Here is a 57,527-nt window from a genome sequence, read left to right on the forward strand (position 1 = left end):
CTTCCGCCGCGACTTCACCGCGATCGGCGGGATGTCGGTGCTGCTGGTGGTCATCTCCGCGGTGCTGCTCGGGTTCGTCTTCTCCCGCGTGATCCCGGACATCGACCTGGCGGCGGGGATCGCGCTGGGCGCGATCGTCAGCCCCACGGACGCCGTGGCCACGTCGATCATCAAGAAGCTGGGTGCCCCGCAGCGCGTCGTCGTCATGCTCGAGGGCGAGGGGCTCCTCAACGACGCGACATCCTTGGTGCTGCTGCGTTCCGCGATCGCGGCGACGGCGGCCAGCGTGAGTCTGTGGGGCGTGGTCGGGAACTTCTTCAAGGCCGTGCTGCTCGCCGTCCTCATCGGGGTGATCGTCGGACGTCTCGGGCTCTGGGCCCGCGAGCACCTGAGGCACGCGACGCTGTCGACGGCGGTGTCCTTCGTCGTGCCGTTCGCCGCCTACCTGCCGGCGGAGGAGCTCGACGCGTCCGGGATCGTGGCCGCTGTGGCCGCCGGGCTCGTCACCAGCACGCTCTCCGCACGCCACCTGAGTCCGCAGGACCGGGTGGCCGAGCGGATGAACTGGCGCACCATCGAGACACTGCTGGAGGGAGGGCTCTTCCTCGCCATGGGCCTCGAGGTGTTCGCGCTCGTCGAGGACGTGCACGAGGCGCACGGGTCCGTCTGGATGGCGGTCGGCGTCGCGGGCCTCGCGGCGGCGGGTGTCGTCGGGCTGCGCGCGCTGTTCGTGCTTCCGCTGCTGCGCTACCTCTCGGCCCGGCGACGGCGGGCGGAGCAGGTCCGCGAGACGCTGGACCGGATGCAGGAGCGGGTCGCCGCGAAGCTCGACCAGTTCAGCGATCCCCAAGGCATCATCACCCCGGAGGCGGCGAAGGACCTCTCCGGCGTGTTGACCCAGAGCGACCAGAGGGTGTGGGAGGCCGGCAACCCGCGCCGGCAGGTGCGGGCGATGCAGCGTCGCGTGCAGGCGGAGGCCGACAGGCGGCGGGCGGCCTCCGGCGAGCTGTCCGACGACCAGCAGGAGCGGTTGCGGCAGCGCCGGATGGACCGCATCAGCGAGTTCCGGCGCCGGTTCACGCGACGCATCGCGGACGTGGACTATCTCCTCGCCGCGCCGCTCGGGCCCAGGGAGGGCGTGGTCATCGTGTGGGCAGGCATGCGCGGCGTCGTGACGCTCGCGGCGGCCCAGACGCTACCCCAGGACTTTCCGCAGCGCTCGCTGCTCATCCTCGTCGCGTTCGGCGTCGCCGCCGGCACCCTGCTGGTGCAGGGCGGCACGCTGCCGTGGGTGGTGCGCCGGCTCGGCCTGGCGGGGGTCACGTCGTCCCGGTTCGTCGAGGGGACGCAGGGCTTGCGCGAGGTCGTCGACGGTACGGCGCGCGACATGCTCGACAGCCCGGACCTGCACCGCAAGGACGGCACCCCGTACGCGCCGTACGTGGTGGAGCGCGTGCGCAACGTCGTCATGCGCGAACAGATCGACCAGGAGGAGGAGGACGCGACGCCCGAGGAGGTGTCGGCCCAGTTCTTCGAGCTGCGGCTCGCGACGATCGCCGCACAGCGCAAGGCCCTGCTCGAGGCCCGAGCCGTGGGGACCTACGACTCGGACCTGCTGAGCAGGGCCCTGGAGCAGCTCGACGCCGACCAGATCGCCGTCGAGATGCGGGGGCACCTCGACTCCGCTGATTGAGCCTGTCGAAACCCGGGTGGCTGGTTTCGACGAGCTCAACCGGCGAACGCGGTCAGGACGAGCTGATCTCGCTGCGCGCGACGCGCCACAGGCCGCCGACGAGCGGGGCGACCACCCAGATGAGCGAGGCGGTCGTGAGCTGCGCCCAGCCCTCGCCGTCGAGCGCGCCGCCGACGAGCAGCGGCTCGCTCGACGTGCCCAGGTCGACCCACGGCAGCACGTCGGCCATGCCGGGCACCAGCCCGCCGAGGAGGCCGAACAGCGTGGGCACCAGCATCAGGGTGACGATGGCGGCCGGGGTGCTGCGCAGCACCAGGCCGAAGCCCACGCCCTGCGCCATGAACAGCACCACGGTGATCGCGAGGTAGGCGACCCCGCGCACCGTGAAGTCCCACGCGGGGTCGGCGTCACGGAAGGCGACGACCAGCAGGTGGGTGAGGGCGGCGAGGCCGATCGTCAGCGCGAGCAGCACGAGGCCCGAGCCGATCGCGGCGACCACCTTGGCCAGCCCGACGCGCGTGCGTCGCGGCTCGAAGGTGAACGTCACCAGCGCGGTGCGCTGCGACCACTCGGAGGTGGCGGCGAGCACGCCGACGATGGGCAGCAGCATCGCCATCGGGGTCGTGGTGCCGGCGACGAAGGCGCTGAACGAGTGGTTGCCGCCGTTCACGGCCATCATGACGGCGAGCACGCCGGCGGTGACGATGGCGATGACTGCCAGCATCCAGCGGCCCGCGCGCGTGTCGAGCTGCTTGCGCCACTCGACCAGCGTGAGGGTGGCGAACGTCAGTGGCCGGACGTCGGAGGTGGTGCGGGGGCGGCGGGTCCTGGTCTCGACAGGCTCGACCGACGATGTGGCGGTCATGCGGACACCTCCTCTCGGACGGCCTCGCGGGCGTCTTCGGCGGTGAGCTCGAGGAAGAGGTCCTCGAGCCCGCGGGAGTCGGCGGCGCGCAGCTCGACGAGCACCACGCCCGCCGCGGCGGCGGCGCGGCCGACGTCGATCGGCTCGGCGGCGACCGACAGGCCGCCCGTCGCGGGAACGTCGACCTCGACCCCGCCGCGGCGCAGCGCCGTGGCAAGGGCGACGTCGTCGGTGGAGCGGGCGAACGTGCCGGCCTGCCGCAGCAGGTCGTCCTTGTGCCCCTGGGCCACGACCCGGCCGCGGCCGATGACGACGAGCCGGTCGGCGACCGCCTCCATCTCGCGCAGCAGGTGCGACGAGAGCAGCACGGTGCCGCCGCGGGAGGCGAAGTCGTCCAGGAGGTCGCGCATCCAGCGGATGCCGGCGGGGTCGAGGCCGTTGGCCGGCTCGTCGAGGACCAGTATTTCGGGGTCGCCGAGCAACGCGGAGGCGATCCCCAGCCGCTGGCGCATGCCGAGGGAGTACTGACCCACGCGGCGGGCGGCCTCGCGGTCGGTGAGGCCCACGAGGTCGAGGGTCGTGTCGATGCGGCGCCGGTCGACGCCCGTCATGAGCGCGGCCAGGGTGAGCACCTCGCGGCCGGTGCGGCCGGAGTGCTGGGCGGCGGCGTCGAGCAGCACGCCCACGCGTCGGCCGGGGTTGGTGAGCGCGGTGAACGGCTTACCGAGCACGCGGGCGGCGCCCGACGTCGCGGGGGTCAGGCCGCAGATCATGCGCATGGTGGTGGACTTGCCCGCGCCGTTGGGGCCGAGGAAGCCCGTCACGTGCCCGGGCTCGGCCGTGAACGACACGTCGTCCACGGCCGCCACCGATCCATATCTCTTGGTCAGGTGCTCCACGGTGATCATGGCTCCATCCTGCCCGGCCCCGGGGGCGCGCCGCGTCCGGCGAGAGGATGGTCCATGTCCTCCTTCCGGTGGATGCGGAGGAGCCGCCCGGCGGATGCCCGCCGACCCGCGGCTGCCTAGTCTCGGGGCATGTCCGCTCCCGACGTCGCTCGCGCCCCCTCCCGGACGCGGCCCGCCCGGGTGTGGGGCGAGGTGTGGCGCGTGCTTCTGGCGGCGTTCGCGGGGTTCGTCGGCTTCGTCGCGGTCGCGTGGGAGTACGACAGCGGGCGGCGGGAGTTCCCGTCGGACCTGTGGGGTGTGGACGTCCTCGTGGGGGTGCTTGGGCTGCCGCTGCTCCTGCTGCGCCGGCGGGCGCCGCTGACCATCGCGCTCCTGCTCGCCGCTGCGAACGCCGTGTCGGTCTCGGTCACCGGGGCCTCGGCGATCGCCGTCATCTCCCTGGCGACGACGCGCCGATGGTGGGCGCTCGTCGGTGTGGGCGTCGTCTTCTGCCTGTCGGGGACCCTCTACTCGCGCGTCCATCCGCCGACCGACGGCAGCGGCCCCTTGTTCGAGGTGATCGCCAGCTCGCTCTCGTACGCGCTCATGGTGTGGATCGGCGCGTACATCGGGCTGCGCCGCGAGCACCTGGCGTCGCTGCGGGAGCGCGCCGAGACGGCGGAGCGCGAGCAGGCGAGCCGGGTGGCGCAGGCGCGGGCCACCGAGCGGGCGCGGATCGCCCGGGAGATGCACGACGTGCTGGCGCACCGCATGTCGCTGGTCGCGATGCACGCGGGCGCCCTGGCCTACCGGACGGACCTGCCGCGGGAGCAGGTCGCGGAGACGGCCACCGTGGTGCAGAGCAACGCGCACACCGCCCTGGTCGAGCTGCGCGAGGTGCTCGGCGTCCTGCGCGAGACCGGGGTCGATCCCGCGGAGGTCTCGACGGGCTCGACCGGGGCCGGGCGGGCGCCCGAGCCGCCGCAGCCCTCCTTGGCCGACCTCGATGAGCTGCTGGCCGAGGCGCGCGCCAGCGGCGTCGAGGTGCGGCTCGACCGGCGCGTCGAGCGGCTGGACGGGCTGGGAGATGCCGCGAGCCGCCACGCGTACCGCATCGTGCAGGAGGGCCTGACGAACGCGCGCAAGCACGCCCCGTGGGCGCCGGTGGCGGTCACCGTCGCGGGAGCCCCGGGTGAGGGGCTGACGGTGACCGTGCGTAACCCGGTGAGCACCGTGGGGCCGGCGAAGGACGCGCCGGCCGCGCCGCCGTCGGGGCTCGGTCTGGTGGGCCTGACCGAGCGCGCCGAGCTGGTCGGGGGCCGCCTGTCGTTCGGGAGGACGGGCGACGGCGCGGACGGGCGCGGCGCCGCGTTCGTGCTGGAGGCGTGGCTACCGTGGGCGCCGTGAGCGAGAAGACGCGGGTGGTGCTGGTCGACGACGACGCCCTGGTGCGGTCGGGGCTGAGCCTGATCCTGGGCGGCGACCCGGAACTGGAGGTCGTGGCGTCCGCGGCCGACGGGCTGGAGGCGCTGGACGTGGTGGCGCGCGAGCGGCCCGACGTCGTCCTCATGGACATCCGGATGCCGCGCCTCGACGGGATCGAGGCCACCCGCCGCCTGGTCGCCGCGTCCGCCGTCCGCGTCATCGTGCTCACCACGTTCGACACCGACGACATGATCGTCGAGGCGCTCCGGGCCGGGGCCGCGGGCTTCCTGCTCAAGGACACCCCGCCCGTGCGCCTCGTCGCGGCCGTCCGTGCCGCGGCGGCCGGGGAGCCCACGCTGTCGCCCCGCGTCGCGGAGCAGCTCATCGCGGCGGTCACCGTGAGGTCCGCGCCCGACGGGCGTCGGGCCGCCGCCGCGCGGGTCGAGGCCCTGACGGACCGGGAGCGCGACGTCGCCCTCGCCATCGCGCGTGGCCTGTCCAACGCCGACATCGCCACCGAGCTCTACATGAGCGTGCCCACCGTGAAGACCCACGTCTCGCGCATCCTCACCAAGCTCGACGCCGCCAACCGCGTGCAGGCTGCGATCACGGTGCACGACGCCGGCCTCGCCGGCTGAGCCGGCGCCGCTCGCCGCCGCGCGGGCATGTGCATTTCTCGCCCTGTCGGCAGGGCGGGAGTGTCTCCTGCGGAGGGGTCACGGCTCCGCCGTCGCGGGAATCTCTTGCCGTGCAGGATTTCCGCCAGGCTGCCGGTCGGATCTCCTGCCGGGCGAACAGAGCGGAAAACGACAAGGGCTTCCGAGCGGTGCGGCGACGTGGGCGCGGCGCTGCCCGCGCCCATGCTCACCAGGTGGTGCGGCCGCGAGCGTTCGGGGCTTCCGTGAGCAGATCTACGACACGGCAGCCGTAGAGCATGGCGAGCCGGCCGATCTCGTCCAGAGTCCACGCGACCTGCCCCGTGTACCGGGCGGACACGGCGCTCCGTGACATCCCCAGGGCCATGGCGAGGTCCTGCTGGGCGAAGCCGCGCCGCGCGCTCTCCAGGCGTACGGCACCCGCAGCCACCTCGGCCAGGCCGTCGGTGGCAAGCCGGGGTGCCCGTCGACGGCGGGGACGACGCGCGCCGGGGCCGCCCTCGGCGTCGTCGAGGTCCGCGTCCAGATCGGGGTCGGCGCCGGGGACGAGGTGGGGGTTCAGCGGGCCGGTGGAACGCCGCACGCCGAGGATGGCGGCGTAGTCGGGCCGCGCAGGGGCGTCGTCAGCCGTGTCATCAGGGGTGTCATCGGGCACCGCGCCAGCCTGCCCTGGTGGGCGGGCGGCACACGGTCGTCATCCACAGGCTCTCCGCCGGTCGAGCCTGTCGAGCCTGTCGAGACCGGGTCAGGCGGCGAGGCGCTCCCGCAGCCAGGCGATGTCCGGGCCCATGTCGCCGTGCGTCTCGCAGACGACGGGTGCGCCGGCGGCGGCGATCACGCCGACCAGCAGCTCGGGCGGGATGTTCCCGTCGCCGAAGTGCGCGTGCCGGTCGGCACCCGACCCGGCGGTGTCGCGGGAGTCGTTGGCGTGCACGAGGTCGATGCGGCCGGTGATCGCGAGGATGTCGTCGGCCGCGGTCGCCAGGTCGATGCCGCCGGCCCAGGCGTGGCAGGTGTCGAGGGTGAAGCCGACGTTCTCGGCGCCGTTCGCCTGCATCACTGCCCCCCAGAGCTGCTCGATGCGGTCGAGCCGCCGGGCCAATGAGAAGTCGCCACCGGCCGTGTTCTCGATGAGCACCGGCACGTCGGTCTCCAGCGAGTCGATCGCCTTGCGCCAGTTGTCGAAGCCCACGGCGGGGTCGTCCTTGCCCGTGACGTGGCCGCCGTGCACCACCACGCCCTTGGCCCCGATCGCCTCGGCCCCGGTCATGATCTGCTGCAGCAGCTTGCGGCTCGGGATGCGGATGCGGTTGTTGGTGGACGCCACGTTGATCACGTACGGGGCGTGCACGAACACGTCGAGTCCCGCCGCCGTCGTCTCCTCGCGGAACGCCTCCGCGCCGCCCGGATGGAAGGTGTCGTCGAACGGCGCGACCTTCCACGCCTGCGGGTCGGAGAGGAACACCTGCACCACCTCCGCGCCGATCTCCTTCGCCTGCGCGACGGCGTCGGTCCGGTCGACGTGGGCCCCGATCTTCACGCTCATGTGCCCACCCTACGGACCGCCGGCGACAGCGTCGTAGGCTGTGGCCCCATGAGCACCACGCCGCCGCTCGCGTACGTCATCGCCGGGTCCGAGGCCACCGGAGGGGCCGGCATCCAGGCCGACCTCAAGACCTTCCAGGAGCTCGGCGCCTACGGCGTCGGCACGCTGACCTGCATCGTCTCGTTCGACCCCAAGCACAGCTGGGGCCACCGGTTCGTCCCCGTCGACCCACAGGTCATCGCCGACCAGTTCGAGGCCGCGACCTCGTCCCACGCGCTCGACGTGGTCAAGGTCGGCATGCTCGGCACCCCCGCGACGATCGACGTCGTGGCGCGCTCGCTCGAGACGCAGCCGTGGCGGCACGTCGTCCTCGATCCCGTGCTGATCTGCAAGGGCCAGGAGCCGGGCGCCGCGCTCGACACGGACACCGCGCTGCGCGAGCGCATGCTGCCGCTCGCGACGGTGATCACCCCGAATCTCTTCGAGGCGAAGACGCTCGCGGGTATGGACGACATCACGTCGGTGGAGGAGCTCACCGAGGCCGCCCGCCGCATCCACGCCCGGCTGGGCGACGGTCACGGCCTGCGCTACGTCGTCGCCAAGGGCGGCGTGGAGCTGCCCGGCCCGGATGCGGTCGACGTGCTGTTCGATGGCGAGAGCGTCACCGTCTACGCCGCGCCCAAGGTGGGCGAGGAGCGCGTGTCGGGCGCCGGGTGCACGTTCGCCGCCGCGATCACGGCCGAGCTCGCCAAGGGCACCGACATTCACGACGCCGTCCGGATCGCGAAGGACATGGTGACGCAGGGGATCGTGGCACGCGTCGCCGCCCGCACCCCGTTCGACACCGTATGGCAAGGGGCGTACACCGCCTCCTGACGGCGGTCCGAGGGAAGGAGCCGGCTTGTGACCGTCGACGAGGACGTGGCACCGGGCGAGCACCGCACGCACGACGTGACCAACCAGCCGCCGGAGCGGGTAGGCGTCAACGAGTACCTCGACTTCCCGGTGCTGCGCGCCGCCGTGCACGCCTTCGGCGGCGGCTGGGGCGAGGAACGGCTGGCGGAGGTCGGCGAGATGGTCGGGGGCGCCGCGTTCCAGCGGGCCGCGGAGCTCGCCAACACGCACGAGCCGGTGCTGCGCACCCACGACCGACGCGGCCGCCGCGTCGACGAGGTCGAGTACCACCCGGCGTACCACGAGGTGATCGCGGCCGCCGTCGGCCGCGGCGCGCACACGAGCGCCTGGGCCGACCCGCGGCCGGGCGCGAACGTCGTGCGCGGCGCGATGTTCTCCCTGTTCGCGCAGGTGGAGCCCGGCCACGCCTGCCCCGTCTCGATGACGCACGCCGCCGTCCCCAGCCTGCGGCACGCGCCCGTGCTGGCCGGGCGGTGGGAGCCACGGCTGCTGGCCACGGGCTACGACGGCGCGCTCGCGGCGCCCGGCACCAAGCCCGGCGCGCTCGTCGGCATGGCGATGACGGAGAAGCAGGGCGGCAGCGACGTGCGGGCCAACACCACCCGCGCCGTGCCGGCGGGCGGCGCCGACGGCGACCACCTGCTCACCGGGCACAAGTGGTTCTGCTCGGCCCCGATGTCGGACGCGTTCCTGGTGCTCGCGCAGGCGGACGCGGGCCTCTCGTGCTTCCTCGTGCCGCGGGTGCTCGAGGACGGCACGCGCAACACGTTCCGTATCCAGCGGCTCAAGGACAAGCTGGGCAACCGCTCCAACGCGTCGGGCGAGATCGAGCTGGACCGCACCGTCGGGCACCTGGTGGGTGAACCGGGGCGCGGGGTGCGCACCATCATCGAGATGGTGCAGCGCACGCGCCTCGACTGCGTGCACGGGAGCGCCGCGGGGATGCGCCAGGGCGTGGCCGAGGCGCTGTGGCAGGCGCGGCACCGGGCGGCGTTCGGCGCGCGCCTCGTGGACCAGCCGGCGATGACGACGGTGCTCGCCGACCTCGCGCTGGAGTCCGAGGCCGCGACGCTCACGTCGATGCGGCTCGCGGCCGCGCACGACGCCGAGGACGACGGCGGTGAGCGGGTGTTCCGCCGGCTGGCCACCGCCGTCGCGAAGTACTGGGTGTGCAAGCGCGGGCCGCAGCACGCCTACGAGGCGATGGAGTGCCTCGGCGGCAACGGGTACACCGAGGCGTTTCCCCTCGCCCGGCGCTACCGGGAGCAGCCGGTGATGGCGATCTGGGAGGGCTCGGGCAACGTCATCGCCCTCGACGTGCTGCGCACGATGACGCGCGAGCCCGCGTCCCTCGCCGCCGTGGACGCCGAGATCGCGCTCGCGGCCGGCGCCCACCCGGACCTCGACAGGCACGTCGTCCGCACGCGCGGCCTCCTGACCCTGCTCGGCACGGCCGACGAGCACGAGCGGCAGGCGTCCGCCCGCCGCGTCGTCGAGGCGCTGGCCGTGGGGCTGCAGGCGTCGCTCATGGTGCGGCACGCGCCGACGGCTTCAGCCGAAGCGTTCGTCGCGGCTCGGCTCGGCGACGGCCGCGGGCACGGCTACGGGGTGCTCCCGCGCGGCACCGACGCCGCGGCGATCCTGGCCCGGCACGCCGCCGACGCCTGAGCCCCGGCCCGACAGGGCGTCAGGGCAATGCGCGGCCCCGTCGCAGGGTCACCTGCCGGACGCGACGACCGCCCGGCGCCGCGACGGCATACCCTCTAGTCCCGTGAGCGAGAACCTGGGATCCACCGGCTCGATCGAACGCGTGGTCGCGCGCCACGAGATGCCCGACCTCCTGCGCGAGGACATCCGCCTGCTCGGCAGCCTGCTCGGCACGGTCCTGCGCGAGGCCGGCGGGCAGGACCTGCTGGACGACGTCGAGCGGCTCCGCGAGCTAACCATCCGCGCCTACGGGGCCGACGACGGGGGTGCGGCGCTGGCCGAGGCCGCCGAGGTCGTCGCGGGCTTCCCGCTGGAGCGCGCGGAGCAGGTGGCGCGGGCCTTCACGTGCTACTTCCACCTGGCGAACCTTGCCGAGGAGTACCACCGCGTCCGCGTGCTGCGGCAGCGAGAGGCCTCCACGACGCCGGGCGCCGTCGACGACTCGCTGCCGCAGGCGTTCACCCTGCTGGCCGAGGAGGTCGGGCGGGACGAGGCCCTGCGCCGCCTCGGCGAGCTCGAGTTCCGGCCCGTGCTGACCGCGCACCCCACGGAGGCGCGTCGCCGCGCCGTGTCCGGCGCGGTGCGACGCATCTCCGCGCTGCTCGCCGACCGGGACGTCATGCGCCCCGGCGGCACCACCCTCGCGGAGAACGAGCGCCGCCTCCTCGCCGAGATCGACACCATGTGGCGCACGTCGCCGATCCGCGCCCGCAAGCCGTCGGTCATCGACGAGGTCAAGACAGCGATGGGCGTCTTCGACGCCACCCTCTTCGGCACCTTCCCCGAGGTGTACCGCCGCCTCGACGACTGGCTCCTGGACGGTGAGGCCGGGAGCGTGCCGCCCGTCGCGCGGCCGTTCGTCTTCCTCGGCTCCTGGATCGGGGGCGACCGCGACGGCAACCCGAACGTCACCGCGGAGGTGACCCGGCAGGCCGCGACCCTCGCCGCCGAGCACGCGCTCAGCGCCCTGGAGACCGCGGCGCGCGAGACGGGCCGCAAGCTCACGCTCGACGAGGCGGGCACTCCGGCGTCGTCCGACCTCAAGGCCCTGTGGCAGCGGATGCGCCAGCTCTCGGACGAGCTGGTCACCCAGGCGTCCGCGGACTCGCCCAACGAGCCGCACCGTGCCGCGGTGCTCGCGATCGCGGGGCGCGTGGCCGCGACCCGCCGCCGCGATGCCGACCTCGCCTACCGGGAGCCGGAGGAGCTTGTCGCCGACCTGGAGGTCGTGCAGGCCTCGCTCGTCGCCGCCGGCGCACCCCGCGCGGCGTTCGGCGACCTGCAGAAGCTCGTGTGGCAGGTGCAGACCTTCGGCTTCCACCTCGCCGAGCTCGAGGTGCGCCAGCACTCGCAGGTGCACGCCGCCGCCCTCGCCGAGATCGACGAGAAGGGGATCCACGGCGAGCTGTCCGACGGGACCCGCGAGGTGCTCGACACCTACCGCGCCCTCGGGGCGGTGCAGAAGCGGTTCGGCATCCGCGCCGCGCGCCGCTACATCGTGTCGTTCACGCAGGCGCCCGAGCACATGGCCGCCGTCTACCGGCTGGCCGAGCTCGCCTTCGAGGGGACCGACGACCTGCCCGTCATCGACGCCGTCCCGCTGTTCGAGACCTTCGACGACCTGGAGAACTCGGTCGACATCCTCGAGGCGATGCTGGAGTTCCCGCAGGTTCAGCGCCGCCTCGCGGAGAACGGTCGCCGCGTCGAGGTCATGCTCGGCTACTCCGACTCGTCGAAGGACGTCGGCCCGGTCGCCGCGACCCTCGTGCTGCACTCGGCCCAGTCACGCATCGCGGAGTGGGCGCAGCGCCACGACATCACCCTCACCCAGTTCCACGGCCGCGGCGGGTCGCTCGGCCGTGGCGGCGGCCCGGCCAACCGCGCCGTCCTCGCGCAGCCGCCGCACTCGGTGGACGGGCGCTTCAAGCTCACCGAGCAGGGCGAGGTCATCCTCGCCCGCTACGGCGACCCGACGATCGCCGCCCGGCACATCGAGCAGGTCGCCGCGGCGACGCTGCTCGCCTCCGCGCCGTCGGTGGAGGAGCGCAACGCCGAGGCCACGCAGCGGTTCGCGCCGCTCGCCGCCGCGCTGGACGTGTCGTCCCGCGCCCGGTTCCACGGCCTGGTGCAGTCCGAGGGCTTCCCGCAGTGGTTCGCCCAGGTGACGCCGCTGGAGGAGGTCGGCCTGCTGCCGATCGGCTCCCGCCCGGCCAAGCGCGGCCTGTCCGTCAACTCGCTCGACGACCTGCGCGCCATCCCCTGGGTGTTCTCCTGGTCGCAGGCGCGGATCAACCTCGCCGGCTGGTTCGGGCTCGGCACGGCCCTGAGCTCGCGGGCCGAGGAGCCCGGGGGGCTCGACGAGCTGCGGGCCGCCTACCGCGACTGGCCGCTGTTCACGACGCTGCTCGACACCGTCGAGATGGGCGTCGCGAAGACGCAGGAGGACATCGCCGCCCAGTACCTGGCGCTCGGCGACCGCGACGACCTCGCGCGGCTCGTGCTCGAGGAGCTGCAGCTCACCCGGACCTGGGTGCTTCGCGTCACGGGCAACGAGTGGCCGCTGCAGAACCGTCGCGTCCTCGGCCGCGCGGTGCAGCTGCGCTCGCCGTACGTCGACGCCCTGTCGCTGCTGCAGGTGCGGGCGCTGCGCGCGCTGCGCAGCAAGGGCGCCAGCGAGGGGCTCACCGTGGACGACGGCGAGTGGGTGGACGGCGGGTACAAGGACCGCTGGCAGCACCTGCTGCTGCTCACCGTGAACGGAGTCAGCGCCGGCCTGCAGAACACGGGCTGATCGGCCGGGGCGGGCAAAAGCGCTGGTCCCGGCGCCGGGGGCGCTGGCACGATGGCGGACGACACCGTCCCGCCGCGCCCCTGGAGTGATCGCATGCCCCGCCGCCCTGCCCATATCGCGATGGTCGGCGTGCCCGCTGTCAGCCACGTCCTGCCGAGCCTGGAGATCGTCCGCGAGCTCGTCGCGCGCGGGCACCGGGTGACCTACGCGAACGACGCTCCGGTGGCCGACCTCATCGCACCCACGGGGGCGGAGCTGGTGCCGGTCACGTCCACGCTGCCGGTCACCGACAACGACTGGCCCGAGGACGCGATCGGCGCGATGGAGACGTTCCTCGACGACCAGATCCAGGTGCTGCCGCAGCTGCGCGCCTTCTACGACGACGACCCAGCGGACCTCTACCTCTACGACATCGGCGGGTACTCCGCGCGGGCGCTCGGCGAGTCCCAGGGCAGGCCGGTGGTCCAGCTGTCCCCGACGTTCGTCGCCTGGGACGGCTACGCGGAGGAGGTCGCGGCGCCGCTGTGGCAGCTGCCGGGCGCCGACGCGTACCGCGAGAAGTTCGGGCGCTGGCTCGCGACCAACGGGGCCACCACCACCGACGTCGACGCCTTTCCGGGGGCGCCCGGCACGGTGCTGGCGATGATCCCGCGGGCGATGCAGCCGCAGGCCGACCGGGTCGACACCGACGTGGTGACGTTCGTCGGGCCGTGCTTCGACATCCGGAGCGACGTGGCGGGGTGGAGTCGGCCGGCCGCTGCCGAGAAGGTGCTGCTGGTCTCTCTCGGCTCCGCGTACACGCGGCAGCCGGAGTTCTACCGCCGGTGCCTCGCGGCGTTCGGCGACCTGCCCGGCTGGCACCTCGTGCTGCAGGTCGGCAAGTACGTGGACCCGACCGAGCTCGGCGAGCTCCCGGCGAACGTCGAGGTGCACGCCTGGGTGCCGCAGCGCGCGATCCTGGAGCAGGCGGACGCCTTTGTCACCCACGCCGGGATGGGCGGCAGCAGCGAGGGGCTGCTGGCCGGCGTCCCGATGATCGCCGTGCCGCAGGCGGTCGACCAGTTCATGAACGCGGACCGGCTGGCCGAGCTCGGCGTCGCGCGCCGCCTGAGCTCCGAGGACGCGACCGCCGAGGAGCTGAGGGCGGCCCTGCTCGGGCTCACCTCCGACCCTGCCGTCGCGCGCCGCTCCGCCGAGCTCCAGGCCGCCGCGCGGGCCGAGGGCGGCACCCAGCGGGCCGCCGACCTCGTCGAGTCCGCGCTGGGCTGACATATGGCTACGCTGCAGGTCATGAGCCTGGTGACTTTCAAGGACCTTTGTCTCGACGCCGCGGACGCGGCCGCGCTGGGGGAGTTCTGGGCCGGCGCGTTGGGGCTGCGGGCCGAGCCGCTGGACGACGGTGACGTCGTGCTGCGCGACCCCGGGCCCGAGCCGGTCGCGGAGCGGTCGATCTGGGTGAACACCGTGCCGGAGCCGAAGACGGTCAAGCACCGCGCGCACCTCGACGTGCGCGCTCGGTCGCTCGACGAGTTTCCCGACCAGCCGCGCCTGACCGAGCCCGGTCAGTACCACTACACGACGCTGGCCGACCCCGAGGGCGGCGAGTTCTGCGTCTTCACGACCGACGAGCCGCCGTCGTACCGCCTCAAGGACGTCGTCGTCGACTGTGCCGACTACCGGAAGGTCGCCGCGTTCTGGCACGAGCTGCTGGGCGGGAGGCTCACCCAGGACGACGCCGCGGACTACGCCTACCTCGACGAGGGTGCGGGCGTGCCGTTCGAGTCGTTCGACTTCGTCCCCGTGCCCGAGCCGAAGACGGTCAAGAACCGCTGGCACTGGGACGTCACGCTGGACGACGGCGTCACCGTCGACGACCTCGTCGCCCGCGGCGCCCAGGTGCTGCGCCCGCAGGACGACGAGATCTCCTGGACCGTCATGGCCGACCCCGAGGGCAACGAGTTCTGCGTCTTCCGCCCCTGACCGCTGTGGGTGGGAAGGGCCGGCTCAACCAGCGGCACCTGCGAGGGCGGTGAGCACGCGGTTCACGCTGGATCGGATGCCCCAGCGCTCGGCGAGCGCGTCCAACGCCTCCGGGTCGCGGGGCGCGGCGGGCAGGGCGTCGTCGACGTCGGCGACGGGGGCGTCGTGCGCGACCTGGACCACGGTGGGCGCCACGTCGAGGTAGTCGGCGGCGGCGAGGATCTTCGACCGCTGCGTCGGCGTCAGGCCCGGGGCGCCGGACTCGGCGGCGGCGCGGATCGCGCGCAGGTCGCCGAACGTCTCGAGCAGCTTGGCCGCGGTCTTCTCGCCGATGCCGGGCACGCCGGGCAGGCCGTCGGACGGGTCGCCGCGCAGGGTCGCCATGTCCGCGTAGGCGGCGCCGCTCGGCACCCCGTACTTCTCCGCGAGCCGCGCCTGGTCGACGACGTCGGGGTCGCGCACCCCGCGCGCCGGGTAGAGCACCCGCACGCCGGCGGCGTCGTCGACCAGCTGGAACAGGTCGCGGTCGCCGGTGACGATGTCGACGGCCGCGGGCATGACGATCCCGACCGGCGCGGCCACGGGCAGCACGCTGGCCGCGCTCCGCGCCACCTCGCGCGTGACGAGCGTGCCGATGACGTCGTCGGCCTCGTAGCCGGGAGCGCCGGCGCGGGCGATGCCGAGGGCGGCCAGCACGTCGACGATCACCGGCACCTGCGGCGTCAGCAGGTCGGGCACCTCCTCGACGTCGGGGCTGCCGGCGGGCGTCGTCGTCGCGACGCGGTGGGCCTTGTACGACGGGATCGCCTCGACCCGGAACGCCGGGCGCCAGTCCTCGTCCCAGCACGCGACCAGGCGGTCCGGCCGGTGCTCCGTGACGAGGAAGGCGACCATGTCGAGCAGGCCGCGCACCGCGTTGACGGGCTTGCCGTCCGGGGAGCGCAACGAGTCGGGCAGGCCGAAGAAGGCGCGGAAGTACAGGCTCGCGGAGTCCAGCAGCATGAGGCTCACCGGGTCAGCGTGCCACAGCCCGGTGGCGCCGGTCAGGGGGCCGCTCAGAGGGCCGGCAGGCGGCCCGGCAGCCCGAACCGGGGGAACCAGGTGGCGGTGTCGAGGAACGTCGTGATGCCGGTGATGCGGCCGCAGCCGTCGTCCTCCAGCACGGCCAGCCCCCACGGCGACCAGCCCCCGGCGGGGTCCTTGCGGTACTGCCCGTACGCCATCGAGCCGTTGGCCTGGAGCGGCACGCAGCGCGAGCCGCGGCACCCGGCGCCCGGCCCCGTCATCCACCGCACCACCTCGGAGCGGCCGTGCACCCACATCGTGTACGGGGGCATGTTCAGCACCGCGTCCTCGTGCAGCAGCGCGACCAGGGCTTCCATGTCGTAGCGCTCGAAGGCGTCCAGGTACCGCTCGAGCAGCTCCTGGTCCACGGTGTCCCACGATGCGACGTCCGCATCGACGTCGCCGCCCTCCCGGCGCAGCCCCTTGCTGCCGAGCGTGGCGCGGGCGCGCTGCAGTGCGCTGTTCACGGACGCCACAGTGGTGTCGAGCAGCGCGGCGACCTCCGCGGCCGACCAGCGCAGCACCTCCCGCAGCACCAGCACCGCCCGCTGCCGAGCCGGCAGGTGCTGCAGCGCGGCGACGAACGCGAGCCGGATCGACTCCCGCCCGATCGCGACGTCCGCCGGGTCGCCCTCGCGCGGCAGCACGGCGTCGTCCGGCACCGGCTCGAGCCAGCGGTCCTCGGCGAGCACGTCGCCGAAGTACTGCTCCTCCGCGGGCTGCGGCCCGCCGAGACCCATCGGGCGCTCGCGCCGCTTGGAGGAGCCGAGGTGGTCGAAGCACACGTTGGTCGCGATGCGGTACAGCCAGGAGCGCAGCGACGACCGACCCTCGAACTTGTCGTACGACCGCCACGCGCGCAGCAGCGTCTCCTGCACGGCGTCGTCGGCCTCGAACGCGCCGCCGAGCATGCGGTAGCAGTAGCCCGTGAGCTCGCGGCGGTACTGCTCGAGCAGGGCGCCGACGTCCTCGGGCGGGCGGCCGGCCTCCGACACCGGCCCGGGGCGGGTCGGGGGGGACGGCGCGGGGCGCTGGGCGGCGTGTGTCACGCCTCACACGGTACGACGGACCACCGACGCTCGGGAGGGGTGTGCCCCGGGCTCCGACACCGGCTCCGGCGCGGTCTCAGCCGCGGTCGCCGCGGAGCACGCGCTCGACCAGGGGCACGGCGCCCGTGGCCGGGGTGGGCGGGCGCACGCGGGCCACCGTGCCGGTGAGCGGCCGGGCCTCCCGGTCGATCTCGAACCACACCGTCTTGCCCTCGACCGCGCCCGAGTGCCGCCCCACGGCGTCCGAGCCGTCGTGCCACTGCACGCCCCAGCGGGACGCGAGCCGGTCGAGGAACAGCACCCCGCGGCCCGACAGATCCTGCGGCTGGGGCGTCTGCAGCTCCGGCTCGTCGGTGCTGCCGTCGCGCACGCCCACGCGCAGGCGCCGCCCGTCCACCTCCACCGTCGCGGTGATGGGTCTCTCGCCGTGCTCGAGGGCGTTGGTCAGCACCTCGCTGGTGAGCAGCATCGCGGTGCGGCGCTGCTCGTCGGAGACGTCGCACGACTCGAGCATGTCGTCCACCCACCGCCGCGCCGGGCCCAGGTCGCTCAGGTCGTCATCGGCGACGCGGCGCTCCGCCTTCGCGGGGCCCGCGGACGACGGCGGGCCCGACGGCGCCGGCACGCGCACGCGCAGGGCGAGCACTGCGACGTCGTCCCGCTGGGCGTCGCCCACCAGGCCGCGCACCAGCGCACGCGGCACCGCGGAGGTGGCCTCGCCGTGTGCGGCGCGGAGCACCTTCTCCAGGTCGGCCAGCCGGTCGTCGCTCGGGACGCCCCGGCGCTCCACCAGCCCGTCCGTGTAGAGCACGAGGGTGTCGCCGGGCAGCAGCCGGATGGTGCGGTCGGTGCGCTGGGTGGTGGGGACCACGCCGAGCAGCAGGTCGGGGACGTCCGACAGACGCTCCACCTGCCCGTCCCGGCGCAGCACCATCGGCGGCGGGTGGCCGGCCACCGACCAGGTGAGCGTGTAGGCGCGCTCCGGCGGTGTGGCGGCCGCGTCGCCCGCCAGAGCGTCCTGCGGGCAGGGCGCCGGGTCGCGGTCGAGCCGGGCGACGACGGCGGTCGCCATCGCGCGCGGGCCGAGCCGGGCGTTCGCCTTGTCGAGCCGGGTCAGCAGGCCCGCCGGCGACTCGTCGTGGCTCCAGGCCAGGGCGCGCAGCATGGAGCGCAGCTGGCCCATCTGCGCGGCGGCGTGCACGTCGTGGCCCGCGACGTCGCCGATCATGACGATCGCCGTGCCGTCCTCGCGAGCCACCGCGTCGTACCAGTCGCCCCCCACCTGGTCCGTGCGGGCCGCGGGGGAGTAGGTGGTGGCGATGTCGAGGTGCGCCACCGTCGGTGGCGCGGTCAGCATCGACTCCTGCAGGGTGGTCGCGACGCGGCGGCGGGCCTCCAGCAGCGCCACCCGCTCGAGCGCAAGGGCCACGTACCGGCTGATGGTGGACTCCAGCGCGGCCGTCTCGGCGTCGTGGTCGCGGGCCTGGTCCCACACGCAGGCGATGACGCCCACGACCATCCCGTTCGACATCACCGGGAGGAACGACCGCGCGCCCTCGGAGACGGTCCCCACCGGCCCCATCTCCGGGTAGGTCGCCGCCATCTCCGCGTGGTCGCGGAAGCGCAGCGGGGCGCGGCTGCGCACCACGTGCGTGTCCGGCCGGGGCGCGTCCAGCCGCGTGCTGCGCAGCGCGGGCTCGCCGGGGTGGTGATGGCCCACGGTGAAGAACGACAGGTGCCGCCGGTCGGCGTCGACGAGCGCCAGCGACACCCAGCGCGCCCCGGTGCCGGTGCCGATGACGTGCGCGATGGCGTCCTCGACCTCGTCCAGGGTGGTCACGCGGGCGAACCGCTCCGACAGACCCAGCAGGAACCGCGAACGGCGGTGCGCGCGGAACGCCACCTGCTCCGCGAGGCGGGCACGTTCCCGCTCCGCACGCAGGCGCAGCTCGCCGGATGCCGCGGCGGACAGGTCGGCGAGCGTGGCGAGGTCGGTCTCGGTCCAGATGCGGGGCTCGGACGACACCGCCCAGAGGGCGCCGACCACGTGCCCGCGGGCGTCCTCGATCGGGTACCCGGCGTACGCCGCGAGCACGAGGTCGCCGATGGAGTGCCGGCCCTCCACGCGGGGGTCGTCGTCGGCGTCGCGCACGACCAGCGGGGCCCGGGTGCGCGCGACGATCGCCGTCAGCGGCTTGGGCAGGTGGAGCCGGCGCTGGGCCTGGGTGTGCTCCGGGAAGCCCACGGCGCCCGGGAGCAGCTTCAAGTCGCCGTCGCCGGTGAGCATGACGATCGCCGCGGCGGACACGCCGAGGTGGCGGTGCACGAGCCGCGCGATGCGGTCGAACACCTCGTCTGCGACAGGCTCTCCCGGGAGCGGGCCGACCGCGGGAGCGACCACGTGGTCGGCGCGGTGGCCGGACACGGGACTGGGCGGCGGGCCGGACGGAGAGCCGCCAGCCGGGGCTTCCGACACGTCGCCCAGTATGGACCCAGCCCGTTCAGACGTTCAGCAGCCCGCGCCGGTGCGCGACGGCGACCGCCTCCGCCCGCCCGGAGACGCCGAGCTTGGCGAGCAGGTTGGACACGTGCACGCTCACCGTTTTGGTGGAGATGAACAGCCGCTCGCCGATCTGCCGGTTGGACAGGCCCTGCGCGACGAGGGTCAGGACCTCCTCCTCGCGCTCGGTGAGGACGGACGACGTGCGCCGGGCGCCGGGCAGCGGCACGCGCGCGCGCCGGCCCCAGGCGTGGATCGCGTCCGCCAGCGGCGCGGCACCCATGGCTCGGGCCTCGCCCATCGCCTCCGCGGCCTCCACCTCGGCGGCGGAGACGTCGCCGGCCGCCCGGAGCGCCTGGGCCCACCGGAAGCGGGACCGTGCCACCTCGTACCGGTAGCCGAAGTCGAACTCGCGCACCGTGGCCTCCCAGAGGGCCGGCTCGGCGGGCTCGTCGGTGAGCGCGGCGCGCAGCCGGGAGTGCTCCGCCTCCGCGCGCTGCAGCCAGGCCCGCCCCTCCGGCCCGAGGCTGCCGCCGCGCGGCCGCCCGCGCCGCGCCGTCTCCTGCGCGACGGCGAGGAGCCCGTCGCCGCGGTCGAGCAGCTCCTGCGTGGCCTGGGTGTCGTGCGGGCCGCTCTCGGCGTTCTCGGCGAGCGCCGCGAGGGCGAGCGCGGTGATCCAGATGCGGCCCAGGAAATACTCCGACCAGGTGGCGCCGAGGTGCGCGGCGACCTCCTCGGCTGTCGCCACGGCCTCGTCGTACCGGCCCGCCCACGTGAGGGCGTCCGCGAGCGTGCCGCCCGCGATGAGCGCGATCTGCCCGTCCACGTGCCACGCCGGCCGCAGCGCCTCGGCGCGCTCCACGGCGGCGGCGCCGTCGCGTGCGGCCGCGGAGTACAGCCGCCCGGAGTCGAGGAACACGAGCGTCGGCGCGGGCGCGCCCTCGGGGGTGGGGTGGTCGCTCAGGTCGCCGACGATATACGGCTGGATCAGCGCGAGGTCGAGCATCTGCACCCCGTACGCGCCCCAGGTGACGCCCGTCGACCGGGCACGCGCGAGCCCGGCCTCGAGCACCTGGCCGGCGCGCTCGAGGTGGCCCGCGTAGAAGTGGGTGGCCGCCAGGTTGTACCAGCAGCGCATCTCGGTGCGCAGGTCGCCGGCGACGACGGCCCGCTCGCACGCGCGGCCGAGCAGGTCCGCGGCGGAGTCGGGGGAGCCGACCTCCAGCACGGCGAGGGTCGTCAGCGTGTCCGCCTCGGCGTCCGGGGCGCCCGCCCGCCGCGCCACGTCGACCGCCACCCGGGCAAAGTCGCCGGCCTCGTCGTCGCGGTCCACGTTGAGCAGCACGCGGGCGTGCACGGCGAGCGTCCACGCGAGATCGGGCGTGGCGTCGGCGTCCTCGACCTCCGGGACCGGGTCGGCGTCCGTCGAGCCCGGGAGCAGCACCTCCAGCGCGAGCGTCGACTGCCGCAGCGCGTCGGCGAGATCCTCCAGGTCCAGCACGTAGCGCACGAGCACGTGCCGCAGCCGCGCCTGACGGTCCGGGTCGTCGTCGAGGGTCTCGACGGCCCGGCGGGCGAGCTGCTCCGCGCGCGGCGCCAGGCCGGCGGAGCTGGCGGCGGCCGCTGTCTCGAGGACCACCGACACCCGGTCGGCGCCGAGCAACCCCTCGGCGTCCGGCACCATCTCCCACAGTGAGAGCACCTGCTCGAGGTGGCGCAGCTCCTCGGCGGGGGCGAGCAGCTCGGCCGCGCTGCGGGCCGCCTCCTGCGAGGCGACGAGCGCGGCGGTCAGGTCGTGGCCCTGCAGGGCGTGGTGGGCGCGCTTGGCCGCCGAGCCGAGGCCCACGTCCGTCGTCAGCGCCTCCAGGTAGGCGCGGTGCATGGCGGTGCGCTCGCCGGGCAGCAGGTCGAGCACGAGCGCCTCGGCCACGAGGGCGTGCCGGAACGCGACGTGCTGGCCCTCGACGCCCAGCACCTGCTGCGCCACGGCCTCGCGCAGGGCGAGCTCGGCGGCGCCCGGCGCGTCGAGGCCGGGCAGGCGCGGGGCGGTGGCGCGCAGCAGCGCTTCGTCCACCTGGCGGCCGGCCACGGCGGCCAGGCGCACCAGCTGCTGCACGGCGGGGTCGAGCCGCTGCAGCCGGGTGTGCAGCACGTCGGCCAGCGACCAGGGCAGGCCCATGGAGGACTGCCCGGCGTCGAGCAGCTCCTCCGCGAAGAACGCGTTGCCGTCCGACCGGCTGCGCACCGCGTCGAACTCGCGCTCGTCGAGCGGCTCGCCGCGGGTCGCCGTGGTGAACTCGCGCAGCTCGTCGGCGGTGAACGGCGACAGCTCCACGTGCTCCACCGGGCGCTGCCGGTGCAGCTCCGCGAGGACGGGCCGCAGCGGATGCCGACGGTGCACGTCGTCGCTGCGGTACGTCACCACGAGCAGCAGGTGCTCCGACCGCAGCCGGGCCACGACGAACCGCAGCACGTCGCGCGTGGACTCGTCCGCCCAGTGCACGTCCTCGACCACCAGCACCAGCGGCGCACCGGCGCGCCCCGCCGCGGCGAGGCTGCCGGCCATGCCGTCCAGCAGCTGCAGGCGCTCCGCGTGGTCGGTGCCCGAGCCGCTGGCAGGGTCGAGCAGCCGGGTGAGGGCGGGCCGCTCGGCGATCACGTCGCGCACGCCGGGCACGGCGCGCAGCTCGCCCAGGGCCTCCGTGAACGGCAGGTAGGGGATGCCCACGTCGCCCAGGTCCACGCAGTGCGCGACGACGACGCGCGCGCCGGCGTCGCGCGCGACGTCGGCCAGGTGCGTCACGAGGCGCGTCTTGCCGACGCCCGCGTCGCCGCCGAGCAGCAGCACGCCGGGCTCGCCCTCCGCCGCGCGCTCGAGGGCACGGCCGAAGGCGGTGACCTCCTCCTGGCGGGCGATCAGGGGAACTTCGCTGGAACGACGCACCAGGTGATCGTCCCACCGCCCGCCCACATCCGCCGTAGGTTTTCCGACCTGCCCGCCCGTCGCGACCGGCGCGCCGGCCGCCGACCCGACCGCCACGTCAGGCGGCGCGTCGTCCGGCGCCGTCCTGCGGGCGCAGCGTGTCGAGCCCGTGGGAGATCTGCTCGGCCCGCCGCGTCACCTGGCGCTCCCACGCCGCCGCGTCGGTCCGCGCCGCCACGGCGTCGATCGTCGTGCCGAACCGCTGCACGGCCTCGCCGGCCCGCAGTCGGTGCACGAGGCGTGCCCCCCACCGGCCCGCCGTCACCAGCGGTGCCGGCTTCCCCTGCTGGTACGCCTTCGCGTTGCGCTCGCGCCGGTACTCCAGCTCCGCCTGGATCGCACTCATCATCGTCTGGTCCATCTCGGTCCCCTCGCCGGCCGGGCGTTCCCGGCCTCTCCTGCCGGCCACCGCCGGCTGACCTGATCTCGTGATGACGACACTCGTCCTGAGGCCCCCGGCGGTGGATCGGGCAATCGACCGGTCTTCGCCGGCCCGGGTACCTCAGAGGGCACCTCAGACGGCGGTCCGACCTGGGGGAGGCCGGTCTGAGGTGGCTCTCCACGCCCGGGCGGGCGGGGCGTGGTGACCTTTCGACCGCTCCATCCGTTGCGACGTGGGTCACAGTGGTCGCACACTGGGGAGACCGGACCGATACGGGGGTGGACTCGTGGCTGGATCTGTTGCTGGCGCGTTCGACGCGCTGCCGATGCTCGGGAGGGGCAAGCATCGCAATCCGAGGAAGGGCGCGTGCTTCATGGAGCTGGCGTCGTTCCTGGCGGGGGAGCGGTGGAGCGACCATCCGCAGTGCACGCACCCGCTCCTGGCGATGCTGGCGCGCGCGGTGAACGACCTGACGTCCGACGGGAACCGCCCGCAGCTCGCACCGCTCATCCCGTCCGTCATCGGGCTGACCAGCGCCGACCCCCGCTGGGACGTGCAGATCGCGCTGCGTGCGGCGCAGACCGCGCTGCCCGTTGCCCCGGCGGACCGGCAGCAGACGCTGGCGGTCGCGATCATCGGCGCCGAGCGCATGCTCGACGTGCTCGACGGCCGGCCGGACGGCACCCTCGCCCCCGCGAGCGCCGACGCCCTGGCGGCGTCGCCCAAGACGGCCGACTGGGCCTACCGGTTCTGCGAGGGCACGCGCGTGCGGCCCAAGCGCTTCGTGCGCGACGCCGCGCCGTCGGTCGTGTCGACCGCCGTGCAGGGCATCAGCGAGGCCTTCGTGCCCGACGTCGACGACCGCCTGTGCGGCCTCCTCGGCGCGACCATCGAGGACGCACGTCGCTGGGCCGGGCACACGGACGAGGACCGTCCGGCGCTCGCCGAGGAGCAGTGGGCGACCGTGGTGAGGACCGTCCCGGCCGCCGGTTGAGCGCGACGTTGGTCGAGCCTGTCGAAACCACGACGCCGGTTGAGCCTGTCGAAACCACCGGGGTTTCGCCAGGCTCGACCGGCGCTCGGTTCTGGTAGACCGGAGCCGTGACCCCGTACGAGCCCGCCACCCCGCCCGCCACCGCCGTCGACTCCCCGCTGGAGCAGCTCACCCTCGACGACCTGCGCCGCCGCACGTCCGTGAAGTGGCGCGTGTACCCACCGGACGTGCTGCCGCTGTTCGTGGCGGAGATGGACACGCCGGTGGCGCCGTGTGTGGTGGCCGAGGTGCAGCGCGCGCTCGCCATCGGCGACACGGGGTACGACATCGGCACCACGTACGCGGAGGCGCTGGCGCCGTTCGCGGAGCGCCGGTGGGGGTGGACGCCGGACGTCGCGAGCAGCCGCACGATGCCGGACGTCATGGGGGCGATCGTCGAGGTGCTGCGGGTGCTCACCGCGCCGGGCGAGGCCGTCGTCGTCACCCCGCCCGTGTACCCGCCGTTCTACGGGTTCCCGTCGAACGAGGGACGCCGAGTGCTGGAGGCGCCGCTATCGGCCGACCTCCGGCTCGACCTCGTCACCCTCGAGGAGGCGTTCGCCCGCGCCACGGGGGCGGCCGCGCACGGCACGGGGCCGGGGTCCGGACGGCGCGCCGTGCTGCTGCTCTGCAACCCGCACAACCCCACGGGGACGGCGCACACGCGGGCCGAGCTGGAGTCCGTTCTGGCGCTCGCGGACCGCTACGGCGTGCGCGTCGTCGCGGACGAGATCCACGCGCCGTTCACGTTCGAGCGGGTCGCCGCCGGGGCGCCGGCGTTCGTGCCGTTGCTGTCGGTGGCGGGATCCGAGCGGGCGATCGTCGTGCAGTCGGCGTCGAAGGCGTTCCACCTCGCCGGCCTGCGCGCGGCCGTCGCCCTCGCGGGGCCCGAGGCCCGCGACGACCTGCGCCGCATCCCGGAGGAGGCCGGCCACGCCGTCAACCATCTCGCCGTGCTGGCCCACGCGGCCGCCTACCGCGACGGCGAGCCGTGGCTCGACGCCCTGCTGGCCGCCGTCCACCACCACGACGGGCTGGTCGGTCGGCTGCTCGCCGAGCACGCCCCGGCGGTGCGGCTGCAGCCCGCCGACGCCACCTACCTCGCGTGGCTGGACCTGCGTGCCGCCCTCCCCGGCGGCGTGCCCGCCGCGGACGCGCACGGCTTCGTGCTGGAACACGGTCGCGTCGCGCTCGAGGACGGCACGCACTTCGGCGCCGGCGGCGCGGGGTGGCTGCGGCTCAACCTTGCCACGTCGTCCGCGATCCTCACCGAGGCCGTGCAGCGGTTGGGCCGCGCGCTCGCCGGTTGAGCCGACGCCGGTGACCGCACGAAATCTATGCAGCACCGTTACCGAGACACGGGCGAACCAGCCGTCACGACCGGCAGGAAGCCGATAACCTCGCGAAGGTGCGCCGACGCCACCGCCTCACCCTCGCCGCCGTCCTGCTGCCCGCGCTAGCCCTGCCCCTGGTCGCCTGCACCGGACCCGATGTCCCACCCGCCGACAAGACCGCGGCGGCGCTCGCTGCCGCGCTCCTCGCCGGCGACCTCGCCGACCTCCCGCTCCAGGCCCCCGGGTCCGTGGACCCGCAGACCCAGCTCACCGAGGTGCTGGACCCGCTGGTGGACGCCGCCGGCGAGCAGGGGCACACGGTGGCGGTCGCCGAGGTGGGCAAGCCCGTGACGAAGGACGGCTCGACGACGGCGCAGGCGACGCTCGACTGGTCGTGGCCTCTCGGGCGCAGCCTCACCTGGACGTACTCGACCACCGCGGACCTGGCGTACGAGGCGGCGGCCGACGGCGACGGCGAGGGCGCGTGGACGGCGGTGTGGGGCCCGGACGTGCTGGTGCCCGACCTGGTGCCCGGCGAGCGCCTGGACGTCGAGACGCTCGACGCAGACCGCGGGGACGTCCTGGACGGCGACGACGACCCGATGATCACCGAGCGCGGCGTCTGGCACATCGGGGTGGACAAGACGGCGGTCGAGGGCCTGGGCCAGGAGTCGGCGGCGCGGGACCTCGCCCAGCTGGTGGGCCTGGAGCCCAACGAGTTCTTCGCCCGCGTGGACGCGGCCGGGGAGAAGGCGTTCGTCGAGGCGATCACCATCCGTGAGAAGAACCCCGGCACCGACTTCTCCGTCGAGGATGCGCGCGACATCGAGGGCGTCGTCGCCGTCGAGGACTCGCGGGAGCTGGGCCCCACCAGTGACTTCGCGGAGCCCTTGCTCGGCAGCGCAGGCGAGGCCACCGAGGAGATCGTCGAGAAGTCCGACGGTGCGGTCCGGGCGGGCGACGTCGTGGGCCTTTCCGGGCTGCAGCGCGACTACGACGACCAGCTCGCCGGGACGCCAGGCGTCGTCGTGAGCGTGGTGCCGGCGGCGGGCGCGGCGGGGGATGACGTCGGCCTCGACGGCGACCCGGCCAAGGACGACGACGAGGCCCGCGAGGTCTACCGCGTGGACCCCGTGGACGGCACGCCCGTGTCCACCACCCTCGACCAGCACCTGCAGAAGCTCGCCGAGAACGTGCTCGAGGACGTCGACCCGGCCAGTGCGATCGTCGCCCTCCGGCCGTCGAGCGGCGAGGTGCTCGCCGCCGCGAGCGGCCCGGGCAGCGAGGGCTGGTCCACCGCCACCCTTGGCCAGTACCCGCCCGGGTCCACGTTCAAGGTGGTGGACGCGCTGGCGATGCAGCGGGCGGGGATCACCCCGGACACCGACGTGGCCTGCACCGACACCATCACCGTAGACGGCCGCACGTTCGGCAACGTGCCCGGCTACCCGTCGTCCGCCATCGGCGACGTGCCGCTGCGCACGGCGTTCGCCCACTCGTGCAACACCGCGATGATCGCGCAGCGCGACAAGGTCGCCCAGGCGGACCTGGCGACGGCGGCGTCCGACCTCGGCCTGCTGGGCGAGAAGGCCGCGACGGCGTCGCTGGGCGTGCCGGCGTTCCTCGGGGCGGTGCCGACCGAGGCGGGCGGGACCGAGCACGCGGCGTCGATGATCGGTCAGGGCAAGGTGCAGGCGTCGCCGCTCGGCATGGCGACGGTCGCCGCGAGCGTCGCGGCGGGGCAGCGGGTGCAGCCGGTGCTGGTGCGCGCAGGCGAGGACACTGCCGCCGAGGACGCGGAGGAGCCCGCCACCCCAGGCGTGACGGACGCCGAGGCGAAGGTGGTGCGGGAGCTCATGCACGGCGTCGTGACGAAGGGCAGCGCGGACATGCTGCAGGACGTACCCGGCATCGTGGGCGCCAAGACCGGCACGGCGCAATACGGCGACGGCTCGAAGCAGCACGTGTGGATGCTCGCGATCGTCGACGACCTCGCGGTGGCAGTCTTCATCGAGGACGGCCACCGCGGGTCGGACACGGCCGGGCCGTTGATGGAGGACTTCCTCGAGTCCGTCGGTTGAGCCGAGCTCGACCAGCGGGCGTCAGCGGCTCGCGGTGCGGGGCACACCCGCCACGAGGCCGCCGTCGACGACGAACTCGGACCCGGTGGAGTAGCTCGACTCCTCGCTCGCGAGGAACAGGACCGTCTGCGACACCTCTTCCGGCCGCGCGCCGCGACCGAGCGGGATGAGCGGCTGGCCGGCGTCGATTCCCGTGGTCATCGGCGTGGCGACGAACCCGGGGTGCACGGAGTTGACGCGCACGCCGCGGCTGCCCAGCTCGAGCGCGACCGACTTGGTGAGCCCGCGCACGCCGAACTTGGACGCCACGTACCCGTGCAGGCCGCGGCTGCCGCGCAGGCCCTCCACGGACGAGATGTTGATGATCGACCCGCCGCCGCTCGCACCGGCCGGGTGAGCCCCCGCCACCCGACCTACGCTCGAACGAGCCGCACGCCGCACCGACGAGGGAGAGCGTCATGGTCAGCAGGACCCGAGGGGGCGGCCGACGTCGCGTCCGAGGCGCGGACATCGAGCTCAACCCCGTCTTCGTCCGGCCGGGGGAGACGGGTTCGGTCCCGCGCGACCGGCTCCCCGAGGGGGAGTCGCTGCCGGAGACGGCGTTCCAGGTCGTCCACGACGAGGCCATGCTCGACGGCAATGCCCGCCTCAACCTCGCCACCTTCGTCGGCACGTGGATGGACGACCACGCGAGCCGCCTCTACCTCGAGGCCGCCGACAAGAACATGATCGACAAGGACGAGTACCCGGCGACGGCGGCGGTCGAGGACCGGTGCTGGCGGATGCTCGCCGACCTGTGGCACGCCCCCGACCCGGTCCACGCGATGGGGACCTCGACCATCGGCTCCTCCGAGGCGGGCATGCTCGCCGGCCTCGCGCTGAAGCGCCGGTGGCAGGAGGCCCGCCGGGACGCCGGGAAGCCGGTCGGCACGCCCAACCTCGTGATGTCCAGCGCCGTGCAGGTGTGCTGGGAGAAGTTCTGCAACTACTTCGACGTCGAGGCTCGGTACGTGCCCATCAGCGAGGAGCACCGGGTGCTCGACGGGCACGACCTCGAGAAGTACGTCGACGAGAACACCATCGGCGTCGTGGCGATCCTCGGCGTCACGTACACCGGCATGTACGAGCCGGTGGCGCAGGTCGCGGCCGCCCTCGACCGGATCCAGGCCGCGTCCGGGCTGGACGTGAAGATCCACGTCGACGGGGCTTCGGGCGCGATGATCGCGCCCTTCGTGCAGCCGGACCTCGTGTGGGACTTCCAGGTGGACCGGGTCGCGTCGATCAACACGTCGGGCCACAAGTACGGCCTGGTGTACCCCGGGCTCGGCTGGGTCGTGTGGCGCGACGAGAAGGCGCTGCCCGAGAGCCTCGTGTTCCGCGTGAGCTACCTCGGCGGCGACATGCCGACGCTCGCGCTCAACTTCTCCCGACCCGGGGCGCAGGTGCTGCTGCAGTACTACATGTTCCTGCGCCTCGGTCGCGCGGGGTACACCGCCGTCCAGACCGCGTCCCACGACGTGGCCCGCTTCCTCGCCGACGGCATCGGGCAGCTGCCCGCGTTCGAGCTGTGGAACGACGGGTCCGACATCCCGGTCTTCGCCTGGCGGCTGCGCGCCGGGCACACGGAGAACTGGAACCTGTACCACCTGTCGGAGCGGCTGCGCACCCGCGGCTGGCTCGTCCCGGCCTACCCGATGCCCGACGACCTCGCCGACGTCACCGTGCAGCGCGTCGTGGTGCGCAACGGGCTCAGCCGCGACCTCGCGGCGTCGTTCCTCGCCGACCTCGAGGACGAGGTCGCCTACCTCGACGCCCTCACCGGCCCGATGCCGACCGAGGGACTGCAGTCGGGCTTCACCCACTGACCGCCATCCGTCGGTCGAGCTTGTCGAGACCCGGTTCGTGGTTTCGACGGGCTCAACCGACAACCGTCGGTCGAGCTTGTCGAGACCCGGTTCGTGGTTTCGACGGGCTCAACCGCCATCCGTCGGTCGAGCTTGTCGAGACCCGGTTCGTGGTTTCGACGGGCTCAACCGACGAAGCGGTCCGCGCGCTCGCGGACCCGGCCGGCGCCGCGCCCGCCGTCGGCGTCCGCGTCCCAGGTGTAGACCTCCGTGCCGGTGACGAACACGTGCTCGGCGCGCGAGCCGATGTCGAGGGGGTCGCCCGACCAGACGACGACGTCGCCGTCGAGCCCGGGCGCGAGCGCGCCCACCCGGTCGTCGAGGCCGAGGAACGACGCCGGGTTCACCGTCAGCGCCTCGAGCGCCACCTGCCGGTCGAGGCCCTCCTTCACCGCGAACGACGCCTGGTGCACCAGGAAGTTGATCGGCACCACTGGGTGGTCGGTCGTGATCGCGACCCGCACCCCGGCCTCCGCGAGGCGCGCGAGGTTCGCGATGTCGCGGTGGCGCAGCTCGACCTTCGAGCGCGACGTGAGCATGGGCCCGAAGATCACCGGGACGTCCCGCTCGGCCAGCACGTCCGCGATCGCCGCGCCGTCGGTGCCGTGGTTGACCACGAGCCGGTAGCCGAACTCGTCCGCCAGCCGCAGGGCCGTGGCGATGTCGTCCGCGCGGTGCGTGTGCTGGTCCCAGGCGAGCTCGCCCGCGAGCACCCGGGCGAGCGTCTCCTTGGCGAGGTCGCGCGCGAACGGCTCGCCCTTCGCCGCGGCGGCGTCACGTGCGGCCACGTAGTGCTGCGCATCGAGGAACGCCTGCCGGATGACGGCGGCCACGCCGAGGCGGGTGGACGGCTGCTTCTTCTGCTCGCCGTACACGCGCTTGGGGTTCTCGCCGAGCGCGGACTTCACGGACACGGCCTCGCTGATCACCTGCTCGTCGACGGTGCGGCCGCCCCACGTCTTGATCGCGACGGTCTGCCCGCCGATCGGGTTGGCGGAGCCCGGCTTCACGACGACCGACGTCACGCCGCCGGCGAGCGCGTCGCGGAAGCCCTCGTCCTCGACGTTGATCGCGTCCAGCGCGCGCAGGTGCGCGCCGTTCGGCCCGGTCTTCTCGTTGGTGTCGTCGCCGGCCCAGCCCTCGGCCTCCTCGTGCACGCCCACGTGCCCGTGCGACTCCACGAAGCCCGGCAGCACCCAGCGCCCGCCCGCGTCGACCGTGCGCACGCCATCCGGCACGACGACGTCGGCGCCGACGGCGGTGATGACGCCGTCGGTGATCAGCACGGTGCCGTCGTCGACGGGGTTGCCGTCCACCGGGACGACGTGGCCGTTCACGATGGCGACGGAGGAGCGGGCGGTGCGGATCGGTGAGGTCATGACCGCCATCATGCCGCCGCCCCCCCGCGCCGAACAGGCGGTTGACACCGTTATGGGCGTCACGAGGGCGCGATAACGGTGTCAGCCGCCTGTTCGGCGGTCTCGGGCTGGGGCGGCTACAGGTAGTGCCCGACGGCGGGGATCGGCTTCCAGCGCCCCGTGGAGGTGATGTCGAGGATGCGCCGGGTGGTGACGCCCTCGATGCCGTGCTCGAGGACCGCGCGGCGCGCGACCTCGCGGATCTCGGCCCCCGTCGCCCCGTCGAGGCTGCCGGCGATTGCCGCGAGGTCGAGGCCCTCCCCGTGCTGCGGCAGGTAGATCCGCAGGATCGCGACGCGCCCCTCCTGGCTGGGCAGGGGCACCTCGAGGATCGTGTCGAACCGGCCGGGCCGCTTCACCGCGGGGTCGAGCGAGCCGGGGTCGTTGGTGGTCGCGAGCGTGAGCACGTCGTTGCGCACCCGCGCGCCGTCCAGGGCGTTGATGAACTCCGAGAACCCGGACGAGCTGCGCATGTCCTGGGACGCGATGGCGTCGATGTCCTCCATGACCACGAGGGTGGGCCCGAGGCCCTCGACCTCCTTGTAGAGGTTCTCCGACGCCTGCCGCAGCACGTCCGGCTCCACGAACAGCACCGTCAGCGCCCCCGCGACCTCCGCCGCGAGGATCCGTCCGAGCTTCGTCTTGCCGACGCCGGGCTTGCCCGCCAGCAGCAGGCCGCGCGTGGTCGGCAGCCCGAGGGAGAGCAGGTCGTCCCGGCGCGTGGTGCCGGACGACAGGAACAGGTCCACCTCCGACCAGACGGCCCCCGGCAGCACGAGGTCCGTGCGGGTCTCGCGCGTCGCCGGGACCGGCTCGAACGCGACCTGGTTGCCGTAGCCGCTCACCGACACCTGGAGGATCCGGCCCCGGTACGGGTTCCCCTCCCCCTTGAGAGCGTGCAGGAAGTCGTCGAGCACCGTCTCCGCGACGTCGCGCCGGCCCTCGCCGGTGTAGACCGTGAGATCCGCCGGGTGCCCGCCGCAGATGTGGATCGCGACCGGCTCCGCCCGCAGGCTCCCCGCGGGGAAGAACACCGACAGGTGGTAGGGCACCGACACGGTGTGGTCCTCGCCGAGGTTGAGCGGACGCCACTCCGGCGTGCGCCCCTGCGGGCCGAGGATCTTGACGACGTCCTCGTGGTCCTTCATCCAACGCGCGAGGACGTGGCCGTGCAGCAGCAGCTGCGAGTCGGAGAGCTCGCGCTTGACCTCCGACATGGCGGCCTTCTTCACGCCGAGCTTGCGCGCCGCCCAGCCGGAGCTCGACGTCGGCGTGCCCTTCTTCTTCCGGCGCGGGGCGCCGAGGATCTCCGCGAGCACGCGGATCGTCTCGCGCGCCTCGGTCGGGTACGGGCCGAGCTTGGGCCAGAGCAGCTTGTCCTGCTGCTCCTCGGGCGCGGCGACGCCGTTCCTCGTCGTTCCCGAAGGCTGTCGCTCGCTCATGTCGCTCCCCGCGTCCCCTGCGGCCGCCCCGACGGCACGGCCCGAAGCACCCTATCCGCCGTGCCCAGGCCGACCAGGCGGTTGACACCCTTATCGGCTCCTGGCGGCCGCCATGCGGTGGCAACCGCCTGGTCGGTGGCGGGCAGGGGCGGATAGCGTCTGCGCATGCCGACCCGACACCTGCACGTGCTGCGCCACGGCGCGGCGGACCCGTTCGGCGAGCTGACGGAGGTGGGCGAGCAGCAGGCGGCGCTCGCCGGCCGCCGGCTGGCCGCCCTGCCCGTCGACGCCGTCTGGCACTCGCCGCTGCCGCGCGCGGTGCACTCCGCGCAGGTGGTGGGCGCGCAGCTCCCGGACGTCCCGGTCCGTGCGGCGGCCGAGCTGGTCGACCACGTGCCCTACATCCCGGACCCGGTCCCGCCCGCCTGGGCCGGCTTCTTCGACGGCGAGGACCACGCCGAGGCGGCCGAGGGCGAGCGGCTCGCCGCCGCGCTGACCGCACGGTTCGCCCGCCCGGCCGAGGCCGAGACGCACGAGGTGCTGATCACGCACGCCTTCCAGGTCGCATGGCTGGTGCGGCACGCCCTCGGCGCGCCGCCCGAGCGCTGGCTGGGCCTGCCGTACGGCAACGCCGCCCTCACGACGATCGAGTTCCGCGACGGCGGCGACGCCTCCCTGATCGTCTACAACGACATGGGCCACCTGCCGCCCGAGCTGCGCTGGACCGGGTTCGGCCCGGCCGCGCGTCCATGACAGCGCCGCCGAGGTGTCGGTGCCCGGTGCCACGATCCGGGAATGCCTACCGTCGAAGAGCTCCGCCGACACTTCCTCGCAGCCTGGGGACCGGACACCTGCTACCCGCACATGAGCGCCGAGTGGACGCCCGAGAATCCTTCTCGCGACCAATGCGGCATGACGGCGCTGGTCGTCCAGGACGTCCTCGGCGGCGACCTGATCCTGGCCGAGGTCCACGTGCAGGGCGCTCAGAGCGGACACCACTACTGGAACCGGTTGCCGGATGGTTCGGACGTGGACCTCACCGCCGACCAGTTCCGGCCGGGCGAGGAGGTCGTCGGCGGAACGGTGGTCGTTCGGCCGCCGGACGCTCCCCGATACCACCGCGCCCAGTACGAGCTTCTGCGCACACGGGTGCTCGACGCGCTGGCCCTGACGGCCGAGGGCTGACGGCCGACCGGCCCGGCGCTCACTCCGCCGGAACGTTCTCCTCCAGCTCGGCGAGCCAGGCGGCGGCTGAGGCGTCGGACGGCATGCGCCAGTCGCCGCGGGGCGAGAGCGAGCCGCCGGCGGCGACCTTGGGGCCGTTCGGGATGGCGGAGCGCTTGAACTGCGACGAGAAGAACCGCCGGAAGAAGACCGACATCCACTTCCGGATGGTCGCCAGGTCGTAGGTGGACCGCTCGTCGTGCGGGAAGTTCGGCGGCCACTCGCCCGCCTCGGCGTCGTGCCACGCGTGCCAGGCGAGGAAGGCGATCTTGGACGGCCGCAGACCGTGCCGCAGCGTCCAGAACAGGGTGAAGTCCTGCAGCGCGTAGGGGCCGATCGTCGCCTCGGTGGACTGCGGCGCCTCGCCCTCGGCGGCGGGCACCAGCTCGGGGGAGATCTCCTGGGCGAGGATGTCGAGCAGCAGGTCGTTCGTCGACGCCTCGAGCTGACCCGAGTCGGCCACCCAGCGGATGAGGTGCTGAATGAGGGTCTTCGGCACGCCGGTGTTCACCGCGTAGTGCGACATCTGGTCGCCCACGCCGTAGGTGCACCAGCCGAGCGCGAGCTCCGACAGGTCGCCGGTGCCGAGCACGATGCCGCCGCGGTGGTTCGCGAGGCGGAACAGGTAGTCGTAGCGCATCCCGGCCTGCACGTTCTCGAACGTGACGTCGTAGACCTTCTCGCCGCGCCCGAAGGGGTGGTCGAGATCGCGCAGCATCTGCTCGGCGGCGGGCCGGATGTCCAGCTCCTCGAAGTGCACCCCGAGCGAGGTCGCGAGCCTCGTGGCGCGGTCCTTGGTCTCGGACGTCGTCGCGAAGCCGGGCATCGTGATCGCGTGGATGTCGGTGCGCGGCCGGCCGAGGCGGTCCATCGCGCGCGCCGCGACGAGCAGGGCGTGCGTCGAGTCCAGGCCGCCGGAGACGCCGATGACGATCTTCGGCTGCCCGATCGCCCGCAGCCGCTGCTCCAGCCCGGCCACCTGGATGGAGTACGCCTCGTAGCAGTCCTGGGCCAGGCGCTCGGGGTCGTCGGGCACGAACGGGAACCGGTCGACCTTGCGGTGCAGCCCGACGTCGCCAGACGGCGGGTCCACGGTCCATCGCACGGTGCGGAAGCGGTCGGTCCGGTCGGCCAGGGCGCGGCGGTTGTCGTCGAACGTGCCCTGCCGCAGCCGCTCCTGGCGCAGCCGGTCGAGGTCGATGTCGGCCACGGAGCGCCGCGCGCCGTCCGGGAAGCGCTCGGTCTCGGCGAGCAGGTCGCCCATCTCGTAGACCATCGTCTGGCCGTCCCACGACAGGTCGGTGCTCGACTCGCCCTGCGCCGCGGAGTACGCGTAGGCGGCCAGGCCGCGGTGCGACGCCGAGCGCACCATGAGGCGCCGGTCCTCTGCCCGCGCCACCGTGATGGGGCTCGCGGAGAGGTTGAGCAGCACCGTCGCCCCGGCGAGCGCGGCCTCCGCCGACGGCGGCACCGGCACCCACAGGTCCTCGCACACCTCGACGTGCACGGCGAGCCCCGCGACGTCGGACGCGCGGAAGATGAGATCCGGGCCGAAGGGCACGGGACCGTCCGCGAACGGCAGCGTGACGGTGGCGCCGCGGCGGTCGTCGCCGGGCGCGAACCAGCGCTTCTCGTAGAACTCGCGGTAGTTCGGCAGGTACGACTTGGGCGCGACGCCGAGCACCCGGCCGCCCTGCACGACGACGGCGCAGTTCAGCAGCCGGTTCCCCACCTCGAGCGGGGCCCCGACCACGAGCATCGGGCGCAGGCCCGAGCTCGCCGCCACGATCGCGGCGAGTGCGTCGGACGTCGCCTCCAGCAGCGTGTCGGCGAGGTGCAGGTCGTCGATGGCGTAGCCGGACACGCACAGCTCGGGGAAGACGGCGACGGCCACGCCGTCGTCGTGGCAGGCGCTTGCCTCGGCGAGGATCGCGGCGGCGTTCGCGCGGGGGTCGGCGATGGTGACGGGCACGGTGCAGGCGGCCACCCGGGCGAACCCGTGGGCGTACGCGGAGGAGAAGTCCACCCCCCGAGTGTAAGAACGTCCGCCGGTTGGGCCCGTCGAAACCGGCGACCGGGGTTTCGACGGGCTCAACCGGTGAGGCGGACGGGGATCGCTATCGTCGGGCCCGTGCACCTCCGCCTCGCGCCTCGCGCCGCGTCCACGCCCGCGATCCTGCCCGCCGTCCTGCCCGTTGTCCTGCCCGTTGTCCTGGCCGGCGTCCTCCTCGCGGCCCTGCTCGGCATCGCGGGCCTGGCCGTGGCGCTGCCCGCGTCCGCCCACGACCGGCTCGTCTCCTCCGACCCGGCGGACGGCGCGCGGCTGGACGAGCCGCCGTCGACCATCACCCTGGTGTTCAGCGCCGAGGTGCTCGAGGCCGGCGCGCAGGTGGCCGTCACGACGCCCGACGGCACCGTGCCCGCGCAGGTGAGCGTGGACGGCGAGGAGGCGACCGCGACCCTGCCCGACGACCTGCCCGACGACCCGCCCGACGAACTGCCCGACGGAGACTGGACGGTCACGTGGCGCGTCGTCTCCTCCGACGGGCACCCGATCGAGGGGGAGCTTGCGTACACCGTCGCCGGCGCGGCGTCGCCCTCGCCGACGTCGTCCCCGACCGTCTCGCCGTCCCCGACGGATTCGGCGCCCGGGGCGTCGCCGAGCGCGGGGAAGGGCGAGTCGTCCGGCGGTGCGCACGAGCACGGGACCGGGACGCCCGGGGCCGAGCTCGACGCGGCGGGGGAGGCCGGGTGGACGACGGTCTGGCTGTTCCCGGTCGGGGTGCTGGCGGCGGTGGGGGTCGCCGCCGCCGTGCTGCTGGCGCGCCGGCGGGGCCAGTCGGACAACCAGGCGGGCAACCAGACAGGCGACCACCACGGCGACCACCACGGCGACCACCACGACGAGCAGCCCGGCCCCGAGGCCTGACGACGGCCTTCGACCACGCGATCTGTCCCGCCATGGCCGCCCATAGCAGGACGAATCGCACGCTGGAACCACCCGGATTCCGGGATGTTCGGCACGCCACGCGCGCAAAAGTCGCAGGAATCCGCGGTTGTTCCCTAGTGTGTTCCCCGTCCGACCGGCGCGAGCCGGTCAGGGACGAGAACGTGACGACGCACGGGTCGCGTGCGTCGTGAACCGAAGAAGGGATGCACATGTCGCTGAACAAGTCCGAGCTGGTCTCGGCCATCGCCGGCAAGGCCGAGCTCAGCAAGGCGGAGGCGGAGAAGTTCCTCAACGCCTTCCAGGCGGTGCTCGAGGAGTCGCTCGCCAAGGGTGAGGCTGTCAAGGTCACGGGTCTGCTCTCGGTCGAGCGCGTCGAGCGTGCGGCCCGTACCGGTCGCAACCCGCGCACCGGTGAGGAGATCCAGATCCCGGCCGGCCACGGCGTGAAGATCAGCGCCGGCTCGCTGCTGAAGAAGGCCGTCGCGAAGTGATCCTTCGCTGACGGGCGCCGCTGCGCGCCACGTCAGCCACCTGGAGGCCCGCCCCTCGCCCTGTCGCGAGCGGCGGGCCTCCGTCGTTCCCGGGCCGACCGGGTGGGCCGGCGATGATGATCGTGAACGCGGGCACCACGGGCACCACGGGCACCACGGTCGCCGCGGTCGTCACGGCGGTCGCGATGCACGTGGCCCTGCTGCCCGGCGCCGACGTCGGCAAGATCGCCGTCCTTCTCGCGGCTTCGGGGTCGGCGGGCTGGTGGGGAACCTCGCCGTGGGCGCGATCGTGGACCGGCACCTGCCGGTGCTCCTGCTCGCCGTCCCGGTCACCATCGGCGTGGGCGTGGCCGCCGTCGGGCTGGCCCCGGCGGTGCCCGCGCTCGCCTGTCCGGCGGTCGTCGTGTGGGGGGCCGCGTTCGGGGGCGTGCTGAACGTGGTGCAGGTCTGGATCAACGTGACGGCCCGGTCGCCCAGCACGCCGTCGAGCTCCTCGCCGGCGGCGTCGACCGACCTCACCGAGCAGCGCAGGCGCGCGCCCCCGCCGGTGCCGGGCCATCGACCAGCGTCATGGTCCCTCCAGGGTGGTGTCGGGTCCGACGTCAGGAGAATGTCACGGACGCCGCGCCAGAGCCCGGGTTTCCGCAGGTCGTGCTGCTTCCTCAGAGGTCGCCCTTGCGCTCAAGGAACCGCATGGCGATCCACCCGATCGGCACGCGGGCCCAGTAGGTGACGACGCGGTAGAGCATGGTCACGGAGAACGCGAGGGACGCCGGGATGCCGGCGGCGGTGAGCCCGGCGATGAGGGCGCCCTCGACGCCGCCGAGGCCGCCAGGCGTGGGCACCAAGGCGCCCAGGGCGTTGCCCACCAGGTAGATCACGGCGACGTCGATGAGCTTGAGGGACTGGCCGAAGGCGGAGAGCGCGGCGTGGAACGCCAGCACGTAGCCGAGCGTCATGACCACGTTGCCGCCCAGGCCGAGCGCGAGCCGGGCTGGCTGCGCGAGCATCTGGGACAGTCGCGGCCACACCTGCTCCAGCGTGGGCCGGGCCTTCTCCCACGCCCACCGCCGCACGGACGGCACCAGGAGCGTCGCGACGACGGCGACGCCCACGCCGGCGATCGCCAGCAGCACCGTGGTGGAGGGCAGCTCGATGAGGCCGCCCGACCCGGTGAACACGGACAGCACCACGAGCAGCAGCACGGTGACGACGAACTGCGAGAGCTGCACCAGGGCCACGGTGGCGAGGGCCATCGGCGTGGCCACGCCGCGGCGCTGGAGCATGCGCAGGTTGAGAGCTGCCGGCCCGATGCCGGCGGGCGCGGCGAGGGAGACGAACGACCCGGCCATCTGCGTGAGCGTGGCCCGCCACAGCGGCAGCTTCTCGGGGGAGAACGCGGAGAAGGTGAGGGCGGCGCCGAACCACGTGATCGCGCCGAAGGCGAACGAGGCGGCGACCCACCACGGGTTCGCCTCGGCGATCGCCGCCGCGATCTCCTCGAAGTTCATCGTCGTGACGATCACCGAGACGGCGACGATCGTCAGGGTCAGCATGATGACCGTGCGGGCACCGAACCGGGTGATGTTCTGCGGTTGCACGTCCGCCTGGGGCAGCCGCTCCACCAGGGCGTCGCGCAGCTCGTCCAGCAGGCCCTTGGCGCGGCGCACCTCCTCGCGCGTCGGGCTGGGCAGCGCGATGGACTGCAGCAGCGGGCCGATGGCGGCGATGTCCTCGTCGGGCAGCGCGCGCACCGCCGAGGCGAGCGCGCGGTGCGCCCCGACGCGCAGCGCCAGCAGGGCGAGCATCTGCGTGAGGTCGAGGCGCCGCGACAGGTTGGACGACGCGATCTCGCCCTGCTCCCAGCCGGTGAGCCACACGTGTGGCGCACCCGCGCCGTCGTGGTGCACCAGCAGGACGTCGGGCGTCAGGGCGTGGTGCGTGAGCCCGGCGTCGTGTGCGCGCCGCAGCTGCTCCCACGCCTGGGCGAGCACCGCGTCGCCGCGCGGCCCCTCGAGGTCGGTGGCGTCGACGTCGCGCAGGGAGACGGCGCCGCGCGCGTGCTCCTGCACGAGGACGACCGAGTCGTCCGCGACGCCGATGCCCTCCAGCCGCGGGGTGCGCACCCCGGCCGCCTGGGCGGCGTACGCCAGCAGGGCGGTGCGCTCGGCGGCGGCGCGCAGCGAGATCGCCGCGCGGCCCTCGAGGCCGCGTAGCCGCAGCGCGCGCCACAGCCGCTGCACGGTGGTCATGACCTGACGGTCGCCGTCCAGCACGACGACGTCGCGCCGGGGCTCGCCGTCGCCCGTGAACAGCGCGTAGATGCGGTTGTCGCCCGCCCGGGTGAGCGCCAGGGCCGCCGCGTCCGCCGTCGTCGGGTCCGCCGGCATCGTCTCCTCGTCGCCTTCCGGCGCGTCCACGACGTCGCCGTCGGCGTCGTAGGCCGCGACCGGGTCCTCGGGCACGGGCACCTCGTCGGCGTCGTCCACGGCGGTCGAGACGTCGCGCACCCGCACCAGCGCGGTCGGGTGGAACCCCGCCCGCCGCACCGCGGCCACGAGGTCGGCGCCGTAGGCGCGTTCGCTGCGCACCCCGGACACGTACTGCACGGCCTGCCCCGCGAGACGGCCGAGCAGCAGGGTGACCAGCACGCCCGGCAGCGACACCTGCCCGGTGATGAGCACGATGAACAGCGCCAGGTAGAGCACGTTCCACGACCAGCGCACGGTGCGGCGGCGGGTGCGCGGGCCGGCCGTGGTGAGCAGGCCGGCGATGGCGGCGACGTACCCGGGCACCGTGAGCTGCCACTCGCCGTCCCGGAACACCGAGAGCCCGCGCACCAGCTCGTCGCTGCCGAACCGGGAGATGCTCAGCACCGTGACGACGCCGAGCACCAGCCCGAGCGCGGCGGCGCAGATCGACTCCACCACCTGCCGCCCCAGCCGGCGCAGCCCGAGCTCGATCAGCACGGCGGCGGGCACGAACAGGGTGATGAGCCCCTCGAGCACCTGGACCGGCACGAACAGGATGCGTGCCAGCAGCGTGCTGAAGTTGCGGACGTCCTGCGTGACGCCCTCCGTCGTGGCGTGCGCGACCACCGACAGCACCAGCACGAGCGCCACGGCGAGGGCGCTGACCACCATCCCGAGCATGTCGGACGGGTGCCGGACCCGGGCCTCCGGGGTGTCGACCACGCGGACCAGATCGGAGCCCGTGCCCTGGTCGGAGGCGTTTCCGGAGAGCAGCGCCTGGAGCGGACCGGTCGGCGGTGAGGGGTCGTGCTCCGGATCCCGGTGCGACGGACCCCGGTCGGGACCCGCTGCGCTTGCTCCGGACATGTCGGGAAGTCTATGGGGAAGCCGGGTTCACGGCTTGTGACACGGGCAGGAGCGCAGTGGTAGGTTCCCGGACCACGATGCGATCACGGTCCGGGTGTGACCCACGCCTATGACCCTGGCGACACACCGGTGTGCTAGAAACGCCAGCATTGTGACGAGTCTGCGGCCACTGCCGCGGGCCGGCCTGGACGAAGGGGACCACGACCATGAGTGCCATCAGAGGCTCACGACGCCTGCTCGCGGGCGCCGCCGGGACGGCAGCGCTGGCGCTGGTGCTGACCGCGTGCGGCGGCGGCGGCTCGAACGACGGCGGCGACGGAGGTGACGGCGGGAGCGCCGAGTCGTTGATCATCGGCACCACCGACAAGATCACGTCGCTCGACCCGGCCGGGGCGTACGACAACGGCTCGCTCGCGGTGATGCTCCAGGTCTACCCGTTCCTCATGAACAACCCGTATGGCAGCTCGGACGTGGAGCCCGACCTCGCCGAGTCGGCGGAGTTCACGGCGCCCACCGAGTACACGGTGAAGCTCAAGCCGGGGCTGAAGTGGGCCAACGGGCACGACCTCACGTCGTCCGACGTGAAGTTCACGTTCGACCGCCAGCTCAAGATCAAGGACGACAACGGCCCGTGGTCGCTGCTGGCCAACCTGGACAGCGTGGAGACGCCGGACGAGACCACCGCCGTCTTCCACCTCAAGAACCCGGACGACCAGACCTTCCCGCAGGTCCTGTCGACCAGCGCGGGCCCGATCGTGGACGAGGAGGTGTTCTCGCCCGACGAGCTCACCCCGGACCAGGAGATCGTGGACGGCAAGGCCTTCGCCGGTCAGTACTCCATCGCGGCGTACAAGCCGAACGAGCTCGTGAGCTACGAGGCGTACGACGGCTATGAGGGCCTCAACGGCGCGGCCAAGACGCCCAAGGTCAACGTCAAGTACTTCACCGACGCCTCCAACCTCAAGCTCGAGGTGCAGGACGGGTCGGTCGACGTCGCCTTCCGCTCGCTGTCGCCCACCGACATCGAGGACCTGGGCAGCGAGGACAGCGTCAACGTCGTCAAGGGCCCGGGCGGCGAGATCCGCTACATCACGTTCAACTTCGACACGCAGCCCTTCGGCGCCAAGCAGCCCGACGCCGACGAGGCGAAGGCGCTCGCGGTGCGCCAGGCGGTGGCCGACCTCATCGACCGGCAGGCGCTGGCCGAGCAGGTCTACAAGGGCACCTACAGCCCGCTGTACTCCTTCGTGCCCGAGGGCCTGACGGGCGCCACGCAGCCCCTCAAGGAGATGTACGGCGACGGCGAGGGCGGCCCCGACGCTGACGCCGCGAAGAAGAAGCTCGCGGACGCGGACGTCACCGAGCCGGTCGAGCTGAACCTGCAGTACTCGAACGACCACTACGGCCCGTCGTCGGGCGACGAGTACGCGCTGATCAAGGACCAGCTCGAGGAGAGCGGCCTGTTCAAGGTCAACCTGCAGACCACCGAGTGGGTGCAGTACTCCAAGGACCGCACGGAGGACGTCTACCCGGCCTACCAGCTCGGCTGGTTCCCGGACTACTCCGACGCGGACAACTACCTGACGCCGTTCTTCGCGGAGGGCAACTTCCTCGACAACAACTACCTGAACCCCGCCGTCGACAAGCTGATCAAGCAGCAGACGTCGACGCCGGACGCCGACGAGCGCACGGCGCTCATCGAGCAGATCCAGGAGGAGGAGGCGAAGGACCTGTCGACCGTCCCGTACCTGCAGGGCGACCAGGTCGCCATCGCGGGCAAGGACGTCACCGGCGTCGAGGACACCCTCGACGCGTCGTTCAAGTTCCGCTACGGCGCGCTGGCGAAGGGCTGATCCAGCTCCGTGGCTACGCGTAGTGCGACGGGAAGCGCACTGGGACGCTACGTCCTGGTGCGCTTCCTGCTCATCATCCCCACTGTGTTCATCCTGGTCACCACGGTCTTCGTGCTCATGCGCGCGACCGGTGACCCCATCACCGCCGCGCAGGGCGGGCGCCTGACGCCCGACCAGCTCGCCGAGCGGATCCATGCGGCCGGCTACGACCGGCCCGTCCTCGTGCAGTACTGGGACTACCTCACCGGCATCTTCACCGGCGACTTCGGCACGACGATCAGCGACGGGCGGCCGGTCACCGAGGTCCTCACGACCTACGGCACCGCGACCCTGGAGCTCTCGCTCTACGCGATCCTCGTGGCGCTCGTCCTCGGCGTCCCGTTCGGCATGATCAGCGGCTACTTCCGCGACCGGCTGCCTGACGCGGTGCTGCGTATCCTCGCGATCCTCGCGTATGCGACCCCGGTCTTCTTCGCCGGCCTCCTCCTCAAGCTCGTGTTCTCCGTCTGGCTGGGCTGGTTCCCGGTGGCCGGGCGCGTCTCCACCGACGGGGAGATCGCCATGCAGCTCGCCGGGGCGGACTCCGGCTTCATGCTGGTCGACGCGTTCCGGACCGGCGACCCCGAGGTCATCCTCGACGTGCTGTCGCACGCTGCGCTGCCGGCCCTCGCGCTCGGCCTGCTCACGGCCGGCGTGTTCCTGCGGCTGGTGCGCACCAACATGATCGGCACGCTCGGCGCCGGCTACATCGACGCGGCCCGCTCGCGGGGCGTGAAGGAGAGCCGGCTCGTGCGCAAGCACGCGTGGCGTCCGGCGCTCATCCCGATCATCACCGTGGCCGGCATGCAGGTCGCGATGCTGCTCGTGGGTGCCGTGCTGACCGAGACGACCTTCGAGTGGCGGGGGCTGGGCTTCCAGCTCTCGGAGTACCTGCAGGCGCGCGACTTCGTGGCCGTGCAGGGGATCGTCGTCCTCATGGCGGTGGTCGTGGCGGTGACGAACTTCCTCGTCGACATCATCGCCGCCCTGGTCGACCCGAGGGTGAGGTACTGATGACCGCGGGAGAGATCACCGGCGTCGGCATTGCCGGCGCCGCCCCCGAGCACCTCGGCGGCCGGGGCGCGTGGCTCCGGAAGCTGCCCGTGGTGCGCCAGCTACGCCAGAGCGTCGGGCTGCAGCGCGGGATGCTCATCGCCGGCCTCGTGCTCACCGCCGTGTTCGTGCTGGTCGCGGTGTTCGCGCCGCTGCTGGCGCCGTTCGGCTGGTCGCAGCTGCGCGACCTCGAGGGCGCGTTCGGCGCCCAGCAGCCGCCGTCGGCCGAGCACTGGTTCGGCACCACCGTAGGTGGCTACGACGTCTTTTCCCGCGTCGTGTGGGGCGCGCGCACGGCGTTGCTCGTCGTGCTGGTGGCCGTGCTGGCGTCGATCGTCGTGGGCGTGCTGCTGGGACTCGTGTCCGGGTACTTCGGCGGCTGGCTCGACCGCGTGCTCGTGGTCGTGGCGGACGCGATCTACGCGTTCCCGTCGCTGCTGCTCGCGATCCTGCTCGCCATCGTCATCTCCGGCGGCAGATCCGGCATGTGGGCCGGCATCTTTGCCGCCGCCCTGTCCATCACCGTGGTGTTCATCCCGCAGTACTTCCGCGTGGTGCGCGCCGAGGTGGTGCGCATCAAGGGGGAGGCGTTCGTCGACTCGGCGCGCGTGCTCGGCACCGGGAACTGGCGCATCATGACGCGTCACGTGCTGCGCAACTCCACGCGCACGCTGCCGCTCATCGTCACGCTCAACGCGTCGGAGGCGATCCTCACGCTCGCCGGGCTCGGCTTCCTCGGCTTCGGCATCGAACCGACCGCGGCCGCCGAGTGGGGTTACGACCTGCAGCGCGCCGTCGCCGACGTCACGTCCGGCATCTGGTGGACCGCGCTGTTCCCGGGCGTCGCCATCGTCCTCGCGGCGATGGGCATGACCCTCATGGGCGAGTCGCTCAACGATCTCGCCGACCCGCGGCTGCGCTCGCGTGCCCGCTCGGGCCAGGTGTCCGGCGCGGTGGCGGCCACGGCGGTCGAGCAGTCGGTCGAGGCGGACCCCTCCGACCCGGAGAACCCCGCGTCCGCCGAGCACTCCGAGGAGAACTCGAAGGGAGACGACGCATGAGCGCCGTCGCATCGATCAGCGCCGTTGCATCGATCAGGGACCTCGAGGTCTCGTTCGCCACGGACGCCGGCCCGGTCCGGGCGGTCGCAGGCGTGAGCCTCGAGGTCCAGCCGGGTGAGGTGCTCGCCGTGGTCGGCGAGTCGGGCTCGGGCAAGACCGTCACCGCCAAGACGATCCTCGGGCTCCTGCCCGAGACGGCGACGACCAGCGGGGCCGTCGTGCTCACCGGCAGGGACGGCGCGACCACGGACGTGATCTCGGTGTCGGCGGCCCGGCTGCGCCAGGTGCGCGGACGCGACGTGGCGATGGTGTTCCAGGAGCCGTCGAGCGTGCTCAACCCCGTGTACACGGTGGGCTGGCAGATCGCCGAGGGCATCCGCGCCCACGGCGAGGTCTCCCGCAGGGAGGCGCGCCGGCGGGCGATCGAGGTGCTCGGCACCGTGGGCATCCCCGACCCCGAGCACCGTGTGGACCACTACCCGCACCAGTTCTCGGGCGGGCAGAAGCAGCGCATCGTCATCGCGATGGCACTGGTCCTGGGGCCGAACCTCATCGTCGCCGACGAGCCCACCACGGCTCTCGACGTCACCGTCCAGGCCGAGATCCTCGACCTGTTGCGCCGCCTGCGCGACGAGACGGGCGCGGCCATCGTGCTCATCACGCACAACATGGGCGTCGTGGCCGACCTGGCCGACCGGGTCGCCGTGATGTATCAGGGCGAGCTCGTGGAGCAGGCGACCGTCGGCGATCTGTTCGCGGACCCGCAGGCCGAGTACACGAAGGCGCTGCTCAAGGCCGTGCCGCGCGTCGGGGAGGGCACCGCCCGCGCCGCCGAGCGCGCGGCCGCCCGGCCCGAGGGATGGGAGTCCACCGAGCCGGTGGTGCGCGCCGAGGGGCTCACGATCACCTACCCCGGCCGGTTCCGGCAGCCGGCGTTCACCGCGGTGGACGGCGTGACCCTCGCGATCCGACCCGGCGAGGTGCTGGGGCTCGTGGGGGAGTCCGGCTCCGGCAAGACGACGATCGCCCGGGCGATCGCGGGCCTGACGCCGGTGAACGACGGCTCGCTGCGGGTGCTCGGCACCGAGATGCGCGGCGCCAAGGAGCGGGGTCTCAAGGTGATGCGCCCGCGGCTGGGGTTCGTCTTCCAGGATCCGGCCACATCGTTCAACCCGCTGCTGACCATCGCCGAGTGCGTGGCCGAGCCCCTGGTGGTGCACGGGCGGTTCCGCAACCCCGAGGCCGCGCGCGGGCGGGTCGACGAGCTGCTCGAGGCGGTGCAGCTGCCGCGCAGCTACGGCGACCGCTTCCCCCACGAGCTGTCCGGCGGGCAGCGGCAGCGTGCGTCGCTGGCGCGCGGCCTGGCGCTCGACCCGGAGCTGCTCATCGCGGACGAGCCGACGTCGGCCCTCGACGTGTCGGTGCAGGCCCGCGTGCTGGAGCTGTTCGCCGAGCTGCAGAAGGAGCTCGGATTCGCGTGCCTGTTCGTCTCGCACGACCTGGCCGTCGTGGACCGGCTCGCGGACCGGATCGCGGTGCTCTACCGCGGGCGGCTCGTGGAGGAGGGCACCGGCGAGCAGGTGCTGGGCAACCCCCGCGAGGAGTACACCCAGCAGCTCCTGGCCTCCCTCCCGGTGCCCGACCCGGCGGCGCAGGCCGAGCACCGGGAAGCGCTGCGGGCGTTGCGGGTGGGCTGAGTGGTGGAGGCGCTGTTCATCCTCGTGCCCGCCGTTCTGGCCCTGGTCGGGGTGCTGATGGTGGTGGGCGCGATCCGTGAGGTCGCGGGCGTGCGCTCGCTCGAACGGTCCGGCCAGGAGACCAGGGGCCGGGTGATCGCGAGCCACGTCAAGCACTCGAGCAACGGTTCGGGGAACAGCCGGTCGGTCAGCTCCCGGCTGGTCGAGACGGTCGAGTTCCCACGCTCGACGGGCGTCGGGTCCGCGCGGTGCCCGCCTACTCGGACGTCGGGATGCTCGACCGCGCCGACATGGACGTGCGCGTGCTCTACGACCCCGAGCGGCCCGAGCGCTTCATCGCGCCGAAGGGCCCGCGGATGGGCACCGGCGCGGCGTTCGGGCGCATCGTGTTCGCGCTCGTGTTCCTCGCGTTCGTGGCCGTGGCGTTATCGCAGAGTATGTTCAGCGCCTCCCCGTTCTGACCTCCCCGTTCTGACCTCCCGGATCTGAGCGCCTCAGGCCGGCCTGCCCTCACGGGTGGGCCGGCCTGTGGTGCGTCCGGGCCCAATGTGAGCCTGCGACCAGCAACGACGCCACGGTGACACCAGAATGACGCCGCACCTCTTGCGGTGACACCATGATGGTGTCATAGTGGCGTCATGGACCTGACCCGATACGTCGACGAGCTGCACCGCCAGCTCGCCACCGCCGCCGCTGCGGGCGGTGACGACGCCCGCGAGCTTGCCGAACGTCTGACCGCCCCGCTCGATGCCGCAGCCCGCCTCGTCCTCCTCGACGCGCTCTCCGACGCGGCGGGGGAGATCACCGCCGACCTGGCTCCCGGGTCCGTGGACGTGCGCCTGCGCGGCGGCGCCCCCGAGTTCGTCGTCGCTCTGCCCCGTGCCCCCGCCGCCCCTGCCCTGCGGGAGGAGCCCGTCGTGCCCGCCGCGGCGCCGGCCACGGCGGAGCCGCAGGCCTCGTCCGGCCTGGACGCCGAGGGGGGCGCCACCACCCGCACCACACTGCGCCTGCCCGACCACCTCAAGACGCAGGCCGAGGTCGCCGCCGCGCGAGACGGCGTCTCGGTCAACACCTGGCTCGTGCGGGCGGTCGCCGCGGCGCTCGAGCAGCCCGCGGGCCGCCCGGTCGCGCAGTCCCGCCCTGAGCAGCACGGCACCGGCCGCGTTACCGGCTGGGTGCGCTGACCACCGTCGGTGGAGCTTGTCGAAACCAGGTCTCGGCACGCTCGACCGGCGAACCGAACCCCCCCGACACCAGTCCGACACCACTGATGGAGCCCCGCCATGCCCACTTTCCCCGCACCCCGTCCCGTCCCGGTCGTCGTGGACGTGCCCTTCGCCAACCTGCAGGTCGTCGCCGGGGAGCGTGACGACGTCGTCGTCACCGTGCTGCCCACCGAACCCGGGAAGTCCGGCAGCGTCCGGGCCGCCGAGGAGGTCCGCGTCGAGCGGGACGGCGACGCGGTCACGATCACCTACCCGGGATCCTGGAAGCAGTGGGTCCTCCCGTTCGCCGCAGGCACCGCCAACATCACCGTCGAGCTGCCCGCGGGGTCCGACCTCCGCGGCAAGTCCGGCTCGCTCTACACCGAGGGGCCGCTCGGCGCCGTCGACATGACGCTCTCCGCCGGGAACGTGCGGGTCGAGGACGTCGACCGGCTCGACCTCAAAGTCTCCGCCGGCTCGGTCGCCGCGCGCCGGGTGGCGGGGGCCCTGGACGTGAAGGTGAGCGCCGGCTCGGTGGTCATCGACGAGGTGGCCGGCAGCGGCACGGTCCGGGCGAGCAACGGCACCACCACCGTCGGCTCCGTCACCGGGTCCCTCGAGGTGCATGGGGCGCACGCCGACATCGCCGTGAGCCGCGTGCGCGGCACCCTGACCGTGAAGTCCGCCCATGCCGGGATCCGGGTCAACAACCTCGAGTCCGGCAGCGCCACCCTCACGACCTCCTTCGGCTCGATCGAGGTGGGCGTGCCCGTGGGCACCGCCGCCTACCTCGACGTCGCGTCGGAGCACGGCACCGTCCGCAACCGGCTGACCCCCACCGAGGGGCCGGTCGAGGACGAGGCCACCGCCGAGATCCACGCCAGCACCGGCTACGGCGACGTCATCGTCCGCCGTCCCTGAACCGCACTGATGAAACGGAGAGTCGCCATGACCACCGACAAGGCCCTCGAACCCGCGATCCGGGTACAGGGCATCGAGAAGTCTTTCGACGACCTGCATGTGCTGCGGGGGGTCGACCTCGAGGTGAAGGCCGGGAGCATCTTCGCGCTGCTCGGCTCGAACGGAGCGGGCAAGACCACCCTGGTGAAGATCCTGTCGACGCTGCTGAAGCCCGACGCGGGCACCGCCACGGTGCACGGTTTCGACGTGGCCGCGAAGCCCGGCGACGTGCGTGAGTCGATCAGCCTCACGGGCCAGTTCGCTGCGGTCGACGAGGTCCTCACGGGCAGGGAGAACCTTGTTCTCATCGCCCGGCTGCGGCACCTGAAGGACCCGGGCAAGATCGCCGACGACCTGCTCGCGCGCTTCTCGCTCACCGAGGCGGGGGGCCGCAGGGCGGCGACGTACTCGGGCGGCATGCGCCGCCGGCTGGATATCGCGATGAGCTTGATCGGCGACCCGCCGGTCATCTTCCTCGACGAGCCCACCACCGGGCTGGACCCGCAGGCGCGGATCGAGGTGTGGCAGACCGTCAAGCGGCTCGCCCAGGGTGGCACCACGGTGCTGCTGACCACCCAGTACCTCGACGAGGCCGAGCAGCTCGCCGACCGGATCGCGATCCTGCACCGGGGCACGATCATCCAGAACGGCACCCTCGCCGAGCTCAAGCAGCTCCTGCCGCCCGCCAAGGTCGAGTACGTCGAGAAGCAGCCGTCCCTCGAGGACGTCTTCCTCGCGCTCGTCGGCGAGACGGGCATCTCTGACGACGACCGCACCGGCGGCGTCGTCCCGGCTGGAAAGGAATCCCGATGACCACCGCCGTCCTCAGCGACACCCGCGTCCTCACCGGTCGCTCGCTGCGCCACATCCTGCGTAGCCCCGACACGATCATCACCACCGCGATCACCCCGATCGCCCTGATGCTGCTGTTCGTCTACGTGCTGGGGGGCGCGATCAACACCGGGTCCAGCGAGTCGTACGTCAACTACATGCTGCCCGGCATCCTGCTCATCACGATCGCGATGGGCACGTCGTACACGTCCTACCGGCTGTTCCTCGACGTGCAGGGTGGCATCTTCGAGCGCTTCCAGTCCATGCCGATCGCGAGGTCGAGCGCCCTGTGGGCGCACGTGCTCACGTCGCTGGTCGCAAACCTGGTCTCGGTCGCGATCGTGGTCGGTGTCGCGCTGGTCATGGGCTTCCGCACCGGGGCGTCCGTGGGCGGCTGGCTCGCGGTGGCCGGGATCCTGGTCCTGTTCACCCTCACGCTCACCTGGCTCGCGGTGATCGCCGGGCTCTCGGCGAAGTCGGTCGACGGCGCGAGCGCATTCAGCTACCCGCTGATCTTCCTGCCGTTCATCAGCTCGGCGTTCGTGCCCACCGAGACGATGCCCGGCCCGGTCGCCTGGTTCGCCGAGAACCAGCCCGTGACGTCCATCGTGGACACCGTCCGCGCCCTGTTCGCCCAGCAGCCGGTGGGCGACGACATCTGGGTCGCCCTGGCGTGGCTCGTCGGGATCCTGGCGGTGGCGTACGGCGCCGCGATCGCCCGCTACCGCGCCAAGATTCGCTGAGCGCGCCCTGCATGATCGTGTTGTGGGCGTGATTTCGGGGACTATTCGCGACCGAATAGTCCCCGAAATCACGCCCACAACACGATCAGAGACCGAGGGCGGCCTTCCACGCCTCCGGGAGGAGGGCGTAGCCGACGAACGCGACGACGTCGAGCAGGGTGTGCGCGATGACGAGCGGCACCACCCGGTGCCGCCCCCACCTGCTGGTGTAGAACCACGAGAAGACGACGCCCATCACGACGTTGCCGAGGAACGGGCCGATGCCCTGGTACAGGTGGTACGAGCCGCGCAGCAGCGAGCTGGCGACGATGAACCACAGCCGGGACCAGCCGAGGTCGCGCGTGCGCTCGTGCAGGTAGGCGACCGCGATCACCTCCTCGAGCAGCCCGTTCTGCAGGGCGGCGAGGATCAGCACGGGCACCGTCCACCAGTGCTCGGCGAGCGCGCTGGCCTGCACGGACACGGTGATCCCGAGCGCCCGCCCGAGCAGGTAGAACGCCAGCCCGGGGATGCCGATGGCGGCGGCGAGGCCGAACCCCCACGCGACGTCGCCTCCGGGCCGGGCGCCGGCCAGCCCCCAGTCGAGGCCGATCCGCCGGCGCGTGCCGGTCCACGTGGCCGTCGCGCGTCCGCTGAGCAGGTACAGGGCCAGCGCGACGGGCACGAGGGCGAAGCCGATGCTCAGCAGCTGGTAGACGAGGTCGAGCAGCGAGCGCTCGGACTGGCTGGCGTTGAGGGTGGCGGACTGCTCCGCCAGCGGGGTGTCCGCCGTGAGCCGCGCGACGATGTTGACCAGCGCGTACACGCCGCTCTGGCCCAGGCTCAGGCCCAGCACGATCCAGATCTCCGCCGTGGTGCGGCGGCGGGCGGCGGGCGTGGTCGCAGGCGCGACGGGGGCGGGGAGCGCGGGGTGCGGCACGGTCACGCGCCCCAGCGTAGGCCGCGCCGCGCCCTGGGAACGGCAACCTAGGCACCACCTCGAGGCGGTCACCGGGCGGGGCGCAGGTGGCCCCGAGGTGGTGCCGGGCAGGGATCATCCGTCCTGACGGGGCGGGCGACCCGGACGCCGCGTGGGGGCCGCGTCGCGCGGCAGCCGCCCGGCGTCCTTCAACGCCCGGCGCAGCAGCAGGTCGATCTGCGCGTTGACGCTGCGCAGGTCGTCGGCCGCCCACCGGGCGAGCGCGTCGTGGATCGCCGGGTCGAGCCGCAGCAGCACCTGCTTGCGGGTGGGCCGGGCGGTGCGCCCGGAACCCGGGGGCGCCGTCTCGTCACCGGGTCCGGTGCCGGCGGGCGTCACTGGTACAGCGAGCCCGCGTTGACGACGGGCGTCGCCCGGCTCTCGCCGCACAGCACCACCAGCAGGTTGGAGACCATCGTGGCTCGCCGCTCGTCGTCGAGCGTGACGATGCCGTCCGCCTCGAGCCGGCCGAGCGCGTCCTCGACCATCGACACCGCGCCGTCGACGATGCGGGACCGGGCCGCGATGATCGCGCCCGCCTGCTGGCGCTGCAGCATGGCCTGGGCGATCTCGGGGGCGTAGGCGAGGTTGGAGATGCGGGCCTCGACGACCTCGACGCCGGCGACGGTGACCCGCGCCGCGACCTCCGCTGCGATCTCCTCGGACACGAGCTCCGTGGCCCCGCGCAGTGACTCGACGTCGTCGCCGCCGTCGTACGGGTGGGACATGGCGACGTGGCGCAGCGCGGACTCCGCCTGCACCGAGACGAAGTCGTCGTAGTCCTCCACGGCGAAGCTTGCCCTGGCTGTGTCGGCCACCTGCCAGACGACGATGGCGGCGATGTTGATCGGGTTGCCGTCCGCGTCGTTGACCTTGAGCTCGCTGGTCTCGAAGTTGCGCACGCGCACGGACACCCGGCGGCTGGTGGTCAGCGGCACGGTGACGACGAGTCCCGTTCGCCGGATCGTGCCCAGGTAGCGGCCGAAGAGCTGCACGACGAGTGTCCGGCCGGGGCTGATGACGCCCACCCCGGTGAGCAGCAGGATGCCGACCAGGATGGCGACGATGCCGAGGACGACCCCCGCAGGGCTTCCCGTCGTCATCGTGAGGATGCCGCCGAGCACGAGCACCACCGTCAGGAGCACGGCGAGAAGTGCGCCGCCGGCGCCGAGCGACCAGGCCGCGCGCTCCTCGACGTCGACCCGGGTGCCGTCGTGGCCGACGGGTCGGCCGGCGGGCGCGCCTCCGGTGGTGGCCTGCGTCGGGGGAGGTGCGTCCGTCATCGTGTGCTCCTGGGTCGGTCCGGTTGATGCGATATCAAAGTGATATCACATTAATCTCGCCGTGCGCCAGGCACACCGGGGTCTTGCCGGACGCCTCACAACGTGCCAAGATCGCAAACAGGTTTGCCACACAAACTCCTTTGCGAGGTATCGATGACCGCTATCCCCGACCGACCCGACGACGCCGAGCTGGCCGCGGCCGACTCGCTCCGCCTCATCCGCGAGCAGCAGGACCGCGCCCGCTCGGCCCTCGAGCCGGACGGCCGTGCGCTCTACGGCGCGTGGGGCGCCGCGTGGCTCGCGGGCTACCTGGTGCTGTGGACCAGCGCGCGGGGGCGCGAGCAGCCCGAGGCATGGGCGTACTGGGTCTTCGCGGGCGCCATCGCGGCCGCCGTCGTCTTCACGATGGTGCACACCATCAGCCGGACGGCGGGCGTGCGCGGCGTCTCGGCCCGCGCCGGGGCGATGTACGGCTGGTCGTGGATGCTCGGCTTCCTCACCTTCAGTGTCTTCCTCGGCGGGCTGGCCCGGGCCGGCGCGGACGCGGAGGTCATGGCACTGGCCAGCAACGGCGGGGCCTGCCTCGTCGTCGGGCTGCTCTACCTGGGCGGGGGCGCGGCGTTCGGCGACCGGAGCCTGTTCGTGCTCGGCGCGTGGATCCTCCTCGTCGCGGGGGCCGCGACGCTCGTCGGCCTGCCCGGCACCTACCTCGTGATGGCGCTCGCGGGCGGCGGCGGGTTCCTCGTGATGGCGGGCATCGAGCACCTGCGCCTCGCCCGCCGGCGGCGCCGCTCCGGTGAGGAGGCGCGCCGTGCCTGACGCCCTCGACCCGGTCATCCACGCCCCCGCGCGGTTGCGCGTCGTCGCGACGCTCGCGGCGCTCGGCGCCGGCGACGAGCTGAGCTTCCCCAAGCTGCAGAAGCTGCTCGACATGACCGCCGGCAACCTGTCCACCCACCTGCGCAAGCTCGAGGACGCCGGCTACGTCCGCGTCACCAAGACCCATGAGGGCCGCACCCCAGCGACGTACCTCGCGCTCACCCCCCACGGGCGGCGCGCGTTCGAGGACTACACCGAGGCCCTCACCGGCCTCCTGAGAGGAGCCGGATCATGACCCGCACCCGACCACCTGAACGCGCCCCCGCCCCGGCGGGCGCGCGGAGCCTGGAGCGCGCGCCCGCCGTCGTCGCCGTGGACCGTGCGCGCCGCCGCTTCGGCGACGTCGTCGCGCTCGACGACGTGAGCCTCGACGTCGGGCCCGGCGAGCTCGTGGGGCTGCTCGGGCCCAACGGCGCCGGGAAGTCCACGCTGCTGTCGCTGATCAGCGGCCAACGGCGGCCCGACTCCGGGACGGTGCGCCTGCTGGGCGGCGACCCGCGCGACGCGGCCAGCCGGCGTGGCCTCGGCATCACCCCGCAGGAGACGGGGCTACCTGCGACCCTGCGGGTCCGGGAGGTGGTCGACTTCGTCGGCGGCCACTTCGCCGACCCTGTGCCGACCGGCGAGCTGCTGGAGCAGTTCGGCCTCGCCGACCTGGCCCGGCGCCAGACGGGCGCGCTGTCCGGGGGGCAGAAGCGGCGCCTGGCCGTCGCGCTGTCCCTGGTCGGGCGGCCGAAGGTCGTGCTGCTCGACGAGCCGACCACCGGCCTCGACGTCGGCGCCCGTCAGGCCCTGTGGGACGCGATCCGCGTCTACCACGCCGGCGGCGGCACGGTGCTGCTCACCAGCCACTACCTCGAGGAGGTGCAGGCGCTCGCGCAGCGCGTCGTCGTCATCGACCGCGGCGTGGTGCGGGCCGACGACAGCCTCGACGCCATCCTGAGCCGCGTGGGGCTGCGGCGGGTCCTGGTGCGCTCGTCGGCGGAGCTCGCCGGGTGGCCGGGCGTCGTGCGGGCCGAGCGGCTCGACGACGGGCAGCAGGAGCTGTATACCGCGGACGCGGACGCGCTGGTGCGCGACATCGTCCGGGCGGACGTCGAGTTCGCCGACCTCCAGATCCGGGGTGCGAGCCTCGAGGAGGCCTTCGAGGAGATGGTGGCAATGGGGGCGGACCGATGAGCACCACGACTCGCGCGACCAGGAGCACGACGCCGGCGCCCACGGGTGGGCCGGGCGTGCTGCAGCTGACGTGGCTGCACCTGCGCTACCAGTTCCTCGAGACCGTGCGGGTGCCGATCGCGGTGCTCGGCAACATGCTCTTCCCGGCGCTGGCGATGTTCTTCTTCGTCGTGCCGCAGCGCGACGTGGCGCAGAACCCGCTGTGGGCCACGATGTCCGTCGCGAGCCTCGGGCTGTTCGCTGTCTGCTCCGCGAGCCTGTTCACCTACGGGCTCGGCGTGGCCGAGGATCGGCAGCTCCCTTTCGATCCGTTCCTGCGCTCCCTGCCCGCCGGCCCGGGGCCGCGGATGGTGGCGCGGATCGGCAACGGCGCGATCTTCGCGCTGTTCGGCCTGGTGCCCCTGATCCTCATCGGCTGGCTGTTCACCGCCGCGACCGTCACGTGGGGGCAGCTGCTGGCCGGGGTCAGCACCACACTTCTGGTCTCCGTGCCGTTCGTTCTGTTGGGCATGGCGGTGGGGTACTCGCTGTCCGCCAAGGCGGCGCTGCCGGTGGTGCAGGTGATCCTGTTCCCGCTGTCGTTCGCGGGCGGGCTGTTCCTGCCGCCGCAGATGTTCCCGCCGTGGCTCGACGCGATCTCGCAGGCCACGCCGACCAGGGCCGGTCGTGACCTGCTGGTGCAGGCCCTCACCGGGGAGCCCGCCTACCCGTTGGCGTGGCTCGTGCTGCTCGGCTGGACGGCGCTGTTCGCCGCACTCGCCGTGTGGGCCTACCGCCGCGACGAGGGGCGCCGCTTCCGCTGACCCCGACGCTGTGAGGTGGGACGGCGAGATGCTCGTTCGGTTCCAGTCGCCCACGCCGGGGAAGCGCGGCGTGCACACCGGCGTCTTCGGGCTCACGAACGTCCTCGGGCGCGGCGGCCGGCTGACGCCGGAGGAGCACGCTGGGCGTTCTGACCTGTGCGTTGTGGGCGTGAGATCGGGGACTATCGGACCTCGGATAGTCCCCGATCTCACGCCCACAACGTCCGACGGAGGTCAGGCGGCGCGGCGGAGGCGGAGCGAGTTGCCGACCACGATGACGGACGACGCGGCCATGGCCGCCCCAGCGATCATCGGGTTGAGCAGGCCCGTCGCGGCGAGCGGGATCGCCGCCACGTTGTACGCGAACGCCCAGAACAGGTTCTGCTTGATCACGCGCAGCGTGTGCCGGGACAGGCGGACGGCGGCCGGGGCGGAGCGCAGGTCGCCGCGGACCAGCGTGATGTCGCTCGCCTCGATCGCGACGTCGGTGCCCGTGCCCATGGCCAGCCCCAGGTCGGCGGTGGCGAGGGCGGCGGCGTCGTTCACGCCGTCGCCGACCATTGCGACCACGCGGCCCTCGCCCTGCAGCCGGGCCACGACGGCCGCCTTGTCCTGCGGCAGCACGCGGGCGATCACGTCGTCGGGCGCGATCCCGACCTCGTGGGCTGCGACCCGGGCCGCGCCCGCGCCGTCGCCGGTGAGGAGCATGGGCCGCAGGCCGAGGTCGCGCAGCTCGGCCACCGCGCGGGCAGACGTCGCCTTGACCGGGTCGCGCAGCACGACCACGCCGCGGGCGGCGCCGTCCCAGGCGACGACGACCGCGCTCGCCCCGGTCACCTCGGCCTCGTCGAACGCCGCGGCGAGGTCGTCTCCCAGCGTGACGCCCTGGCCGGCGAGCCACGACGGCTGTCCGACCAGCACGCGCCGCGCGTTCAGGCCGCCGTCGGCGGCGAGGCCGGCCAGCCCCGAGTGCGCGCGGCGCACCACGGCCCGGACGCCGCCGCCCGGCGCGGACTCGAAGTCGAACGCCTGCAGCGACCCGATCGTCACGCCGTCCGCGCCGACGTCGCCCCCGCCCGACGAGTTGTCAGGGCCAGGAGCACCGGAACCTGCGTATGGTCCTGACAGCTCGGAGGCGGCGTCGGCGATCGCGCGGGCGATGGGGTGCTCGCTCAGCGACTCGACGGCACCGGCGTAGGCCAGCACCTCCCGCTCCCGCGAGTTGTCAGGGCCAGGACCATGAATGCGTGCGCCTGGCCCTGACAACTCCGGGGTGACGACCCGCTCCACCGCCATGCGGCCCTCGGTGACGGTGCCGGTCTTGTCGAGCACCACCGTGTCGACGCGGCGCGTGGACTCCAGGATCTCCGGCCCCTTGATGAGGATGCCGAGCTGTGCGCCCCGGCCGGTGCCGACCAGGAGGGCAGTCGGGGTCGCCAGCCCGAGGGCGCACGGGCACGCGATGATGAGCACGGCCACGGCGGCGGTGAAGGCGAACTGGGCGTCGGCGCCCGCGAGCAGCCAGACCACCAGCGTGAGCACCGACAGCCCCAGCACGACCGGCACGAAGACGGCCGAGATCCGGTCCGCCAGTCGCGCGACCGGTGCCTTGCCCGTCTGCGCCCGCGTGACGAGCCGGCCGATCTGGGCGAGCGTCGTCTCCTCGCCCACGCGGGTGGCGCGCACCAGCAGGTGACCCGACGTGTTGACGGTCGCGCCGGTCACGGCGTCCCCGGGGCCGACGTCCGCGGGCACGGGCTCGCCCGTGAGCAGCGACGTGTCGAGCGCGCTCGCGCCCTCGACCACCTCGCCGTCGGTGGCGACCTTCTCGCCCGGACGCACCACGAACACGTCGCCGACGGCCAGCTCGGCCACCGGTACGCGCTCGGTGAGGCGGGCGCCGTCCGGCCCGACGGCGGGCGTGCCGTCCGCGGCCAGGCGCACCCGCTCGGCGTCCTTGGCGCCGAGCTCCAGCAGCGCGCGCAGCGCGTCGCCCGCGCGGCGGCGGGAGCGGTGCTCGGCGTACCGGCCGGCGAGGAGGAACGTCGTGACGACGGCCGCGACCTCGAAGTACAGCTCGGGCGCGCCCTCGGCCGCCGACGGCAGCAGCGACGGCCGCATCCGCATCCCCAACTCGCCGGTGCCCCCGAGCGTCAGCGCCCACAGCGACCACAGGGATGCGGCGATCACGCCGAGCGAGACCAGCGTGTCCATCGTCGACGCGCCGTGCCGGGCGGCGCGCGCCGCCGCCGTGTGGAACGGCCATGCGCCCCACGCCACCACCGGCAGCGCCAGCGCCGCGACCACCCACTGCCAGCCCGTGAACTGCAGCGCGGGGATCATCGACAGCGCCACGACGGGCACGGTGAGCACGGCCGAAGCGCGCAGCCGGCGCAGCAGGTCCGTGCCGCGGGCGTCCCCGCGGGTCGAGCTCGTCGGAACCGTGGTCTCGACAGGCTCGACCGACGGGGTCGGCTCGACCGACGGGGTCGGCTCGACCGGTGGGGTGGTCTCGTCCGGTGGGGTGGTCTCGTCCGGTGGGGTGGTCTCGTCCGGTGGGGTGGTCTCGTGCGACGGGGTGGTCTCGACCGACGGGGTGCGCTTCGGGGCGACGTCGCGCCGCGCGGTGACGCTGGCGCCGTAGCCGGCCTTCTCGACGGCCTCGACGAGCGCGGCGTCGTCGACGGGGGCGGTGAGCTCGACGTGCGCGCTCTCCAGCGGCAGGTTCACGGTGGCCGTGACGCCGTCGACGCGGTTGAGCCGCTTCTCGACGCGGGCCACGCACGACGCGCAGGTCATGCCCTCGATCGCGAGGTCGACCTCGAGGATCGATGCCGGGGGAGTATCGGCGGCGTCCGGGCGGGACGTCTCAGTGGGGGTGGTCATGGGTGACTCCTGGGGATTCCGGGTCGGAGGTCACCCGCGACGGCCCGGGGTGGCGGGGTCGCGGTGGGGGCGCCGGTCGGGTGGACGTCGGCGCGGCGCGGAGGGCCTGGGTCGCGGGCGCTCGCACGAGCGCGGGCGACGGTTCGGCAGGCGGTCCGCGGGGCGGTGCGCTCAGGCGCGGGGCGGGACGGACAGGTCGTACGTCTTCGTGGCGGGCGTCCTGGCGGGCTCGGCGGAGGCCGCGCCGGTGCCGCAGCCGCACGCGCAGTCGTGCGCCTCCTGGCGCGCGGGGGCCTGGGCGGCCTGCTGCGCGGCGAGCGCGTCGTTCTGCACGGCGACCGACGCGACGGCGTACCCGGCCTCGTCGACGGCCTCGCGCAGCGCGGCCTCGTCGAGGGGGGCGTCGGAGAAGACGGCGACGTCGGAGGTGCCGCCGGC

Annotated in this window: 48 protein-coding genes (2 of these 48 cut by a window edge); 29 read left to right on the forward strand and 19 right to left on the reverse strand. The window is 73.5% G+C overall.

The window, feature by feature from the left end; all coding sequences use genetic code 11:
* Positions 1–1,693, forward strand: partial view of a cation:proton antiporter gene (locus tag AC1C2W_RS16560; RefSeq protein ID WP_495413739.1) — the 3' portion only. It extends 224 nt beyond the left edge of the window; only the last 1,693 of its 1,917 coding nucleotides appear in the window; its start codon lies off the left edge, out of view; it ends in the stop codon at positions 1,691–1,693.
* A gap of 52 nt (positions 1,694–1,745) precedes the next feature.
* Here AC1C2W_RS16560 and AC1C2W_RS16565 read toward each other — a convergent pair whose 3' ends face one another.
* Both AC1C2W_RS16565 and AC1C2W_RS16570 read right to left on the reverse strand, forming a co-directional pair.
* Positions 1,746–2,558, reverse strand: a complete 813-nt coding sequence (locus AC1C2W_RS16565; RefSeq protein WP_495413740.1) for an ABC transporter permease — start codon at positions 2,556–2,558, stop codon at positions 1,746–1,748.
* Entirely contained in the window at positions 2,555–3,466 is a 912-nt protein-coding gene (locus tag AC1C2W_RS16570) for an ABC transporter ATP-binding protein (RefSeq protein WP_495413741.1), read from the reverse strand. Before AC1C2W_RS16570 ends, AC1C2W_RS16565 begins: the two co-directional genes overlap by 4 nt.
* A 129-nt stretch (positions 3,467–3,595) precedes the next feature.
* Here AC1C2W_RS16570 and AC1C2W_RS16575 point away from each other — a divergent pair, with 129 nt between their 5' ends.
* A complete protein-coding gene (locus tag AC1C2W_RS16575; protein WP_495413742.1) occupies positions 3,596–4,852 on the forward strand; it encodes a sensor histidine kinase in 1,257 nt (418 codons plus the stop codon).
* Positions 4,849–5,508 carry a response regulator gene (locus AC1C2W_RS16580; RefSeq protein ID WP_495413743.1) on the forward strand — a complete coding sequence of 220 codons (660 nt, stop codon included), beginning with the start codon at positions 4,849–4,851 and terminating at the stop codon, positions 5,506–5,508. Before AC1C2W_RS16575 ends, AC1C2W_RS16580 begins: the two co-directional genes overlap by 4 nt.
* 226 nt (positions 5,509–5,734) lie before the next feature.
* On the opposite strand, the gene AC1C2W_RS16585 is transcribed toward AC1C2W_RS16580, so the two are convergent.
* Both AC1C2W_RS16585 and AC1C2W_RS16590 read right to left on the reverse strand, forming a co-directional pair.
* Positions 5,735–6,181 (reverse strand): helix-turn-helix domain-containing protein, encoded by a 447-nt coding sequence (locus AC1C2W_RS16585; RefSeq protein WP_495390629.1) that lies wholly within the window; start codon positions 6,179–6,181, stop codon positions 5,735–5,737.
* A 90-nt stretch (positions 6,182–6,271) separates the two neighbouring features.
* Positions 6,272–7,072, reverse strand: coding sequence for a deoxyribonuclease IV (locus AC1C2W_RS16590; protein WP_495390630.1), 801 nt, complete (start codon positions 7,070–7,072; stop codon positions 6,272–6,274).
* Positions 7,073–7,120: 48 nt separating this feature from the next.
* Here AC1C2W_RS16590 and AC1C2W_RS16595 point away from each other — a divergent pair, with 48 nt between their 5' ends.
* The 5 genes from AC1C2W_RS16595 (at position 7,121) to AC1C2W_RS16615 (ending at position 14,465) form a co-directional block, all read left to right on the forward strand.
* Positions 7,121–7,948 carry a hydroxymethylpyrimidine/phosphomethylpyrimidine kinase gene (locus tag AC1C2W_RS16595; RefSeq protein ID WP_495413744.1) on the forward strand — a complete coding sequence of 276 codons (828 nt, stop codon included), beginning with the start codon at positions 7,121–7,123 and terminating at the stop codon, positions 7,946–7,948.
* Positions 7,949–7,975: 27 nt separating this feature from the next.
* Positions 7,976–9,655, forward strand: a complete 1,680-nt coding sequence (locus tag AC1C2W_RS16600; RefSeq protein ID WP_495390632.1) for an acyl-CoA dehydrogenase family protein — start codon at positions 7,976–7,978, stop codon at positions 9,653–9,655.
* A 160-nt stretch (positions 9,656–9,815) separates the two neighbouring features.
* Positions 9,816–12,485 carry a phosphoenolpyruvate carboxylase gene (locus AC1C2W_RS16605; protein WP_495413761.1) on the forward strand — a complete coding sequence of 890 codons (2,670 nt, stop codon included), beginning with the start codon at positions 9,816–9,818 and terminating at the stop codon, positions 12,483–12,485.
* Positions 12,486–12,536: 51 nt separating this feature from the next.
* Positions 12,537–13,754 (forward strand): macrolide family glycosyltransferase, encoded by a 1,218-nt coding sequence (locus AC1C2W_RS16610; protein ID WP_495390633.1) that lies wholly within the window; start codon positions 12,537–12,539, stop codon positions 13,752–13,754.
* Positions 13,755–13,775: 21 nt separating this feature from the next.
* Positions 13,776–14,465, forward strand: coding sequence for a VOC family protein (locus AC1C2W_RS16615; protein WP_495390634.1), 690 nt, complete (start codon positions 13,776–13,778; stop codon positions 14,463–14,465).
* A 24-nt stretch (positions 14,466–14,489) separates the two neighbouring features.
* Here the strand turns inward: AC1C2W_RS16615 and AC1C2W_RS16620 are convergent, their stop codons facing one another.
* From AC1C2W_RS16620 to AC1C2W_RS16640, 5 genes are all read right to left on the reverse strand, one after another.
* Positions 14,490–15,467, reverse strand: a complete 978-nt coding sequence (locus AC1C2W_RS16620; RefSeq protein ID WP_495390711.1) for a 5'-3' exonuclease — start codon at positions 15,465–15,467, stop codon at positions 14,490–14,492.
* 53 nt (positions 15,468–15,520) lie between these two features.
* Positions 15,521–16,579 carry a sigma-70 family RNA polymerase sigma factor gene (locus AC1C2W_RS16625; protein ID WP_495390635.1) on the reverse strand — a complete coding sequence of 353 codons (1,059 nt, stop codon included), beginning with the start codon at positions 16,577–16,579 and terminating at the stop codon, positions 15,521–15,523.
* Positions 16,580–16,655: 76 nt separating this feature from the next.
* A complete protein-coding gene (locus tag AC1C2W_RS16630; RefSeq protein ID WP_495390636.1) occupies positions 16,656–19,055 on the reverse strand; it encodes a SpoIIE family protein phosphatase in 2,400 nt (799 codons plus the stop codon).
* A gap of 25 nt (positions 19,056–19,080) precedes the next feature.
* On the reverse strand, positions 19,081–22,023 hold the full coding sequence (locus AC1C2W_RS16635) for a helix-turn-helix transcriptional regulator (protein WP_495390637.1): 2,943 nt from the start codon (positions 22,021–22,023) through the stop codon (positions 19,081–19,083).
* A gap of 97 nt (positions 22,024–22,120) precedes the next feature.
* Complete coding sequence (locus AC1C2W_RS16640) at positions 22,121–22,423, reverse strand: hypothetical protein (RefSeq protein ID WP_495390638.1); 303 nt, start codon at positions 22,421–22,423, stop codon at positions 22,121–22,123.
* Between the two features lie 307 nt (positions 22,424–22,730).
* Here AC1C2W_RS16640 and AC1C2W_RS16645 point away from each other — a divergent pair, with 307 nt between their 5' ends.
* The 3 genes from AC1C2W_RS16645 to AC1C2W_RS16655 all read left to right on the forward strand — a co-directional run bounded on the left by AC1C2W_RS16645 (position 22,731) and on the right by AC1C2W_RS16655 (position 26,892).
* A complete protein-coding gene (locus AC1C2W_RS16645) occupies positions 22,731–23,438 on the forward strand; it encodes a hypothetical protein (protein WP_495390639.1) in 708 nt (235 codons plus the stop codon).
* A gap of 107 nt (positions 23,439–23,545) precedes the next feature.
* A complete protein-coding gene (locus AC1C2W_RS16650; protein WP_495413745.1) occupies positions 23,546–24,787 on the forward strand; it encodes a MalY/PatB family protein in 1,242 nt (413 codons plus the stop codon).
* 98 nt (positions 24,788–24,885) lie between these two features.
* Positions 24,886–26,892 carry a penicillin-binding transpeptidase domain-containing protein gene (locus tag AC1C2W_RS16655; RefSeq protein ID WP_495413746.1) on the forward strand — a complete coding sequence of 669 codons (2,007 nt, stop codon included), beginning with the start codon at positions 24,886–24,888 and terminating at the stop codon, positions 26,890–26,892.
* A gap of 21 nt (positions 26,893–26,913) precedes the next feature.
* Here the strand turns inward: AC1C2W_RS16655 and AC1C2W_RS16660 are convergent, their stop codons facing one another.
* Positions 26,914–27,300, reverse strand: a complete 387-nt coding sequence (locus AC1C2W_RS16660; RefSeq protein WP_495390642.1) for an SDR family NAD(P)-dependent oxidoreductase — start codon at positions 27,298–27,300, stop codon at positions 26,914–26,916.
* Positions 27,301–27,350: 50 nt separating this feature from the next.
* Between AC1C2W_RS16660 and gad the strand changes: the two genes are divergently transcribed.
* Positions 27,351–28,757 carry a glutamate decarboxylase gene (gene gad, locus AC1C2W_RS16665; RefSeq protein ID WP_495390643.1) on the forward strand — a complete coding sequence of 469 codons (1,407 nt, stop codon included), beginning with the start codon at positions 27,351–27,353 and terminating at the stop codon, positions 28,755–28,757.
* 164 nt (positions 28,758–28,921) lie between these two features.
* On the opposite strand, the gene AC1C2W_RS16670 is transcribed toward gad, so the two are convergent.
* Both AC1C2W_RS16670 and AC1C2W_RS16675 read right to left on the reverse strand, forming a co-directional pair.
* Positions 28,922–30,175, reverse strand: a complete 1,254-nt coding sequence (locus tag AC1C2W_RS16670; RefSeq protein ID WP_495413747.1) for an amidohydrolase — start codon at positions 30,173–30,175, stop codon at positions 28,922–28,924.
* A gap of 116 nt (positions 30,176–30,291) precedes the next feature.
* Positions 30,292–31,656, reverse strand: coding sequence for an AAA family ATPase (locus tag AC1C2W_RS16675; RefSeq protein ID WP_495390645.1), 1,365 nt, complete (start codon positions 31,654–31,656; stop codon positions 30,292–30,294).
* Between the two features lie 165 nt (positions 31,657–31,821).
* Between AC1C2W_RS16675 and AC1C2W_RS16680 the strand changes: the two genes are divergently transcribed.
* Positions 31,822–32,409 (forward strand): histidine phosphatase family protein, encoded by a 588-nt coding sequence (locus tag AC1C2W_RS16680; protein ID WP_495390646.1) that lies wholly within the window; start codon positions 31,822–31,824, stop codon positions 32,407–32,409.
* A 42-nt stretch (positions 32,410–32,451) separates the two neighbouring features.
* The gene (locus AC1C2W_RS16685) at positions 32,452–32,841 is read left to right on the forward strand and encodes a YunG family protein (protein ID WP_495390647.1); all 390 of its coding nucleotides are present in this window, start codon (positions 32,452–32,454) and stop codon (positions 32,839–32,841) included.
* 19 nt (positions 32,842–32,860) lie between these two features.
* Here AC1C2W_RS16685 and AC1C2W_RS16690 read toward each other — a convergent pair whose 3' ends face one another.
* Positions 32,861–34,906, reverse strand: a complete 2,046-nt coding sequence (locus AC1C2W_RS16690) for an NAD(+) synthase (protein WP_495390648.1) — start codon at positions 34,904–34,906, stop codon at positions 32,861–32,863.
* 105 nt (positions 34,907–35,011) lie between these two features.
* Between AC1C2W_RS16690 and AC1C2W_RS16695 the strand changes: the two genes are divergently transcribed.
* Positions 35,012–35,809 (forward strand): copper resistance CopC family protein, encoded by a 798-nt coding sequence (locus AC1C2W_RS16695; protein ID WP_495390649.1) that lies wholly within the window; start codon positions 35,012–35,014, stop codon positions 35,807–35,809.
* A gap of 230 nt (positions 35,810–36,039) precedes the next feature.
* The gene (locus AC1C2W_RS16700; RefSeq protein WP_495390650.1) at positions 36,040–36,321 is read left to right on the forward strand and encodes an HU family DNA-binding protein; all 282 of its coding nucleotides are present in this window, start codon (positions 36,040–36,042) and stop codon (positions 36,319–36,321) included.
* Positions 36,322–36,983: 662 nt separating this feature from the next.
* Here the strand turns inward: AC1C2W_RS16700 and AC1C2W_RS16705 are convergent.
* Positions 36,984–39,659, reverse strand: coding sequence for a flippase-like domain-containing protein (locus tag AC1C2W_RS16705; protein WP_495413748.1), 2,676 nt, complete (start codon positions 39,657–39,659; stop codon positions 36,984–36,986).
* Between the two features lie 206 nt (positions 39,660–39,865).
* Between AC1C2W_RS16705 and AC1C2W_RS16710 the strand changes: the two genes are divergently transcribed.
* The 9 genes from AC1C2W_RS16710 (at position 39,866) to AC1C2W_RS16750 (ending at position 49,101) form a co-directional block, all read left to right on the forward strand.
* The gene (locus tag AC1C2W_RS16710; protein ID WP_495390653.1) at positions 39,866–41,512 is read left to right on the forward strand and encodes an ABC transporter substrate-binding protein; all 1,647 of its coding nucleotides are present in this window, start codon (positions 39,866–39,868) and stop codon (positions 41,510–41,512) included.
* Positions 41,513–41,521: 9 nt separating this feature from the next.
* Positions 41,522–42,565, forward strand: a complete 1,044-nt coding sequence (locus AC1C2W_RS16715; protein ID WP_495390654.1) for an ABC transporter permease — start codon at positions 41,522–41,524, stop codon at positions 42,563–42,565.
* The gene (locus AC1C2W_RS16720; protein ID WP_495390655.1) at positions 42,565–43,665 is read left to right on the forward strand and encodes an ABC transporter permease; all 1,101 of its coding nucleotides are present in this window, start codon (positions 42,565–42,567) and stop codon (positions 43,663–43,665) included. The genes AC1C2W_RS16715 and AC1C2W_RS16720 overlap by 1 nt, the downstream gene beginning before the upstream one ends.
* Positions 43,662–45,362: a dipeptide ABC transporter ATP-binding protein gene (locus tag AC1C2W_RS16725; protein WP_495390656.1), complete on the forward strand. Its 1,701-nt coding sequence runs from the start codon at positions 43,662–43,664 to the stop codon at positions 45,360–45,362. The genes AC1C2W_RS16720 and AC1C2W_RS16725 overlap by 4 nt, the downstream gene beginning before the upstream one ends.
* Positions 45,363–45,610: 248 nt before the next feature.
* Positions 45,611–45,823: a hypothetical protein gene (locus tag AC1C2W_RS16730; protein ID WP_495413749.1), complete on the forward strand. Its 213-nt coding sequence runs from the start codon at positions 45,611–45,613 to the stop codon at positions 45,821–45,823.
* Positions 45,824–46,000: 177 nt separating this feature from the next.
* On the forward strand, positions 46,001–46,546 hold the full coding sequence (locus tag AC1C2W_RS16735; RefSeq protein WP_495390658.1) for a histidine kinase: 546 nt from the start codon (positions 46,001–46,003) through the stop codon (positions 46,544–46,546).
* A 99-nt stretch (positions 46,547–46,645) separates the two neighbouring features.
* Positions 46,646–47,488: a DUF4097 family beta strand repeat-containing protein gene (locus AC1C2W_RS16740; RefSeq protein ID WP_495390659.1), complete on the forward strand. Its 843-nt coding sequence runs from the start codon at positions 46,646–46,648 to the stop codon at positions 47,486–47,488.
* 27 nt (positions 47,489–47,515) lie between these two features.
* Entirely contained in the window at positions 47,516–48,340 is an 825-nt protein-coding gene (locus AC1C2W_RS16745; RefSeq protein WP_495390660.1) for an ABC transporter ATP-binding protein, read from the forward strand.
* The gene (locus tag AC1C2W_RS16750; protein ID WP_495413750.1) at positions 48,337–49,101 is read left to right on the forward strand and encodes an ABC transporter permease; all 765 of its coding nucleotides are present in this window, start codon (positions 48,337–48,339) and stop codon (positions 49,099–49,101) included. The genes AC1C2W_RS16745 and AC1C2W_RS16750 overlap by 4 nt, the downstream gene beginning before the upstream one ends.
* 85 nt (positions 49,102–49,186) lie before the next feature.
* On the opposite strand, the gene AC1C2W_RS16755 is transcribed toward AC1C2W_RS16750, so the two are convergent.
* The 3 genes from AC1C2W_RS16755 to AC1C2W_RS16765 form a co-directional block, all read right to left on the reverse strand.
* Positions 49,187–50,026 (reverse strand): CPBP family intramembrane glutamic endopeptidase, encoded by an 840-nt coding sequence (locus AC1C2W_RS16755; protein WP_495413751.1) that lies wholly within the window; start codon positions 50,024–50,026, stop codon positions 49,187–49,189.
* A gap of 108 nt (positions 50,027–50,134) precedes the next feature.
* On the reverse strand, positions 50,135–50,398 hold the full coding sequence (locus AC1C2W_RS16760; RefSeq protein WP_495390663.1) for a type II toxin-antitoxin system antitoxin: 264 nt from the start codon (positions 50,396–50,398) through the stop codon (positions 50,135–50,137).
* Positions 50,395–51,342 (reverse strand): SPFH domain-containing protein, encoded by a 948-nt coding sequence (locus AC1C2W_RS16765; RefSeq protein WP_495390664.1) that lies wholly within the window; start codon positions 51,340–51,342, stop codon positions 50,395–50,397. The genes AC1C2W_RS16760 and AC1C2W_RS16765 overlap by 4 nt, the downstream gene beginning before the upstream one ends.
* A gap of 153 nt (positions 51,343–51,495) precedes the next feature.
* Here AC1C2W_RS16765 and AC1C2W_RS16770 point away from each other — a divergent pair, with 153 nt between their 5' ends.
* The 4 genes from AC1C2W_RS16770 to AC1C2W_RS16785 are packed head-to-tail and all read left to right on the forward strand — an operon-like array spanning position 51,496 to position 54,203.
* Positions 51,496–52,161: a hypothetical protein gene (locus AC1C2W_RS16770; protein ID WP_495390665.1), complete on the forward strand. Its 666-nt coding sequence runs from the start codon at positions 51,496–51,498 to the stop codon at positions 52,159–52,161.
* Positions 52,154–52,456 (forward strand): transcriptional regulator, encoded by a 303-nt coding sequence (locus AC1C2W_RS16775; protein ID WP_495390666.1) that lies wholly within the window; start codon positions 52,154–52,156, stop codon positions 52,454–52,456. The genes AC1C2W_RS16770 and AC1C2W_RS16775 overlap by 8 nt, the downstream gene beginning before the upstream one ends.
* Positions 52,453–53,400, forward strand: a complete 948-nt coding sequence (locus tag AC1C2W_RS16780) for an ABC transporter ATP-binding protein (protein ID WP_495413752.1) — start codon at positions 52,453–52,455, stop codon at positions 53,398–53,400. Before AC1C2W_RS16775 ends, AC1C2W_RS16780 begins: the two co-directional genes overlap by 4 nt.
* Complete coding sequence (locus AC1C2W_RS16785) at positions 53,397–54,203, forward strand: ABC transporter permease (protein ID WP_495413753.1); 807 nt, start codon at positions 53,397–53,399, stop codon at positions 54,201–54,203. The genes AC1C2W_RS16780 and AC1C2W_RS16785 overlap by 4 nt, the downstream gene beginning before the upstream one ends.
* Before the next feature lie 234 nt (positions 54,204–54,437).
* On the opposite strand, the gene AC1C2W_RS16790 is transcribed toward AC1C2W_RS16785, so the two are convergent.
* Both AC1C2W_RS16790 and AC1C2W_RS16795 read right to left on the reverse strand, forming a co-directional pair.
* On the reverse strand, positions 54,438–57,089 hold the full coding sequence (locus AC1C2W_RS16790) for a heavy metal translocating P-type ATPase (protein WP_495413754.1): 2,652 nt from the start codon (positions 57,087–57,089) through the stop codon (positions 54,438–54,440).
* Positions 57,090–57,260: 171 nt separating this feature from the next.
* On the reverse strand, positions 57,261–57,527 hold the 3' portion of the coding sequence (locus AC1C2W_RS16795; protein ID WP_495390670.1) for a heavy-metal-associated domain-containing protein. The gene runs 117 nt beyond the window's last position; only the last 267 of its 384 coding nucleotides appear in the window; its start codon lies off the right edge, out of view; it ends in the stop codon at positions 57,261–57,263.

The organism is Isoptericola sp. Y581, from assembly GCF_059445475.1.

What these genes read in the sequence shown, in the direction of transcription:
- AC1C2W_RS16565 (WP_495413740.1), bottom strand. Translation starts at nt 2,558, where the DNA reads ATGACCGCCACATCGTCGGTCGAGCCTGTCGAGACCAGGACCCGCCGC.
- AC1C2W_RS16570 (WP_495413741.1), bottom strand. Translation starts at nt 3,466, where the DNA reads ATGATCACCGTGGAGCACCTGACCAAGAGATATGGATCGGTGGCGGCC.
- AC1C2W_RS16575 (WP_495413742.1), top strand. Translation starts at nt 3,596, where the DNA reads ATGTCCGCTCCCGACGTCGCTCGCGCCCCCTCCCGGACGCGGCCCGCC.
- AC1C2W_RS16590 (WP_495390630.1), bottom strand. Translation starts at nt 7,072, where the DNA reads ATGAGCGTGAAGATCGGGGCCCACGTCGACCGGACCGACGCCGTCGCG.
- AC1C2W_RS16595 (WP_495413744.1), top strand. Translation starts at nt 7,121, where the DNA reads ATGAGCACCACGCCGCCGCTCGCGTACGTCATCGCCGGGTCCGAGGCC.
- AC1C2W_RS16605 (WP_495413761.1), top strand. Translation starts at nt 9,816, where the DNA reads ATGCCCGACCTCCTGCGCGAGGACATCCGCCTGCTCGGCAGCCTGCTC.
- AC1C2W_RS16610 (WP_495390633.1), top strand. Translation starts at nt 12,537, where the DNA reads ATGGCGGACGACACCGTCCCGCCGCGCCCCTGGAGTGATCGCATGCCC.
- AC1C2W_RS16615 (WP_495390634.1), top strand. Translation starts at nt 13,776, where the DNA reads ATGAGCCTGGTGACTTTCAAGGACCTTTGTCTCGACGCCGCGGACGCG.
- AC1C2W_RS16620 (WP_495390711.1), bottom strand. Translation starts at nt 15,467, where the DNA reads ATGCTGCTGGACTCCGCGAGCCTGTACTTCCGCGCCTTCTTCGGCCTG.
- AC1C2W_RS16640 (WP_495390638.1), bottom strand. Translation starts at nt 22,423, where the DNA reads ATGGACCAGACGATGATGAGTGCGATCCAGGCGGAGCTGGAGTACCGG.
- gad (WP_495390643.1), top strand. Translation starts at nt 27,351, where the DNA reads ATGGTCAGCAGGACCCGAGGGGGCGGCCGACGTCGCGTCCGAGGCGCG.
- AC1C2W_RS16670 (WP_495413747.1), bottom strand. Translation starts at nt 30,175, where the DNA reads ATGACCTCACCGATCCGCACCGCCCGCTCCTCCGTCGCCATCGTGAAC.
- AC1C2W_RS16675 (WP_495390645.1), bottom strand. Translation starts at nt 31,656, where the DNA reads ATGAGCGAGCGACAGCCTTCGGGAACGACGAGGAACGGCGTCGCCGCG.
- AC1C2W_RS16680 (WP_495390646.1), top strand. Translation starts at nt 31,822, where the DNA reads ATGCCGACCCGACACCTGCACGTGCTGCGCCACGGCGCGGCGGACCCG.
- AC1C2W_RS16685 (WP_495390647.1), top strand. Translation starts at nt 32,452, where the DNA reads ATGCCTACCGTCGAAGAGCTCCGCCGACACTTCCTCGCAGCCTGGGGA.
- AC1C2W_RS16700 (WP_495390650.1), top strand. Translation starts at nt 36,040, where the DNA reads ATGTCGCTGAACAAGTCCGAGCTGGTCTCGGCCATCGCCGGCAAGGCC.
- AC1C2W_RS16705 (WP_495413748.1), bottom strand. Translation starts at nt 39,659, where the DNA reads ATGTCCGGAGCAAGCGCAGCGGGTCCCGACCGGGGTCCGTCGCACCGG.
- AC1C2W_RS16710 (WP_495390653.1), top strand. Translation starts at nt 39,866, where the DNA reads ATGAGTGCCATCAGAGGCTCACGACGCCTGCTCGCGGGCGCCGCCGGG.
- AC1C2W_RS16720 (WP_495390655.1), top strand. Translation starts at nt 42,565, where the DNA reads ATGACCGCGGGAGAGATCACCGGCGTCGGCATTGCCGGCGCCGCCCCC.
- AC1C2W_RS16725 (WP_495390656.1), top strand. Translation starts at nt 43,662, where the DNA reads ATGAGCGCCGTCGCATCGATCAGCGCCGTTGCATCGATCAGGGACCTC.
- AC1C2W_RS16735 (WP_495390658.1), top strand. Translation starts at nt 46,001, where the DNA reads ATGGACCTGACCCGATACGTCGACGAGCTGCACCGCCAGCTCGCCACC.
- AC1C2W_RS16740 (WP_495390659.1), top strand. Translation starts at nt 46,646, where the DNA reads ATGCCCACTTTCCCCGCACCCCGTCCCGTCCCGGTCGTCGTGGACGTG.
- AC1C2W_RS16745 (WP_495390660.1), top strand. Translation starts at nt 47,516, where the DNA reads ATGACCACCGACAAGGCCCTCGAACCCGCGATCCGGGTACAGGGCATC.
- AC1C2W_RS16750 (WP_495413750.1), top strand. Translation starts at nt 48,337, where the DNA reads ATGACCACCGCCGTCCTCAGCGACACCCGCGTCCTCACCGGTCGCTCG.
- AC1C2W_RS16765 (WP_495390664.1), bottom strand. Translation starts at nt 51,342, where the DNA reads ATGACGGACGCACCTCCCCCGACGCAGGCCACCACCGGAGGCGCGCCC.
- AC1C2W_RS16770 (WP_495390665.1), top strand. Translation starts at nt 51,496, where the DNA reads ATGACCGCTATCCCCGACCGACCCGACGACGCCGAGCTGGCCGCGGCC.
- AC1C2W_RS16780 (WP_495413752.1), top strand. Translation starts at nt 52,453, where the DNA reads ATGACCCGCACCCGACCACCTGAACGCGCCCCCGCCCCGGCGGGCGCG.
- AC1C2W_RS16785 (WP_495413753.1), top strand. Translation starts at nt 53,397, where the DNA reads ATGAGCACCACGACTCGCGCGACCAGGAGCACGACGCCGGCGCCCACG.
- AC1C2W_RS16790 (WP_495413754.1), bottom strand. Translation starts at nt 57,089, where the DNA reads ATGACCACCCCCACTGAGACGTCCCGCCCGGACGCCGCCGATACTCCC.